General features: G+C 72.9%; 50 protein-coding genes, 1 pseudogene and 1 riboswitch. Of the genes and pseudogenes, 26 read left to right on the top strand and 25 right to left on the bottom strand.

Features of this window, described 5'->3' with window-relative positions:
* Window positions 1-255: 255 nt before the first annotated feature.
* A complete protein-coding gene (locus ACFWI4_RS34685; RefSeq protein WP_339127678.1) occupies window positions 256-477 on the bottom strand; it encodes a CbtB-domain containing protein in 222 nt (73 codons plus the stop codon).
* Window positions 478-539: 62 nt separating this feature from the next.
* A riboswitch (cobalamin riboswitch) is annotated at window positions 540-630 on the bottom strand.
* Between the two features lie 222 nt (window positions 631-852).
* Between ACFWI4_RS34685 and ACFWI4_RS34680 the strand changes: the two genes are divergently transcribed.
* Window positions 853-1428 carry a histidine phosphatase family protein gene (locus tag ACFWI4_RS34680; RefSeq protein WP_387204649.1) on the top strand — a complete coding sequence of 192 codons (576 nt, stop codon included), beginning with the start codon at window positions 853-855 and terminating at the stop codon, window positions 1426-1428.
* Window positions 1429-1521: 93 nt separating this feature from the next.
* On the opposite strand, the gene ACFWI4_RS34675 is transcribed toward ACFWI4_RS34680, so the two are convergent.
* Both ACFWI4_RS34675 and ACFWI4_RS34670 read right to left on the bottom strand, forming a co-directional pair.
* Window positions 1522-1893 carry a ferredoxin gene (locus ACFWI4_RS34675; protein WP_387204646.1) on the bottom strand — a complete coding sequence of 124 codons (372 nt, stop codon included), beginning with the start codon at window positions 1891-1893 and terminating at the stop codon, window positions 1522-1524.
* A gap of 51 nt (window positions 1894-1944) precedes the next feature.
* Complete coding sequence (locus ACFWI4_RS34670; RefSeq protein ID WP_356051342.1) at window positions 1945-2337, bottom strand: nuclear transport factor 2 family protein; 393 nt, start codon at window positions 2335-2337, stop codon at window positions 1945-1947.
* An 82-nt stretch (window positions 2338-2419) separates the two neighbouring features.
* Between ACFWI4_RS34670 and ACFWI4_RS34665 the strand changes: the two genes are divergently transcribed.
* Window positions 2420-2983, top strand: a complete 564-nt coding sequence (locus tag ACFWI4_RS34665) for a PadR family transcriptional regulator (protein ID WP_387204643.1) — start codon at window positions 2420-2422, stop codon at window positions 2981-2983.
* 49 nt (window positions 2984-3032) lie between these two features.
* A complete protein-coding gene (locus ACFWI4_RS34660; protein ID WP_387204640.1) occupies window positions 3033-4190 on the top strand; it encodes a Gfo/Idh/MocA family protein in 1158 nt (385 codons plus the stop codon).
* Window positions 4191-4312: 122 nt separating this feature from the next.
* Here the strand turns inward: ACFWI4_RS34660 and ACFWI4_RS34655 are convergent, their stop codons facing one another.
* The 4 genes from ACFWI4_RS34655 to ACFWI4_RS34640 form a co-directional block, all read right to left on the bottom strand.
* Window positions 4313-4711 carry a hypothetical protein gene (locus tag ACFWI4_RS34655; protein WP_387204637.1) on the bottom strand — a complete coding sequence of 133 codons (399 nt, stop codon included), beginning with the start codon at window positions 4709-4711 and terminating at the stop codon, window positions 4313-4315.
* 154 nt (window positions 4712-4865) lie between these two features.
* On the bottom strand, window positions 4866-5966 hold the full coding sequence (locus ACFWI4_RS34650; RefSeq protein ID WP_387204634.1) for a CU044_5270 family protein: 1101 nt from the start codon (window positions 5964-5966) through the stop codon (window positions 4866-4868).
* Window positions 5963-6580, bottom strand: coding sequence for an RNA polymerase sigma factor (locus ACFWI4_RS34645; RefSeq protein ID WP_387204659.1), 618 nt, complete (start codon window positions 6578-6580; stop codon window positions 5963-5965). The genes ACFWI4_RS34650 and ACFWI4_RS34645 overlap by 4 nt, the downstream gene beginning before the upstream one ends.
* 108 nt (window positions 6581-6688) lie before the next feature.
* Window positions 6689-7135, bottom strand: coding sequence for an anthrone oxygenase family protein (locus ACFWI4_RS34640; RefSeq protein WP_385396413.1), 447 nt, complete (start codon window positions 7133-7135; stop codon window positions 6689-6691).
* A gap of 90 nt (window positions 7136-7225) precedes the next feature.
* Between ACFWI4_RS34640 and ACFWI4_RS34635 the strand changes: the two genes are divergently transcribed.
* The 9 genes from ACFWI4_RS34635 (at window position 7226) to ACFWI4_RS34595 (ending at window position 15722) form a co-directional block, all read left to right on the top strand.
* A complete protein-coding gene (locus ACFWI4_RS34635; RefSeq protein WP_387204630.1) occupies window positions 7226-7804 on the top strand; it encodes a TetR/AcrR family transcriptional regulator in 579 nt (192 codons plus the stop codon).
* 163 nt (window positions 7805-7967) lie between these two features.
* Complete coding sequence (locus tag ACFWI4_RS34630) at window positions 7968-8987, top strand: sugar ABC transporter substrate-binding protein (RefSeq protein ID WP_387204627.1); 1020 nt, start codon at window positions 7968-7970, stop codon at window positions 8985-8987.
* The gene (locus ACFWI4_RS34625) at window positions 8987-10063 is read left to right on the top strand and encodes an ABC transporter permease (RefSeq protein WP_387204624.1); all 1077 of its coding nucleotides are present in this window, start codon (window positions 8987-8989) and stop codon (window positions 10061-10063) included. The genes ACFWI4_RS34630 and ACFWI4_RS34625 overlap by 1 nt, the downstream gene beginning before the upstream one ends.
* Window positions 10064-10071: 8 nt before the next feature.
* Window positions 10072-10992, top strand: a complete 921-nt coding sequence (locus ACFWI4_RS34620; protein ID WP_387204621.1) for an ATP-binding cassette domain-containing protein — start codon at window positions 10072-10074, stop codon at window positions 10990-10992.
* A 156-nt stretch (window positions 10993-11148) separates the two neighbouring features.
* Window positions 11149-11721, top strand: coding sequence for a TetR/AcrR family transcriptional regulator (locus tag ACFWI4_RS34615; RefSeq protein ID WP_387204618.1), 573 nt, complete (start codon window positions 11149-11151; stop codon window positions 11719-11721).
* 473 nt (window positions 11722-12194) lie between these two features.
* On the top strand, window positions 12195-13376 hold the full coding sequence (locus tag ACFWI4_RS34610; protein WP_387204615.1) for an acyl-CoA dehydrogenase family protein: 1182 nt from the start codon (window positions 12195-12197) through the stop codon (window positions 13374-13376).
* Window positions 13377-13626: 250 nt separating this feature from the next.
* Window positions 13627-14619: a dihydroxyacetone kinase subunit DhaK gene (gene dhaK, locus ACFWI4_RS34605; RefSeq protein WP_385396399.1), complete on the top strand. Its 993-nt coding sequence runs from the start codon at window positions 13627-13629 to the stop codon at window positions 14617-14619.
* Window positions 14620-14713: 94 nt separating this feature from the next.
* Window positions 14714-15313: a dihydroxyacetone kinase subunit DhaL gene (gene dhaL / locus ACFWI4_RS34600; protein ID WP_387204611.1), complete on the top strand. Its 600-nt coding sequence runs from the start codon at window positions 14714-14716 to the stop codon at window positions 15311-15313.
* Window positions 15306-15722 carry a PTS fructose transporter subunit IIA gene (locus ACFWI4_RS34595; RefSeq protein WP_387204608.1) on the top strand — a complete coding sequence of 139 codons (417 nt, stop codon included), beginning with the start codon at window positions 15306-15308 and terminating at the stop codon, window positions 15720-15722. Before dhaL ends, ACFWI4_RS34595 begins: the two co-directional genes overlap by 8 nt.
* A 147-nt stretch (window positions 15723-15869) precedes the next feature.
* On the opposite strand, the gene ACFWI4_RS34590 is transcribed toward ACFWI4_RS34595, so the two are convergent.
* Entirely contained in the window at window positions 15870-16535 is a 666-nt protein-coding gene (locus ACFWI4_RS34590; RefSeq protein WP_387204605.1) for a TetR/AcrR family transcriptional regulator, read from the bottom strand.
* Window positions 16536-16708: 173 nt separating this feature from the next.
* Between ACFWI4_RS34590 and ACFWI4_RS34585 the strand changes: the two genes are divergently transcribed.
* Window positions 16709-17473, top strand: a complete 765-nt coding sequence (locus ACFWI4_RS34585; protein WP_387204602.1) for an SDR family NAD(P)-dependent oxidoreductase — start codon at window positions 16709-16711, stop codon at window positions 17471-17473.
* A 1-nt stretch (window position 17474) separates the two neighbouring features.
* Here the strand turns inward: ACFWI4_RS34585 and ACFWI4_RS34580 are convergent, their stop codons facing one another.
* Complete coding sequence (locus ACFWI4_RS34580) at window positions 17475-18185, bottom strand: glycoside hydrolase family 75 protein (RefSeq protein ID WP_387204599.1); 711 nt, start codon at window positions 18183-18185, stop codon at window positions 17475-17477.
* Between the two features lie 366 nt (window positions 18186-18551).
* On the opposite strand from ACFWI4_RS34580, the gene ACFWI4_RS34575 reads away from it, so the two are divergent.
* Together ACFWI4_RS34575 and ACFWI4_RS34570 are read left to right on the top strand one after the other, a co-directional pair.
* Window positions 18552-19538 carry a fibronectin type III domain-containing protein gene (locus ACFWI4_RS34575; protein WP_387204596.1) on the top strand — a complete coding sequence of 329 codons (987 nt, stop codon included), beginning with the start codon at window positions 18552-18554 and terminating at the stop codon, window positions 19536-19538.
* A gap of 158 nt (window positions 19539-19696) precedes the next feature.
* The gene (locus ACFWI4_RS34570; RefSeq protein ID WP_385396385.1) at window positions 19697-20251 is read left to right on the top strand and encodes a hypothetical protein; all 555 of its coding nucleotides are present in this window, start codon (window positions 19697-19699) and stop codon (window positions 20249-20251) included.
* A 175-nt stretch (window positions 20252-20426) separates the two neighbouring features.
* Here ACFWI4_RS34570 and ACFWI4_RS34565 read toward each other — a convergent pair whose 3' ends face one another.
* The 4 genes from ACFWI4_RS34565 to ACFWI4_RS34550 form a co-directional block, all read right to left on the bottom strand.
* On the bottom strand, window positions 20427-20972 hold the full coding sequence (locus tag ACFWI4_RS34565) for a PadR family transcriptional regulator (protein WP_387204593.1): 546 nt from the start codon (window positions 20970-20972) through the stop codon (window positions 20427-20429).
* Between the two features lie 99 nt (window positions 20973-21071).
* Window positions 21072-23087, bottom strand: coding sequence for an FAD-dependent oxidoreductase (locus ACFWI4_RS34560; RefSeq protein ID WP_387204589.1), 2016 nt, complete (start codon window positions 23085-23087; stop codon window positions 21072-21074).
* A 166-nt stretch (window positions 23088-23253) separates the two neighbouring features.
* Complete coding sequence (locus ACFWI4_RS34555) at window positions 23254-24057, bottom strand: alpha/beta fold hydrolase (protein WP_387204586.1); 804 nt, start codon at window positions 24055-24057, stop codon at window positions 23254-23256.
* A gap of 115 nt (window positions 24058-24172) precedes the next feature.
* On the bottom strand, window positions 24173-24967 hold the full coding sequence (locus tag ACFWI4_RS34550; RefSeq protein WP_387204583.1) for a putative protein N(5)-glutamine methyltransferase: 795 nt from the start codon (window positions 24965-24967) through the stop codon (window positions 24173-24175).
* A gap of 442 nt (window positions 24968-25409) precedes the next feature.
* Between ACFWI4_RS34550 and ACFWI4_RS34545 the strand changes: the two genes are divergently transcribed.
* Window positions 25410-25835, top strand: a complete 426-nt coding sequence (locus tag ACFWI4_RS34545) for a MarR family winged helix-turn-helix transcriptional regulator (RefSeq protein ID WP_387204656.1) — start codon at window positions 25410-25412, stop codon at window positions 25833-25835.
* 67 nt (window positions 25836-25902) lie between these two features.
* On the opposite strand, the gene ACFWI4_RS34540 is transcribed toward ACFWI4_RS34545, so the two are convergent.
* The gene (locus tag ACFWI4_RS34540) at window positions 25903-26640 is read right to left on the bottom strand and encodes a GNAT family N-acetyltransferase (RefSeq protein ID WP_387204580.1); all 738 of its coding nucleotides are present in this window, start codon (window positions 26638-26640) and stop codon (window positions 25903-25905) included.
* Between the two features lie 401 nt (window positions 26641-27041).
* On the opposite strand from ACFWI4_RS34540, the gene ACFWI4_RS34535 reads away from it, so the two are divergent.
* Together ACFWI4_RS34535 and ACFWI4_RS34530 are read left to right on the top strand one after the other, a co-directional pair.
* Window positions 27042-27647, top strand: a complete 606-nt coding sequence (locus tag ACFWI4_RS34535; protein ID WP_387204577.1) for a sulfite oxidase-like oxidoreductase — start codon at window positions 27042-27044, stop codon at window positions 27645-27647.
* The gene (locus ACFWI4_RS34530) at window positions 27640-28401 is read left to right on the top strand and encodes a ferredoxin reductase (protein WP_387204574.1); all 762 of its coding nucleotides are present in this window, start codon (window positions 27640-27642) and stop codon (window positions 28399-28401) included. Before ACFWI4_RS34535 ends, ACFWI4_RS34530 begins: the two co-directional genes overlap by 8 nt.
* 24 nt (window positions 28402-28425) lie before the next feature.
* Here ACFWI4_RS34530 and ACFWI4_RS34525 read toward each other — a convergent pair whose 3' ends face one another.
* Window positions 28426-28794, bottom strand: coding sequence for a VOC family protein (locus ACFWI4_RS34525; protein ID WP_387204571.1), 369 nt, complete (start codon window positions 28792-28794; stop codon window positions 28426-28428).
* Window positions 28795-29108: 314 nt separating this feature from the next.
* Here ACFWI4_RS34525 and ACFWI4_RS34520 point away from each other — a divergent pair, with 314 nt between their 5' ends.
* From ACFWI4_RS34520 to ACFWI4_RS34505, 4 genes are all read left to right on the top strand, one after another.
* Window positions 29109-29696, top strand: a complete 588-nt coding sequence (locus ACFWI4_RS34520) for a hypothetical protein (RefSeq protein WP_387204568.1) — start codon at window positions 29109-29111, stop codon at window positions 29694-29696.
* 269 nt (window positions 29697-29965) lie between these two features.
* The gene (locus ACFWI4_RS34515) at window positions 29966-30553 is read left to right on the top strand and encodes a hypothetical protein (protein ID WP_387204565.1); all 588 of its coding nucleotides are present in this window, start codon (window positions 29966-29968) and stop codon (window positions 30551-30553) included.
* 175 nt (window positions 30554-30728) lie between these two features.
* Complete coding sequence (locus ACFWI4_RS34510) at window positions 30729-31694, top strand: acetylxylan esterase (RefSeq protein ID WP_387204562.1); 966 nt, start codon at window positions 30729-30731, stop codon at window positions 31692-31694.
* Window positions 31695-32007: 313 nt separating this feature from the next.
* A complete protein-coding gene (locus ACFWI4_RS34505) occupies window positions 32008-32361 on the top strand; it encodes a beta/gamma crystallin domain-containing protein (RefSeq protein ID WP_385396361.1) in 354 nt (117 codons plus the stop codon).
* 212 nt (window positions 32362-32573) lie between these two features.
* On the opposite strand, the gene ACFWI4_RS34500 is transcribed toward ACFWI4_RS34505, so the two are convergent.
* Complete coding sequence (locus ACFWI4_RS34500) at window positions 32574-33275, bottom strand: hypothetical protein (protein ID WP_387204558.1); 702 nt, start codon at window positions 33273-33275, stop codon at window positions 32574-32576.
* A 431-nt stretch (window positions 33276-33706) separates the two neighbouring features.
* Between ACFWI4_RS34500 and ACFWI4_RS34495 the strand changes: the two genes are divergently transcribed.
* Window positions 33707-34432, top strand: coding sequence for a GntR family transcriptional regulator (locus tag ACFWI4_RS34495; RefSeq protein ID WP_385396357.1), 726 nt, complete (start codon window positions 33707-33709; stop codon window positions 34430-34432).
* On the opposite strand, the gene ACFWI4_RS34490 is transcribed toward ACFWI4_RS34495, so the two are convergent.
* The gene (locus ACFWI4_RS34490) at window positions 34410-35204 is read right to left on the bottom strand and encodes a class I SAM-dependent methyltransferase (protein WP_387204554.1); all 795 of its coding nucleotides are present in this window, start codon (window positions 35202-35204) and stop codon (window positions 34410-34412) included. The two genes, ACFWI4_RS34495 and ACFWI4_RS34490, sit on opposite strands and share 23 nt — an antisense overlap.
* A gap of 121 nt (window positions 35205-35325) precedes the next feature.
* Between ACFWI4_RS34490 and ACFWI4_RS34485 the strand changes: the two genes are divergently transcribed.
* A complete protein-coding gene (locus ACFWI4_RS34485; protein ID WP_387204551.1) occupies window positions 35326-36945 on the top strand; it encodes an alpha-amylase family glycosyl hydrolase in 1620 nt (539 codons plus the stop codon).
* On the opposite strand, the gene ACFWI4_RS34480 is transcribed toward ACFWI4_RS34485, so the two are convergent.
* The 5 genes from ACFWI4_RS34480 to ACFWI4_RS34460 all read right to left on the bottom strand — a co-directional run bounded on the left by ACFWI4_RS34480 (window position 36928) and on the right by ACFWI4_RS34460 (window position 40841).
* The gene (locus ACFWI4_RS34480; RefSeq protein ID WP_387204548.1) at window positions 36928-37092 is read right to left on the bottom strand and encodes a hypothetical protein; all 165 of its coding nucleotides are present in this window, start codon (window positions 37090-37092) and stop codon (window positions 36928-36930) included. The two genes, ACFWI4_RS34485 and ACFWI4_RS34480, sit on opposite strands and share 18 nt — an antisense overlap.
* Before the next feature lie 79 nt (window positions 37093-37171).
* The gene (locus ACFWI4_RS34475; protein WP_387204545.1) at window positions 37172-38443 is read right to left on the bottom strand and encodes an RNA polymerase sigma factor; all 1272 of its coding nucleotides are present in this window, start codon (window positions 38441-38443) and stop codon (window positions 37172-37174) included.
* A complete protein-coding gene (locus ACFWI4_RS34470) occupies window positions 38440-38781 on the bottom strand; it encodes a YciI family protein (protein WP_387204542.1) in 342 nt (113 codons plus the stop codon). Before ACFWI4_RS34470 ends, ACFWI4_RS34475 begins: the two co-directional genes overlap by 4 nt.
* Complete coding sequence (locus ACFWI4_RS34465; RefSeq protein ID WP_387204539.1) at window positions 38778-39524, bottom strand: nuclear transport factor 2 family protein; 747 nt, start codon at window positions 39522-39524, stop codon at window positions 38778-38780. The genes ACFWI4_RS34470 and ACFWI4_RS34465 overlap by 4 nt, the downstream gene beginning before the upstream one ends.
* A 93-nt stretch (window positions 39525-39617) precedes the next feature.
* Window positions 39618-40841, bottom strand: a complete 1224-nt coding sequence (locus ACFWI4_RS34460; protein WP_387204653.1) for a cytochrome P450 — start codon at window positions 40839-40841, stop codon at window positions 39618-39620.
* Between the two features lie 402 nt (window positions 40842-41243).
* On the opposite strand from ACFWI4_RS34460, the gene rho reads away from it, so the two are divergent.
* Both rho and ACFWI4_RS34450 read left to right on the top strand, forming a co-directional pair.
* Window positions 41244-42491 (top strand): transcription termination factor Rho, encoded by a 1248-nt coding sequence (gene rho / locus ACFWI4_RS34455; protein ID WP_387204537.1) that lies wholly within the window; start codon window positions 41244-41246, stop codon window positions 42489-42491.
* A gap of 123 nt (window positions 42492-42614) precedes the next feature.
* Entirely contained in the window at window positions 42615-43907 is a 1293-nt protein-coding gene (locus ACFWI4_RS34450) for a D-alanyl-D-alanine carboxypeptidase family protein (protein WP_387204534.1), read from the top strand.
* Between the two features lie 224 nt (window positions 43908-44131).
* Here the strand turns inward: ACFWI4_RS34450 and ACFWI4_RS34445 are convergent.
* From ACFWI4_RS34445 to ACFWI4_RS34435, 3 genes and pseudogenes are all read right to left on the bottom strand, one after another.
* A pseudogene (locus tag ACFWI4_RS34445) lies at window positions 44132-45301 on the bottom strand (glycosyltransferase family 87 protein); the annotation flags it as partial.
* Window positions 45298-46704, bottom strand: a complete 1407-nt coding sequence (mptB, locus tag ACFWI4_RS34440) for a polyprenol phosphomannose-dependent alpha 1,6 mannosyltransferase MptB (protein WP_387204531.1) — start codon at window positions 46702-46704, stop codon at window positions 45298-45300. The pseudogene ACFWI4_RS34445 and the gene mptB, both read right to left, overlap by 4 nt.
* Window positions 46705-46805: 101 nt before the next feature.
* Complete coding sequence (locus ACFWI4_RS34435) at window positions 46806-47747, bottom strand: glutaminase (protein ID WP_387204528.1); 942 nt, start codon at window positions 47745-47747, stop codon at window positions 46806-46808.
* Window positions 47748-47911: the final 164 nt, after the last annotated feature.

Below are 47911 nucleotides of genomic sequence, written 5' to 3'. Positions count from 1 at the left end.
GTGACACACCACCCCTGACGCACCACCACCGACCCACCCGGCACGGGCCGGGGCCCGGGGGGGGGCGCGGCCCCCCGGCCCCCCCCCCCCCCCCTCCGGGCCCCCCCCGTCCACCGCTTCCCCTAACGGGGCCTGGGCGAGGCCGGGGGCGTAAGGTATGCGGGGCGCCCCCGGGGGCCCGGGGCGGCGCCCCTCGTGCGGGCCGGGGTTCCCGGACCTCGCGGAACATCGTTGGCCCTACGGTCCCCGTCGCCGTCAGTGGCAGGGGAAACCGAGCAGGTGCCGGGCGTCGTGGACCCATTCGTGGACGTTCTCGCCGGAGACGAGGGAGGTGGCGCCCTGCTCGGCGCCGACGAAGTAGAGCAGGACCAGCATCAGCATGCCGAAGAAGACCGCCCAGGGGACGATCGCGCCGATCGGCAGCTTGGCGGGAACGGCGGTGGGCGTGACGGTCGGCTGGACGACGGACTGCGCCATGGGGCAGAACCTCCTGGGGAACTCGCGTCCCATCTCGGTGGTGCACAGGACGACAGCCACGGGTCTGACTCGCCCGCGTCCCTCACCCCTGGCCGGAGTGACATGTGCCGGGCTCACAGTGGCGCGACCGTGCCGGACTTGCACCGGGCTTCCGCCGAACCGTCGTCAATATCCACGTGACCGTACCGCGAAGCCGCACCCCGGCCAAGGGCGCACACTCGCCGTACTCCGTGCGCCCCACGGGTCGGTGAGCCTGTCCGCTGGGCGGCAACCGTCGTCCTGAGCACGGCGGTTGGCTCCGGGCGCGGTCCGTGACGCACGCACGGACCCGGCCGTACGACACGGTGCGGGTCCACGACACGCGAGAATGAAGGCATGACCAGCCGACTGATCCTGATCTCCGCGGCGACCAGCGAGGCCTTGCGCGAGGCCCGCTTCGACGACGGGAGCCCGGTGGACGCCCCGGGCCTGCGGGCCGCCCGGACCGCGGCCGGGGCCGGTGCCGTTCCGGCCGCCGGGCGGGTGTGGATCTCCCCCACCGCGCGGTGCCGGCAGACCGCCGAGGCGCTCGGACTCCAAGGCGGCTCCGAAGTAGACGAGTTGGGCTCTCTGGACGTGGGCCGCTGGCGTGGGGCGACGCTGGCGGAGGTGAGCACGAAGGAGCCCGAGGCGGTCGCCCGGTGGCTCTCCGACCCGGAGTCGGCCCCGCACGACGGCGAGTCGGTGCGGGCGTTCTGCGACCGGGTGGCGGAACGCCTGGACGCGGCGGCCGGGTTCGATGGGCGGACCGTGGCCGTGGTCGAGCCCGAGGTCGTACGGGCTGTGGTGGTACGGGCCCTGGGGGCGCCGGAGCAGGCGTTCTGGCGGGTGGACGTGCAGCCGCTCACCGTCACGGAGTTGAGCGGGCGCGCCGGGCGCTGGAACCTCCGCGCCGGCCGCCCGCTCGCCTGACCGGCCCGGCCCCGGCGGGCTCGCGTTCTCTCCGTGGACCCACGCCGGCGGCTCCCGGCCGCGCGGGAGGCTCGGCCCCGGTCGCGCGCGGCCTCACCGCAGTACGGCGATGAAGTCCTCGCACGCCCGGGCGCATTCACGGCATCTGCGTGCGGCGGCCTCCGACCCGGGGCAGCCGTCGAAGGCCTCCGCGCACTCCAGGCAGACGTCCCGGCACCACTCCAGCTGAACGCGGACCTCCCTCTCGTCCGCCTGCTGCCTCGACAGGACGTGGCAGGTCGCCTCGCACACCTCCGCGCAGAGGATGCCCGAACGCCGTGCGGATTCCCGCCGCTTGGGCCCGCCGGGATCCATGAGGCTCGCGCGCAGCGCGGCGGACCGGGCGCATTCGGCGCAGGCCTGGGCGCATGCGAAGCGGTCCTCCAGGAACCGGAAGAGCTCCTGCTGTGAAGTCGTCGTCGTCACAACAGGCGGGTAGCCGGGGAGAGTCGGTTCAAACGGCGCCCTTCAGGACGCTCACGCTCCGGCGGCCTCCCGGGAGATCTGCTCGAACTGCGCGCCCATCGCCTCGGAGAGCGCCTGCGCGGCCGACAAGGGGCGGACCATCACGGTGAATTCGTCGATGAGACCGTCCTCGTCGAAGTGCAGGAAGTCGCAGCCGTTGATCTCCTTGTCGCCCACCTTGGCCGTGAAGACGAGCGCGTGGTCACGGCCGTCCGCCCCGGCGATCTCGCGGACGTAGCGGAAGTCGCTGAAGACGCGCCAGACACCGCGCAGGATCGCCGCGGTGATCGGCTTGCCCGGGTAGGGCTTGAAGGCGACGGGGCTGGTGAACACGACGTCGTCGGCCAGCAGCTCCTCGACCGCGCCGAGGTCTCCGGCCTCCACGGCCTTGCGGAAGGAGTTCATCGCGTCCACCTCTGTTACTCAATTAATTGATTAGGTGCGGATAAGATTAGTCCTGCGGTCGCGGGCCGTCTAGCCTTGCGGGATGGCATTGCGCAACGCGGTACTGGCCACGCTCCTGGAGGGCGAGGCGTCGGGCTACGACCTGGCCAAGGGGTTCGACGCCTCGGTGGCCAACTTCTGGATGGCTACCCCGCAGCAGCTGTACCGGGAGCTCGACCGGATGGAGTCCGAGGGGCTCATCGAGGCCAGGCTCGTGGAGCAGGAACGCCGCCCCAACAAGCGGGTCTTCTCGTTGACCGGGGCGGGGCTCGAAGCGCTGGCCTCCTTCACCTCCGGGCCCGCCAGACCCGTCGCGATCCGTGACGAGCTGATGGTCAAGGTGTACGCGCTCGACATCGGCGACGCCGACGCCGTCCGGGTGGCGATCACCGAGCGGCTGGAGTGGTCGCGGGCCAAGCTGGCGCACTACGAGCGGATCGGCGCCCGGCTCCTCGACGGGCGCACCGAGGACCGGTATCTCGCCGAGGCCGAGCGCGTGGGCCCGTATCTCACACTGCTGGGGGGACGCGCCTTCGAACAGGCGATCATCGACTGGGCGGAGCGGGCGCTGCGGGTGCTGGAGCGGCGCACGGCCGTCACTCCCTGACAGAGTCCTGTCCACCGGCTCGGATCAGATCGGACCGCAGGAGGCAGTCGTGGTGCGTACGCTCGGTTTCGCCGTCGTCGGGTTCGGCTGGATGGGACGGGTCCACACCCAGGCGTACGCCCGGGTGCTCCACCACTTCCCGGACCTCCCGCTGCGCCCCCAGCCGATCGCCGTCGCCGACGAGGTGCCCGGCCGGGCGGAAGAGGCCGCCGCGCGGTACGGCTTCCCGAGCGCTCTCCGTGACTGGCGGGACGTCGCCGCCGATCCGCGCGTCGAGGCCGTGAGCGTCACCGCGCCGAACTTTCTGCACCGGGAGATCGGCGTGGCCATGGCCGCGGCCGGCAAGCACCTCTGGATCGAGAAGCCGGTGGGGCTGACCGCCGCCGACGCCCGGGCGGTGTCGGACGCGGTCGCCGCGGCCGGGGTCCGGGGCACGGTCGGGTTCAACTACCGTGGCGCGCCCGCCGTCGTGGCGGCCCGCGAGCTGATCGCCTCCGGTGACATCGGCGACGTCACCCATGCCCGTATCCGCCTGTTCAGCGACTACGCGGCCCATCCCGAGGGTGCGCTGAGCTGGCGCTTCGAGCGGAGGCGCGGCGGCAGCGGGGTCCTCGGGGACCTGGCCTCGCACGGCGTCGACCTGGCCCGTTTCCTGCTGGGCGAGATCGAGGCGCTGGTGGCGGACACCGCGGTCTTCGTACCGCTGCGGGCGCGGCCGGCCGGCGCGACCGCCGGTCACACGCGTGCCTCGGGCGGGGAACCGGCGCCCGTGGAGAACGAGGACTACGTCAACTGCCTGCTGCGCTTCGCCTCCGGCGCGCGCGGGGTCCTGGAGGCGTGCCGGGTCTCGGTGGGCGAGCAGAACTCCTACGGGTTCGAGATCCACGGCACCGAGGGCGCGGTGTCCTGGGACTTCCGCCGGATGGGCGAACTGGGGGTGAGCCGGGGGTCGACGTACCAGGACCAGCCGGTCAGCACCGTGTACGTCGGTCCGGGGGCCGGGGACTTCGGCGCGTTCCAGCCGGGCGCGGCGAACGCCATGGGCTACGACGACCTCAAGGTCGTCGAGGCGCACACCTTTCTGCGGTCGATCGCGGACGGCAGGCCGTACGGGGCCACGCTGACCGACGCGGTCCGCAGTGCGGCGGCGCTGGACGCGATGGTGCGGTCGGCGGCCTCGGGATCATGGGTGACGCCGACGCCGTAGCCACAACCGGCGCCGAAGCGACAACCGAGGCCGACGCCGTAGCCACAGCAACAGCGGCAACCGCAGCCGCAGCCGGTAGCCGTCGGGGCGGGCTCGCGGAGGGCGAGGGCCCCGACGACCGGTCAGGCGGAGGCGAAGGCCTCCTGCGGTGTGGCGTCCAGGACGAATCCGTTGTCGAGGCGGACGCGGACCGTGACGCGGAGCAGTTGTCGCTGGTAGGCGACCCAGTGCTCTTCCAAGGCCCCCACCTGCTCATCCAGTTGCCCTCTGCTCGCCTGCGGCATCTGGTGGCCGAAGTCGTCGAGGAGCGACTTGAGGCGCAGGTACTCACCGACCTCGTGACTCTGCCGCCTCTCCTGCTCGTCCACCCGCTCGACGGTGCCCTCGGTGCCCGCGGCCAGGGCCAGCGAGGCGGCCGCGAACGCATCCGTCCGCTCCGGGGGTTCCCCGGCCGGCGTCACGGACCCGGCCAGCCGGAGATCCGCCGCCAGCCGCACCCGTTGGCCCACGTTCAGCGTCATCGATCGTTCGTCTTCCTCGTCGGCAGGCGGCGGTCCGGTACGCGGGGCGTCGCCTGGCGTACCGGAGAGGACAGGATCATCCCATCCTCTCCCCCGGTCGCGGCACGGTCGAAGCCCGCGCCGGTCCCCGCCCGCCCGGCGGCCGCCCGGCCGTTCAGCCGCCGGTGCCCGCGGCGGCCCGCTCGCCGCGCCGGTCGACGACGGAGCGGCGCAGCACGGCCGTACTGCCCGTCAGCGTGTCGGACGTGATGCCCTTCCGCGCGTCGTGGGTGATGAAGCCGCGCGCTCCGAGGAACGCGAGGCTGTGCCTGTCGAAGATCCATTCATCGCGGGTGGCGGAGGAGGGGTCCTCCCGGGTGATGCCGATCCCGTGCCGGCCGGCCACGTCGACGGCGTCCGGGATCTCCTCGACGCCGGGTATCCGTGCGGCCGCCTCGTACAGCGCGGCGGTGTTCCGCGGCGGCATGAGCGTCTGGCTCAGCAGGTCGCCGATCAGGGAGAACACGGCCTGCTCCCTGGACTCCCCGTCGGAGACGCGGACTTCGCGGCGCAGCCGGGTGAGCAGGGCGTCCGGGTTCGTCGGCAGGGAGGACAGCCAGGCGTACGTGGGGTGGTCGATCCCCGCCGGGACGGCGTCCGTCGACTCGATCGGGATGGTCTCACCGGGCATCACGGCGTCCTTGCCCGACTCGCGCATCCAGCCGAGGGTCTTGATCGGCCTCGGGTCCTGCGAGGTCCAGGTCTCCATCGTGTGCGGGGCTCCCAGTTGCACGGGCCCGTCGAACGTCCCCTTGTTCGACACGGTCAGGCTCCTGACGTACACGAACTGGTCGTCCCTGACCGGCGTGACGTCACGGGCCATGGCGGCGACGGCGATGCGGTTCAGGGTGACGGAGGCGGTGCGGGCGCGGGCGCCGCCGGTGGCCGCGCGGTCCGTCGGCGCGGGGCCGTGGGTTCCGCCGGTGCCGATGCCCGTGCCGGTGAGGGTGACGGCCAGGGCTCCGGCCAGCACCGTCGAGACGAGGGGCACCAGGACGGCCGGGCGGGTGAACCTGCGGCGCGGGGCCGGAGCCTGGGCTGGGGCCTGGGCCTGGGTCGGTGACGGCTTCGGGGTGGTGGCGTGGCCGAGGTCTCGGTCGATCTGCTGCATCAGGACGTCCTTGTGGTGGAGGTGCCGCTCCGGCGGGAGGTCCCATTCGGCCGGAGCGGACAGCAGTTCCAGTGCGTCCTCGGTCCGTCGACCGTCGGCGTTCATCGGGTCTCCTCCTTCAGGAACAGGGCCGCGAACGCGGCCTCACTCTCCATCTCTCCACGGGGGCGCGGGGGTTCCGTCCTCGCGGTGTCCTGCCCCGAGCTGAGCCGGGCGAGCCGGGCACGGGCGCGCGAGAGCCTCGAACGTACGGTGCCGACGGGGACGCCGAGCGTCTGCGCGGCCTGCCGGTAGTCGAGCCCTGCCGACACGCACAGCGCGAACACCTCACGCTCCTGGCGGCGCAGCCGGCCCAGCGCCTGATGGACCAGGGCGAGCCGGCGGGCGTCGTCGATCCGCCCCGCCGTCTCCTCCGCGAAGTCCTCCACGGGACGGGGCCCCGGGCTGCGCGCGAGGAAGGCGAGCCGTCGGCGCAGACCCCGGTTGGCGTTGCGCGCCCGGTGCGTGGCGATGCCGAGCAGCCAGGGCCCGAGCGGTCCGCCCTCCGGCTCGACCCGTTCCCGGCCGCGCCAGGCGGCGAGGAACGTCTCGGACATGACTTCCTCGGCCTGCGACCAGTCGCCGGTCAGCCGCAGGGCGTGGTTGTAGACGGCCCGCGCGTACTCGTCGTAGAGCTCGGCGAACGCCTCTCGGTCCCCCGCCCTTATGCGCGTGCGCAGGGACTGCGCTGGTTCTTTTTGACTCACACTCGGTACTCTCCGCGCCCCGCCTCAGGTTCCTGTGGTGCTCGTCACGCCCTCGGCGCGGCGGACGGGTCCTCGCGAGGATCAGGCGAGGGCGGCGGCCAGCAGGGTGAAGGCGGCGACGAGGACGGCGACGCGGACGTAGTGGTAGCGGTTCCAGCGGTGCAGCTGCTGCTTCCAGTCGGCGGGCCGGTTCTCGGGGGTCCAGGTCTTGTTCCGGTTGTTGATCGGGACGAGCAACAGTATCGACATGATCACGCTGAGGATCAGCAGACCGGCGGCGGTCACCACGAGTCCGGCGCCGTGACGGTGCCATCCGGCGACGGCCCAGATCGCCGCGAGGGCGACCGAGCCGATGTACCAGAACGGCATCAGGGCGCCCAGCATCCGGCCGCCGTGCGCGTGGCCGAGCTGACCGCTGTCCTCGGGAAGCGCGTCCAGGATGCGGTTCATGATGAAGGCGACGGAGAACTCCACGCCCACCATCACGCCGACGACCACGGTGGTGAAGACCTCGAGTGCGTTGAGCATGATGACCCTCCCAGGATCTAGCGTTGCTAGCTGATGAGGCAACGCTAGACCTATCCCCGCTCGATTGTCTAGCAGTGCTAGAATCGAGGTATGTCGGTACAGGAACGCAAGGAGCGTGAGCGGGCGGGCCGCGAGCGCCTCATCGTGGCGACGGCCCGCGAACTCGCCGAGCAGCAGGGCTGGGACGCGGTCACCACCCGCCGGCTCGCCGAACGCATCGAGTACAGCCAGCCCGTCCTCTACAGCCATTTCCGCGGGAAGCGCGAGATCATCGGTGCCGTCGCCCTGGAGGGCGCCGCCGAGATGGCCGCGGCGCTGCGGTCCGCGACCTCCGCCGCGGACGGCCCGCGCGCCCGGGTCGCCGCCCTCGCCCGCGCCTACCTCGACTTCGCCGAGCGCAACCCGGCGGTCTACGACGCCATGTTCCAGCTCGACGGCGGCCTCGCGTTCGCGCGGGAGGACACTCCGGAGCCGCTGAAGGACGCCTTCGCGGCCCTGCTGGAGAGCCTCGGCGAGGTCGCCGGGGACGGTGTCCACCCGGGCGTGTTCACCGAGGTGTTCTGGGCGGCCCTGCACGGGGTGGCCACCCTGACCCGGGCGGGACGGCTTCCGCCGGAGTATGCCGAGCAGCGGGTGGCGCTGCTGGTGGACCGGCTCGCCGTGCTCTGACACACCATCCCGGCGGCCGTACGGCAGACGGGATGCCAACTCGGCCGTGTCCCGCGGGTGTTGCCCGCCGGTCCGGTTCCGTTCACATGCGTGATGCGTCTGTTGCTGGGGATGTACAGGAGGAAACACGCTGACCCCGGCCGCACAGTGAGGTGCTGGACAGATGGATCGCTTGTTCCGACCCCGTTCCCGGAGACTCGTCCCCCTCGCGGCCCTGGCCGCCGCGTCCTTACTGCTCGCCGCGGGCTGCTCAAGCAGCTCGGGCGGCAAGAAGGCCGAGGAGACCGGGGCCGCCGGCACCACGGGCAGGGCGAACACCCCGCGGATGACGGTGGCCCTCATCACCCATCAGGCGCCCGGCGACACGTTCTGGGACATCGTCCGCAAGGGCGCCGAGGCCGCGGCCGCCAAGGACAACATCAGGCTCATCTACGCGCACGACCCGAACGCGGGCGACCAGGCCAACCTGGTGCAGAACGCGATCGACCAGAAGGTCGACGGCATCGCGGTCACCCTCGCCAAGCCGGACGCCATGAAGGACGTGGTGGCCAAGGCGACTTCGGCCGGTATCCCCGTCGTGGGCCTCAACTCCGGTCTCAGCGACTGGAAGAAGCTCGGCCTGATGGAGTTCTTCGGCCAGGACGAGACCGTCGCGGGCGAGGCGCTCGGAAAGAAACTGAACGCCGAGGGCGCCAAGAAGGTCGTCTGCGTGATCCAGGAGCAGGGCAACATCGGCCTCACCCAGCGCTGCGACGGCGTGAAGAAGACGTTCGGCGGGACCACGGAGAACCTGTACGTCAACGGCACCGACATGCCGTCCGTGAAGTCCACCGTCACCGCCAAGCTCAAGCAGGACCCCGCGATCGACTACGTGGTCGCGCTCGGCGCCCCGTACGCCCTCACCTCGGTGCAGTCGGTCGGCGACGCCGGAAGCAAGGCGAAGATCGCCACCTTCGACCTCAACAAGGAACTCACCGGCGCCATCAGCAAGGGCACCATCCAGTTCGCCGTGGACCAGCAGCCGTACCTCCAGGGCTACTTGGCGATCGACTCGCTGTGGCTCTACAAGAACAACGGCAACTACAGCGGCGGCGGCGAGCAGCCGGTGCTCACCGGCCCGGCGTTCGTGGACAAGAGCAACGTCGCCACCGTCGCCGCGTTCGCCGCGAAGGGCACCCGGTGATGACCACGGCCGGAGGGGCCGGGCCGGCGGCGACCGCGCCGCCGGCCCCCGGCCCCCGGACGACAGGGGGGAAGGGCGCGCGGCGCCCGCCGGTGCTGCGGCTGCTCGCCCGGCCCGAGGTCGGGGTGTTCCTCGGCGCCGCCGCCGTGTTCGTCTTCTTCCTGATCGCGGCTCCCGCGGTGCGCTCCGGCGGTTCGATGGCGACCGTGCTCTACCAGTCGTCGACCATCGGCCTGATGGCCCTGCCCGTGGCGCTGCTGATGATCGGCGGCGAGTTCGACCTGTCCGCGGGCGTCGCGGTGATCACCTCGGCGCTGACGGCGAGCATGCTCAGCTACCAGCTCACCGTGAACGTCTGGGCCGGGGTGGTCGTCGCACTCGTCCTCTCGCTCGCGATCGGGGCCTTCAACGGCTGGATGACGGTCCGCACCGGACTGCCGAGCTTCCTGGTGACGCTCGGGACCTTCCTCATCCTCCAGGGCGTGAACCTCGCGGTCACCAAACTGGTCACCGACGACGTCGCCACCGACGACATCAGCGACATGGACGGCTTCGGCCAGGCGAGGAAGGTCTTCGCCTCGTCGTTCGGCGTCGGCGGGGTCCAGGTGAAGATCACGGTCGTGTGGTGGCTCGTCTTCGCGGCGCTCGCCACCTGGGTGCTGCTGCGCACCCGGTACGGCAACTGGGTCTTCGCGGTCGGCGGCGACCAGGACAGCGCCCGCGCGGTCGGCGTCCCGGTGACCTTCACCAAGATCACGCTGTTCATGGCGGTGGGCTTCGGCGCCTGGTTCGTCGGGATGCACGAGCTGTTCTCGTTCAACACGGTGCAGTCGGGCGAGGGCCTCGGCCAGGAGCTCATCTACATCGCCGCCTCGGTCATCGGCGGCTGTCTGCTCACCGGCGGCCACGGCTCCGCGATCGGCCCGGTCTTCGGCGCCTTCATGTTCGGCATGGTGAACCAGGGGATCGTCTACGCCGGCTGGAACCCGGACTGGTTCAAGGCCTTCCTCGGCGTGATGCTGCTCGGCGCCACGCTCGTCAATCTGTGGGTCCGCCGCACGGCGGCCCGGAGGTGAAGCGACCCATGGCAGACAACGGATCAGGTACCGCGGACGCTCCCGCGCCGGGCGGCGCGCACGGGGACGGCACCCCGGCCGTGGCCGGCGGCGCCGCGATCGTGGACCTGCGCGGCGTGGGGAAGTCGTACGGCCACGTCCGCGCCCTGCACGACGTGTCGCTCGCGGTCCGTCCCGGCCGGGTGACCTGTGTCCTCGGCGACAACGGCGCCGGGAAGTCCACCCTCATCAAGATCGTCTCGGGACTGCACCGGCACACCGAGGGCGAGCTCCTGGTGGACGGCACGGCGGTGCGCTTCGGTTCCCCGCGCGAGGCCCTCGCCAAGGGCATCGCGACCGTGTACCAGGACCTCGCGACCGTACCGCTGATGCCGGTGTGGCGGAACTTCTTCCTCGGCTCCGAGCTGACCAAGGGCCCCTGGCCGGTGCAGCGGCTCGACATCGCCCGGATGAAGCGGACCGCCGACGAGGAGCTGCGCACGATGGGCATCGTCCTCGACGACCTCGACCGGCCGATCGGCACGCTCTCCGGCGGGCAGCGCCAGTCCGTGGCCATCGCCCGCGCGGTGTACCTCGGCGCCAGGGTGCTCATCCTCGACGAGCCGACCGCCGCGCTCGGCGTCAAGCAGTCCGGTGTCGTCCTCAGGTACATGGCCGCCGCCCGGGACCGCGGCATCGGCGTCATCTTCATCACCCACAACCCGCACCACGCCTACATGGTCGGCGACCACTTCGCCGTGCTGCGGCTCGGAGCCCTCGAACTCAGCGCCGACCGCGGCGAGGTCGGCCTGGAGGAACTGACCGACCACATGGCGGGAGGCGCCGAACTCTCCGCGCTCAAGGAGGAGTTGGCGCAGGTGCGGGGAGTCGACGTGGACCGGCTCCCCGAGGCGGGGGGCCTCGCGGCCGGAGGGGCGGGGGGCGGCTGAGGGGGTCGACCGGCGGCCCCGTTCGGCTCCGTACGGCTCCGTACGGCTCCGTACGGCTCCGCCGGGAGCGTCGGCCCAGGACAGCGGGCCCTGCGCCCGGATCACCCCCTGGAGGGGCGCCGGTCACGGTGATGGAGGAACGGTTACGCTGAGATCATGCCGTCCACACGTCGTACCGCGCGCCAGACCGACCTGCTCCAGCGGCTGGTCGCGTTGCTGGTGGCGGAGGGCTTCGCGGCGTTCACCCTGGACGAGCTGACCGAGCGGCTGCACTGCTCGAAGACGACGCTGTACCAACTGGCGGGAAGCAAGCAGGAGTTGGTACGGGAGGCGGTGAAGCACTACTTCCGCGAGGCCGCCCAGGCCGTCGAGAAGCAGGTGGCCGACACCTCCGCGCCCTCCGAGCGTGTGGTGGTCTACCTGAACGCGGTCGCCGGACAGCTGCGGCCGCTCTCCCGGCGGTTCCTCGACGACATGGCCGAGTTCGAGCCGGCCCGCGAGGTGTACGAGGCCAACACGCGCCTCGCCGCGGCGCGGATCCGGCAGTTGATCGCGGACGGTGTCACGGCGGGGGCGTTCCGTGACGTCCACGCGGCCTTCGTGGGCGAGGTCGTGGCCGCGACCATGCAGGAGATCCAGCGGGGCGAGGTCGCCGCCCGGACGGGGCTGAACGACGCCGAGGCGTACGCCGAGCTGGCGTCACTCATCGTCCACGCCGTCTCCCCCTGACCCCCGCCGGCCCGCCGTCCCGGCGTCTCGGGGTCCGGCGTGCCGGTGGCCTCGCGGTCCGGCACCCCGGCGCCCCGACACCCGGCAACCTCGCGGCCCGGCAGCCCGGCAGCCCAGACGCCCCTGTGTCCCGGCAGCCCGGCGCTCCTGCGGCTTGGCGGCCTCGCAGCCTCACGGTCCGACAACCTCGCGTCCCGACGTCCCGACGCCCCGACGCCCCGACGCCCCGGCAGCCCGGCAGCCCGGCAGCCTCGCGGTCTGGCAGCCTCGCGGGCCTGCCGGTCCGGCGGCCCGGCAGGCCCCGCTGCCCGCACCCCGGGCCCCCGCACCTCGGCCCCAGCCTGGGCCCCGTAGCCCCGCGCCCCTGCGCTTTCCGTTGTCTTCCGGCATGGCCTGGCGGTACCAAAAACGATACTGTTGTATCGCCTGGCGTATCGAAACCGTCCGGCGACCGACACCACCGAGGACATGCCATGCCCGCGACCCGCACCCTCCCCACGCCGGAAGCCGTCGACCTGATCGCCCTGACCCGCGAGCTCGCCGAGAAGGAACTCGCGCCGCGCGTCGCCGAGGCCGAGGCCGAGGGACGCTTTCCCCGCGAGGTCTTCAAGACGCTCGGCCGGGCCGGGCTGCTGAGCCTGCCCTACCCGGAGGAGTTCGGCGGCGGCGACCAGCCCTACGAGGTCTACCTCCAGGCCCTGGAGGAGATCGGCGCCGTATGGGCGAGCGTCGCGGTGGGCGTCTCCGTGCACGCGCTGTCCTGCTTCGCCCTCGCCTCCTTCGGCACCGAGGACCAGAAGAAGGAGTGGCTCCCCGACATGCTCGGCGGCGAGCTGCTCGGCGCCTACTGCCTGTCCGAGGCCCACGCCGGCTCCGACCCGGGCGCGATGCGCACCCGGGCGGTGCGGGACGGCGACGACTACGTGATCAACGGCGCCAAGGCCTGGACCACGCACGGCGGGTACGCGGACTTCTACACGGTCATGGCCCGTACGTCCGACGAGGGTTCGCACGCCATCTCCTGCTTCCTCGTCCCCGCCGACACGCCCGGCCTGGTCGCCGATCCGCCGGAGCAGAAGATGGGCCTGACCGGGTCCGCCACCGCCACCGTGCGCCTGGAGAACGTGCGCGTCCCCGCGAGCCGCCGGCTCGGCGAGGAGGGCGAGGGGCTGCGGATCGCCTTCGCCGGACTGGACTGCGGACGCCTCGGCATCGCCGCGGTGGCCACCGGCCTCGCGCAGGGCGCGCTGGACCACGCGCTGCGCTACTCGCGGGAGCGCGAGACCTTCGGCCGGCCCATCATCGAGCACCAGGGCCTGGCCTTCGTCCTGGCCGACATGGCCGCGGCGGTGCAGGTGTCCCGGGCCACCACGCTCGCCGCCGCCCGGCTCAAGGACGAGGGGCTTCCGTTCCAGGCGGAGGCGTCGATCGCCAAGCTGATCTCCACCGACAACGCCATGAAGGTCACCACGGACGCGGTCCAGGTGCTGGGCGGCGCCGGTTACACCCGTGACTTCCCGGTCGAGCGCTACATGCGCGAGGCCAAGGTCATGCAGATCTTCGAGGGCACCAACCAGATCCAGCGTCTGATCATCGGACGCGGCCTCAAGGAGAGCGACCGCGGCAGCCTCCGGGTCCGCACCTCGGGGAAGTAGCGCAGCGGTACGGCGTCCTCCGGTAGCCGGAGCGTCGCCGTGCCGCCCGGAACCGGTGCGTTCGGCATCCGCTCCCGGCGGAGAACGTCCGCGCGCGTGATTATCGCCGTCGGAACGCCGATACTTCCCAGTGTGAGCCCCTCGCACCGCCGATCCGCTCGCCGGCAGGACCCGACGCCCGGCCGGATCGGCTCCCTGCGCGGGCACCACCGGACAGCGGCCCGGCGGCCCTTCTCACCAGGAGGTTCCCATGAAGATGCTCATCAACGTGGCGGAGACGGTGGTGGCGGACGCGCTGCGGGGCATGGCCGCCGCCCATCCGGAGCTGACGGTGGACGTCGACAACCGTGTGATCGTCCGCAGGGACGCGCCCGTGGCGGGACGGGTCGGCCTCGTCTCCGGCGGCGGGTCCGGGCACGAGCCGCTGCACGGCGGCTTCGTGGGCCCCGGAATGCTCTCGGCGGCCTGCCCGGGTGAGGTCTTCACCTCCCCGGTACCGGACCAGATGCTGCGGGCCGCGGCCGCCGTGGACAGCGGCGCGGGCGTGCTGTTCATCGTGAAGAACTACACCGGCGACGTCCTCAACTTCGACATGGCGGCGGAGCTGGCCGAGGACGAGGGCATCCGGATCGCCAAGGTCCTCGTCAACGACGACGTGGCAGTGACCGACAGTCTGTACACGGCCGGGCGGCGCGGAACGGGCGCGACCCTGTTCGTGGAGAAGATCGCGGGTGCCGCCGCCGAGGAGGGCGCGCCCCTGGAGGCGGTCGAGGCGCTCGCCCGCAAGGTCAACGAGAACTCGCGCAGCTTCGGTGTCGCGCTCAGCGCCTGCACGACACCGGCCAAGGGCAGCCCGACGTTCGATCTGCCGGCCGGGGAGCTGGAGCTCGGTGTCGGCATTCACGGCGAACCCGGCCGGGAGCGGCGCGCGATGATGACCTCGCGCGAGATCGCCGACTTCTCGGTCCACGCCGTCCTGGACGACCTCGCGCCGCGCAATCCCGTGCTGCTCCTGGTCAACGGCATGGGCGCCACGCCCCTGCTGGAGCTGTACGGCTTCAACGCGGAGGTCCAGCGGGTGCTGACCGAGCGTGGCGTCCCCGTGGCACGCACCCTGGTCGGCAACTACGTCACCTCCCTCGACATGGCGGGCGCCTCGGTGACCCTGTGCGAGGTGGACGAGGAACTGCTGCGCCTGTGGGACGCGCCGGTCAGGACGCCGGGGCTTCGCTGGGGCGTGTGAGGACGGCAGCGGCCGACGGGCCGGGAACGGCAGCCCGGCCCATGGCCGTTGAACGCCCATGAGGTCAACTTCCGTACCACGCAAGGAGAATTCCGTGCTCGACGCCGATTTCTTCCGCCGCTGGATGACGGTGACCGCCGCCTCGGTCGACCGCGAGGCCGAGCGGCTCACCGACCTGGACTCCGCTATCGGTGACGCCGACCACGGCAGCAATCTCCACCGCGGGTTCACGGCCGTGACCGCCGTGCTGGAGAAGGACGTCCCGGACACCCCCGGCGGCGTTCTCACCCTCGCCGGACGGCAGTTGATCTCCACGGTCGGCGGTGCGTCCGGACCTCTGTACGGCACCCTGCTGCGCCGGACCGGCAAGGCGCTCGGGGACGCTCCCGAGGTCAGCGAGGAGCAGTTCGCTGACGCGCTGCGCGCGGGCGTCGACGCGGTCATGGCGCTGGGCGGAGCCGCGCCCGGCGACAAGACCATGATCGACGCCCTGGTGCCGGCCGTCGACGCGCTCACCGAATCGTTCGCCGCGGCGAAGTCCGCCGCCGAGGAGGGTGCCGTGGCGACGACACCTCTCCAGGCCCGCAAGGGACGGGCGAGCTATCTGGGCGAGCGCAGCATCGGGCACCAGGACCCGGGCGCCACGTCCTCGGCGCTGCTGATCGCGGCACTCGTGGAGGCGTCCGGTGAGTGACACCGACAAGCCGCTCGTCGGCATCGTGCTGGTCTCGCACAGCGCCGCGGTCGCCGCGTCCGTCGCCGAACTGGCCACGGGTCTGGCCGGCGGCGGCTCGGTCGCGCCGGTCGCTCCGGCCGGGGGAACCCTCGACGGCGGGCTCGGCACCAGCGCGGACGTGATAGCCGCCGCCGCGGCCTCCGTGGACCGCGGCGCCGGGATCGCCGTGCTCACCGACCTGGGCAGTGCCGTGCTCACGGTCAAGGCTCTGCTCGCCGAGGGCGACGAACTCCCCGACGGCACACGGCTGGTGGACGCCCCCTTCGTCGAGGGCGCGGTGGCCGCGGTCGTCACGGCCTCGGCGGGCGCCGACCTCGCGGCGGTGGAGGCGGCGGCCACGGAGGCGTACACCTACCGGAAGGTGTGACGGGACGGACGTACGCGAACCGGAAGCGGTGACGGCAGGGTCGTACGCGGACGGCTATGGCGTCACAGCCGGCCGCGGTACGCGAACGGGGCCGGCGCGCCCGGGACCGGACGGTGTGACGGCCTGGGCACGCGGAGGGGCGGGCCGTCAGGCGATGCCGTTCGCCGCGACACCCAGGGCCGAGCGGATGGTCCCGGCGAGCTCCTTGCGGGCCGTCGCGGGATCGGGCTCCGCCTCGTCGGTGCGCCACGCGTAGTGCTCGACCGCCGCGCGCAGCGCCGCGTTGAGCATGGCCGCCTGGATCTCCGACCGCAGGTCGACGGCGCCGAGACCGGCGCGGTCGGCGAGCGCGCGGGCGAACACGGGCTCGGCCTCGTCGTGCGCCTGGAGCCAGACGGCCCGCAGTCCCGGCTCGGTACGGGTGAGCCGCAGCAGCGTACGGACCCGCGGCGGCTGCGGCATCGCCATGGGGCCCTCGCCGTCCGTGGACGCCTGTTCCAGGGCGTCCTCCAGGGGGGCACCGGCGGGCCAGGCCCGCAGCGCCGCGGCGATCGCGTCGATCCCGGCAGCGAACAGCGGGCTCACGCAGCTCTCCTTGCCGGGGAAGTAGCGCCACAGGGTCCGGGTGGACAGGCCGACGGCCTCGGCGATCTGGTCGCCGGTGGTGGCGGACACGCCCTGCTCGACGAACAGTTCCACGGCGGCGCGGGCGATCTCCAGCCGGATCTCGGCCTTGCGTTCGTCGGTGAGCGGCGGCCTTCCGGTACGGCCCCGACGCCGGCCGGGGTGTTCGTCGATCGCGCCGTCCGGCACTGATGACTCCTCGGTTTCTCGGTTGCGTCCGCATATGCCGCCCGGGACTGCGGCTGCGGTGAGTCTAGCGATCTCGATCCACCCCAAGACTTTCTGTCATACAGCGACAATAAGTCGTACTGTGGCGGCGCGGCATCTCGGCCGCCCTCGTACGACATCTCTGGGAGCACGTCATGAACACCTCTGGACCGGACGGCCGCAGCGTCGTCGTCACCGGTGCGGGCTCGGGCATCGGCCGTGCCACCGCCCTCGCCTTCGCGGCCCTGGGCGCACGGGTGGTCGTGGCCGATCTCGACGCCGAGGGTGCCGCGGCGGTCGTCGGCGAGATCGAGGCGGCCGGCGGCAGTGCCGTGGCCGTGACGGGCGACCTCAGCGAGCAGGAGGTCGTGGACCGGGTGACCGCGACCGCGGTGGAACGGTTCGGCGGCGTGGACGTGCTGGTGAACAACGCCGGGATCATGGACCGGATGTCGGCGGTGGCCGAGGTGAGCGACGCGGAGTGGGAGCGGGTCATCCGGGTCAACCTCACGGCTCCGTTCCTGCTCACCCGCGCCGTGCTGCCGCACATGCTCGCCGCAGGAAAGGGAGTCGTGGTGAACACCGCCTCGGAGGCGGGTCTGCGCGGCAGCGCCGCGGGGGCCGCGTACACCGCCTCGAAGCACGGCGTGGTGGGGCTCACGAAGTCCCTGGCCGTGATGTACCGGGACAAGGGCATCCGCGCCAACGCCATCGCGCCGGGCGGCACCAGCACCGGGATCACCGTGGACATCGAGCCGGGCGCCCACGGCCCCGCCGTCCTCGGCGCCTACATGGGCAACGTCGGCCGGCTCGCCGAGGCCGAGGAGCAGGCCGCCGCGATCGTGTTCCTCGCCTCGGACGCGGCGAGCAACGTCAACGGCGTGATCCTGCCCGTCGACAACGGCTGGGCGGCCGTCTGAGTCACCCCGCGCCCAGGAGCCTCCGGGCGAGCCGCTCCCCCGCCGCCACGGCGGCGGCGTGGTCCTGGAGGGGCGACACCCGGGCGTCCTTGAACACGACGTAGGTGACCCCGGAAGGGGTGCCGCCGCCGCGGGGATCGGGACGGATCCCGAGTCCCGCGGCCGTCGCGTACGAGGCCTCGCCGATGATGTCCTGGGGGCCGACGTCACCGACGACGGCGTACTGGACGCGGTCCCGGTAGATCACGGCCGCCACCGAGCCGGGGCCGATGCCGTGCTCACGGTAGTCCCAGAGGTCGCTCGGGGCCGGCACGACGACGTACGGCAGGGTCTCGGCGCTCAGATAACGTCCGTCGGACTGCTGGAAGGCCGTGGACTCGGAGAACAGCGGGTCGGTGTCGCCGTTGCACGACGGGCCCGCCCTGCCGTCGCAGTCGATGTCCATGTCGGCCGTCCAGAAGACGGCGCCCGGGACCCCGCAGACCGGGATGTCGGCCCGGGTGCCGTCGTCGCTGCGGTATCGCCCGTGCGAGACGGGGGTGCAGCCGCCGAGCTTCGCCAGCAGGTCGGCGGCCCGGACCGAGCCCTCCCGTGCGGGCGCGACGGGACTTCCCGGACGGCCCGTGGTGGAGGTCGTGGACAGCATCGCCGGAGCCGAGGCGATCAGGGCGGCCGCCGCGGCCGCGGCCAGCGTCAGCGACTGGGCACGCACGATGAAGGACCCTCTCCTGAGGAAACCGGACGCTCATCTGCCCAAATCTGGTGGGCCGGTGACAGCGCGTCCACCGGGAGGGGGCCGGACGGTGCACGGCCGCTTCCGCGGGCGCCGCACGGCCGAGGGCCCGAGCCGGACCCGGCTCCGGCCGCTCGGCCGCACGCGTCGGCGCGGGATCAGCGACGACAGCGTTCCGCGCCGCGGGCAGGAACTCCCCTGAAACCGGGGCGAGTTCACACCGCGTCGAGGATCAGCATACGTACCCCCGGGACAGCCGGGACAACGACGTCCGCCCTCTTGATGTGGTCGCGTCACCCGTGTCTTATAGGTACAGACCAATCCCCGTCGAGGGAGGGCAGACCCGTGCGACGCGTACTCCTCACCGCCCGGTGCGTGCCGGCCTGCGGAGCCCTGCTCGCGCTCGCCTCCTGCGGGTGGGGCGCCACGGCAACGGGCCCGGGCGAACGGCTGCCGGCCGCGACGACGGGCGTGACCGCCGCCGCGGGGAGCTCCACCAGCGTGCACGTCATGTGGAACCTGGCCGACGAGGACCCGCGGATCACCCGCTACGAGATATATCGCGGCACCACCAAGGTCAAGGAAGTGCCCGGTTCCGAGCACATGGTGGACATCACCCGGCTCGAACCGTCCACCTCGTACGTCTTCAGGGTCCGGGCCCTCGACGCCGACGGGGTTCCGGGGCCGCTCAGCCGGCCGGTGCGGGCCACCACTCCGGCGGCGGTCGCGGCGGACGACACCGCGCCGACCCGGCCCGGCGGTCCGCACGGGAGAGCCCTCGGGGGCCGGGCGGTCCAGCTGTCCTGGACGGGGTCGTCCGACGCCCGGGGTGTGGTGTCGTACGACATCTACCAGGGCACGTCGAAGATCCACAGTGTGGGCGGTGCCCAGACGGCCGCCGTCGTCACGGGGCTGCGGCCGAACCACGCGTACGTCTTCACCGTGCGGGCCCGCGACGCCGCGGACAACGTCTCGGCGCCTAGCGGCTCCGTCCGGATCACCACCGCGCCGGGCCCGGAGGACGACCGCAGCACGGCACCGGCCGGTTTCCGGGCGACGACCCACCGCGCCGACGGGGCGTACTACATCGACCTTGCCTGGACCGCCCCCGAGGTCGACGGGGTGATCACGGAGTACCGGATCCAGCTCGACGGGCGTGCCGTCACCTCGCTCGTGTGGGGCGGCACCCCGCCAATCGGCACCTGCACGTACAGCTTCTACATCGGCCGCGATGCGGACGTGACCCACCGGGTGCGGCTCCGGGCGAAGCTGCCCGACGGCACCTGGGGCGCGCTCTCCCCCGAGCGCTCCGTGACGACCGGGGGGACCTGAGGCGTCCGCCGGACGATGGAATCCGTCACCTGCCCGGTCCCCGTCCGCATGCGGGCGAGGGCCGGGGCGCATTGGCTCGCAGGGAGGCAGCACGGGCCTTCCGATCCTCGGCGGCGCATGGGATGTACCGCCAACCGTGCCGCTGGAGGGCAGTTCCTATGCGTACCACTCAGAGACTTCTCCGCTCCGGCCTGACCGTGGCCGCCACCACTGCGCTTCCGCTCACCCTGGCCGCCCCGGCGGCCGTCGCATGGGGTTCCGGGATCTCCGTGAGCACCAGCGGCACCGCGGTCTCGGTCACCACCAGCGCCTGCCCGAGCAACGGAAGCAGCTTCGGCAACGCCTCGCTGCTGTCCAGCGGGCAGACGAACTTCGCCCAAGGCCGCCAGATGCCGCTCACCGGGACGAGCAGCAGCCAGTCGGCGGCCTGGACCGGTGTGAGCCCGGGAACCTTCACGGTCATCGTCGTCTGCCAGGACGGTACGACGGCGGGCACCCAGGCGATCATCGTCGCGGCCAGCTCGGCCCCCGCGACCCCCACGATCTCGACGACGGTCTCGCCGTCGCCGTCACGCGGGGTCATGGGCGGACTCGGCGGAGCCGTGAAGGACTACGGCACGCTCACGGTCGTGGGCGGCGGGGCGCTGGTCGTGACCGGCCTGGCCGCGGCCGCCTGGTTCCTGCGCCGCCGGTCCAAGCCCCACCGGCTCTGATCCGGGGTCCGTCACGACGGGCGGCCCTCCGAAGGCTCCGGCCACGGACGGCCGCCCACAGTCGTGCGGGGCCGCGTGCGCCGACCGCCGTGCACCGGTGCCGATCGCCCTGCCTCCTGGCAGCCGCCGACCGACAGCCGACAGCCGCCGGCCGTCAGACGGAGCTGGTCCGTCGTCAGTCGTCCGTCCGCATGCCGTCGAGTTCGGCCAGGGCATGGGTCAGCCACCGGGTCCAGAAGGTCTCCAGGTCGATGCCCGCCCGCAGGACGAGATGGCGCAGCCGGTCCTCGGGCGTACTCCTCCCCGGCGGGAAGTCCCGCTCCTGGATCGCCTCGTACTCGGCCAACTGGCCCCTGTGCAGGTCCAGATGGCGGCGCAGATCGGCCTCGACGCCCTCGGTCCCGACGACGGCCGCGGCGCGCAGGCGCAGCAGCATCGTGTCGCGCATCGGCTTCGGGTCCTGTGCGGCGGCGGTCCAGCGCGCGAGTTCGTCCCGGCCCGCGGGCAGGACCTCGTAGCTCTTCTTCTGGCCCCGGGCGTGCTGCTCGGGGGGCAGCGCCCTGATGTACCCCTCGGCCTCCAGTTTTCCCAGCTCGCGATAGATCTGCTGGTGCGTCGCCGACCAGAAGTAGCCGATCGACTTGTCGAACCGCCGGGTCAGTTCGAGGCCGGACGAGGGCTTCTCGAGCAGGGCGGTGAGGATCGCGTGCGGGAGTGACATGAGGTCATCCTAGGGAGCGCCGCGGGGGCCGCCCGGTGCCCGGCCGTACCGTGCCGGACACCGCGACGGCCCTCTCGCGGTTCGTGGTGCGGCCGTGCGTCAGAGCGCCGCGGCCAGTTCCGTGCCCTGCTTGATGGCCCGCTTGGCGTCGAGTTCGGCGGCCACGTCGGCGCCGCCGATCAGGTGGACGCCGCGGCCCGTCGCGCGCAGCGCCTCGTACAGGTCGCGGCGCGGCTCCTGTCCGGTGCACAGCACGATCGTGTCGACCTCAAGGACCTGGCTGTGGCCGTCGACGGTGACGTGCAGTCCGGCGTCGTCGATCCGGTCGTACTGGACGCCCGGGACCATGGTGACGCCCCGGTGCTTGAGTTCGGTGCGGTGGATCCAGCCGGTGGTCTTGCCGAGTCCCGCGCCGACCTTGGACGCCTTGCGCTGGAGGAGGTGCACGGTGCGCGGCGGGGCGGGCCGCTCGGGGGCGGCGAGGCCGCCGGGCGTCCGGTAGTCCATGTCGACGCCCCAGCCGCGGAAGTACGTGGCCGGGTCCTCGCTGGCCTTGTCGCCGCTGTCGGTGAGGAACTCGGCGACGTCGAAGCCGATGCCGCCGGCGCCGAGGATGGCGACGCGGTCGCCGACGGGGGCTCCGTCGCGCAGGACGTCGAGGTAGCCGACGACGCTCGGGTGGTCGACGCCGGGGATCTCCGGGGTGCGCGGGCTGACGCCCGTGGCGACGACGACCTCGTCGTAGCTCTCCAGGGTCTCCACGGTGGCCGGGGTGTTCAACCGGACGTCCACGCCGTGCAGTTCGAGCTGGGTACGGAAGTAGCGGATCGTCTCGTCGAACTCCTGCTTGCCGGGAACCCGGCGGGCCACGTTCAGTTGACCGCCGATGTCGGCCGCGGCGTCGAACAGCGTGACGTCGTGCCCGCGTTCGGCGGCGCTGACCGCGCAGGCGAGCCCGGCGGGTCCGGCGCCGACGACGGCGACGGTCTTGCGCAGCCGGGTCGGCGCGAGGACGAGCTCCGTCTCGTGGCAGGCGCGGGGGTTGACCAGGCAGGAGGTGATCTTGCCGCTGAAGGTGTGGTCGAGGCAGGCCTGGTTGCACCCGATGCAGGTGTTGATGGCCTCCGGGCGTCCGGCCTCGGCCTTGGCGACGAAGTCGGGGTCGGCGAGCATCGGCCGGGCCAGGGAGACCATGTCGGCGTGGCCGTCGGCGAGCAACTGCTCGGCGATCTCGGGGGTGTTGATGCGGTTGGTCGTCACGAGCGGGATCGAGACGGAGCCCATGACCTTCTTGGTCACCCAGGCGTACGCGCCACGCGGTACCGAGGTCGCGATGGTGGGGATACGGGCCTCGTGCCAGCCGATGCCCGTGTTGATGATCGTCGCTCCGGCGGCCTCGACGGCCCGGGCGAGGGTGATGACCTCGTCGAGCGAGGAGCCGCCGGGCACGAGGTCGAGCATCGACAGACGGTAGATGATGATGAAGTCGTCGCCGACGGCCTCGCGGACGCGGCGGACGATCTCGACGGGGAAGCGCGTCCGGTTCTCGTACGAGCCGCCCCAGCGGTCCTCGCGCCGGTTGGTCTGCAGGGCGATGAACTCGTTGATGAGGTAGCCCTCGGAGCCCATGATCTCGACGCCGTCGTAGCCGGCCTGCCGGGCGAGCCGGGCGGCGCGGGCGTAGTCGTCGATGGTCCGCTCGATCTCGGCGTCGCTGAGCTCGTTCGGCACGAAGGGGCTGATCGGAGCCTGGAGCGCGCTGGGGGCGACGAGGTCCCGGTGGTAGGCGTACCGGCCGAAGTGCAGGATCTGCATGGCGATCTTGCCGCCCTCGCGGTGCACCGCGGCGGTGATCTCGGCGTGCTGCGCGGCCTCGGCCTCGGTGGTCAGCTTGGCGCCGCCCTCGTACGGACGCCCGGCGTCGTTGGGCGCGATGCCACCGGTGACGATCAGGCCCACGCCGCCTCGCGCGCGGGCGGCGTAGAACTCCGCCATGCGCTCGAATCCGCGCTCGGCCTCCTCCAGGCCCACGTGCATCGAGCCCATGAGGACGCGGTTGGGCAGCGTGGTGAAGCCCAGGTCGAGCGGGTTCAGCAGATGCGGGTAACGGCTCATCGGGCCCCTCCGTACGCGGTGTCGTACGTCCGTTGTAGACGACGCGCACCCCGTTATGCAACTAGTTGCACAATGAGGAGGATCACTCGGCCGACCGCTCTCCGCCCGCGCCCGGAACGCTCGCCCCGACGCGGGGGACACCGTCGGCCGGGCGCCGCTTCGCGGTTCAGCCGAGGGCCACCCGGGCCACGAGGGCGGCGACCGCCTCGGGCTGGTCGACCAGCGACATATGGCCCGCGTCCGCGATCGGCACCATCGTCACGTTGGGGCTGGCCTCCAGTCCGGCCCTCTCCTCGTCCTTCAGCCCGATCTCGTCACGGTCGCCGCGTACGACCCAGGCGGGCACACCCGAGTCACGGAGCCGGGGCACCAGGCTCCCGTAGCGGTCCAGGTGGTCGAAGTAGCGGCGGATCATGACCCGGCAGAACGCCGGGTCGTTCTTGGCCAGGTCGGCGCCGAGCACCTCACGGCGGTCCGGGGGCATCATCTGCCCCACGACCCGCGGTGTCGCCTTGACCAGGCCGACCCAGGTCAGCGCCCCGAGGCCCGGCACCCGCCCGAGGCCGTTGGCGATCGCGAGCGCCTTGTCCTCGTCGGAGGCCGAGAACGTCGGGGAGAGCAGGACGACGGGTCCGGCGAAGTGCCCGCCGGCCGCCATCTCCAGGGCGACGTTGGCACCCATGCTGTGACCGACCACCACGCCGCAGCCCCGCTCCGCGGCCAGGGCGCCCGCCATCGCCGCGTAGTTCTCGATGGAGAGGTCGCGCGGCGGTGTGGTGCCCGCGTGGCCCGGCAGCGTCGCCGCCACCAGCCGCACCGGCGCGGAGGCGAGCGACGGTGCGGCCATCAGGTCCTCGTAGAACACGGTGCCGCACATCCCGCCGGGCAGCAGCAGGACCCGGGCGTCCGCGTCGGCGGGCCCCGACTCCCTGATGTCCCACGCGTCGAACTTCTCGGGGGTGCTGGTCATGTCCGGGCCTTCCTCTGGCACCTGTGGTCAGCCAGAGTGTGGCGCGCGAAGCGGAAGGATCGGCCGATCCGGGGCCGAACGCGGCATGTCGCCCGGCCCGTCCCGCCCCGCCCCTTTAGGGCTTCACGCCGATCACCACGTCGGCGTACATCTCCTCCGAGACCGCGAGCCGCGCGATCAGTCCGGCGCGGGCGAAGACCTCGACGGCCTTGGGCGCCTGCGCCTCGCTCGTCTCGATGAGCAGGCAGCCGCCGCGGGCCAGCCAGCGCGGCGCGTCGGCGGCGACCCGGCGCGCGAGGTCGAGCCCGTCCGCGCCGCCGTCGAGGGCGACCAGGGGTTCGTGGTCCCGGGCCTCCGCCGGCAGCAGTCCGACCTCGTCGGTCGGTACGTACGGCACGTTGGCGGCCAGGATGTCGACCCGGCCGCGCAGGGTGGTGGGGAGCGCCGAGAAGAGGTCGCCTTCGTGGACCTGGCCGGCGAAGGGCGCGACATTGCGGCGGGCGCAGCGCACCGCGGCGGGGTCGATGTCTGCGGCGTGCAGTTCGGGTCCGCCGAGGGAGGCGGCCAGTGCGGCGCCGACCGCGCCGGAGCCGCAGCACAGGTCCACCACGACGGACGCGTCGCGCCCGAGCGCGACGGCCTGGTCGACGAGGAACTCCGTACGGCGGCGCGGCACGAAGACGCCGGGGTCGAGGCCGATGCGCAGTCCGTGGAACTCGGCCCAGCCGACGACGTGTTCGAGGGGCAGGCCCGCCACGCGGCGGTCCACCATGGCGGCGGCCTCGTCCGGGGTGCGGGCGGCGGAGCGGATCAGCTCCGCCTCGTCCTCGGCGAAGACACAGCCGGCGGAGCGGAGCGCGGCGACCATCGGGTCGGCCGAGCCGGGAACATCAGGAGACAGAGGAGGCATGAAGCCGAGGGCCTTTCGACGTACCGAAGGGCGCTCCCACGGCCACCGTCAGACGGCGGCCGCGTTGCCTGGAGAGGAGAGCACCCGACCTGACACAGCGGTAATGGGTCTCACCCCCTCGGCAACTCATCGGCCGGGGACGGTCCCGGGCCGGGACGGCCACCCTACAGGAACGATCAGCGCACGGGTTGAGAATCGGCCGTCGCCGGCGGACCGCTCACCGGCCGCCCCCTCCTGTCCCTCCCGCCCCTCCCACCTCAAGTTGTACTATGCAACCAGAGCACGTCAGGGAGGTTCCGTCATGGCATCCGCAGGGTCCGGCGAACAGGCCGGCACCGCCGGGGCACCGGACGAGGGCGTGACGGCCGGCGAGGTGACGGCGGCCGTACAGCGGACCGGCGAGGTGACGCCCGACGTGGCCGTGGAGATCATCCAGCGCGAGATGACGGTGTTCGCCCGGCGGGCCCGCGCCTCGGCGGGACGCATGCATCCCGAGCTGTCCCTGGTCTCGTACACCCTCCTCGGTCACCTGGAGGAGGTCGGCGGCTGCCGGGCCACGGACCTCGCCGCGCACTACGCGCTGGACAAGTCCACGGTGAGCCGTCAGGTGGCGGCGCTGGAGCGGGCCGGGCTGATCGGGCGGCGCACGGACCCCGAGGACCATCGCGTGCAGGTGCTGTATCCGACGACCGCGGGCGCGGAGATCCTCGCCCAGGTGACCAGAAGCCGCCGGGGCGCGTTCCGGGAACGGCTCGCGGGCTGGCCCGACGAGGACCTCGCCCGCTTCGCCTCGTACCTGCTGCGCTACAACGCGACCGCTCCCGGTCCGGGCGCGGAGGGACCGGCGGCCGGGCCGCCGGAGAACTGACCCGCTCCCCCGCGACCCGCGGCGGTCCGCCCGGGGGCCGAGAGCTCTCCCCCGGCCCCCGGCGGTCCTACTCGGGCACCCGCGCCGCCATGAAGCGGACGTTGCGGCGCAGCCGGAAGCCCAGCGACTCGTAGAGGCGGATGGCGCCGGTGTTGCTCGCCGCCGTGTGCAGGAACGGGGTCTCGCCGCGCTCGCGGATGCCATGGGCGACGGCCAGGATCAGCCGGGTGGCCAGGCCCTCGCCACGGTGTCCGGGGTCCGTGCAGACCGCGCTGATCTCGGTCCAGCCCGGCGGGTGGAGCCGTTCGCCCGCCATGGCGACCAGGGCGCCGTTCCGCCGGATCCCCAGATACGTGCCGAGCTCGACGGTCCGCGGCTCGAACGGGCCGGGCTGGGTCCGTTCCACCAGGTCCAGCATGTCCGGCACGTCGGCGGGTCCGAGCCGTACCGCCTCGGCGTCGGGTGCCGCGGCCAGTCCGTCGTCCACCAGCTGGACTCCGTCGAGACTGAAGATCACTTCCCAGCCGTCCGGGGTCCGTCCGTCGAAGCCGGCCAGCGGGGCCGCTCCCCCGGGCCCGACCAGCTCGGCGAGGTCCGCCCAGTCCGCGGCGCCGGGATCGTCGGGCAGGGCCAGCCACGGGGACACGTCAAGGGGGTAGCGCAGCACGCGCCCGCGGCGTTCGGCGAAGCGCGCGTGCGGCCCGGTCAGGGAGCCGAGAGCCGGGTTGTCGAGAGGGTGACGGCCGGAGGGGCTCCCCTGCGTCTCCGGGCCCTCGAACCGTGTGGAGACGTACGCCTCGGTCATCTGCTCCCTCACTCTCCTTCGCTGTGTCGCTGTCTCGCCGTGTCGATATGTCACTGTGTCGCCGTGCCGCCCGTGCCGGTGCGCCGCCCGGCCGGTGCGCCGCGTGAGGCCGCTCACCGGTTGTGCGTGTACGGGCCACCGGAGTCGGCTCCAAGGGCAAGGAAGATCGGGGCACGGCTATTCCCGGACGCCGGGAGAGTTCACGGGTCCGCAATGATCGGCGCCCCTCCCCGGCTCGGAGCACGATCCGGGTGCGCGTACCGTTGAATGGTCAATAAGCGATGCGTGCCGGGACCACCGCCCCGCGCCCGCACCGGTCACCCTCGATCCGCGGGCCGCCGTCCGGCGACCGCGCCCGATCCGCGGACCGCCGTCCCCGCGGTCCTGGAGGCACCACCCGTATGAACGTCACGCGAGGCTTCACCGGCCGCCCGCGGGTCCACAACGCAGGACTGCCGCCGGGCCAGTACGACGCCGGCGACGACTGGCCCGTCCTGTCCGCCGAGGTCACCCCGGACCTGGCGCCCGCCGACTGGAACCTGCGGATCGACGGTCTGGTGGCCGAGCCGCGGACCTGGGACTGGGAACAGGCGCACGCGCTGCCCGCCTCCTCGTACGAGGGCGACATCCACTGCGTGACCAGCTGGTCGAAGTTCGGGGTGCGGTTCACCGGGGTGTCCCTGGACACCTTCCTGGACGCCGTACGACCCGACCCGGCCGCCACCCACGCGGTCGCGTACGCGCACACCGGGTACAGCGCGAACCTCCCGCTGGCCGACCTCACCGGTGGCCGCGCCTGGATCGTGTGGGACTACGACGGCCGGCCGCTGCCCGCCGAGCACGGCGGCCCGGCACGGCTGATCGTGCCCCATCTGTACTTCTGGAAGAGCACCAAGTGGATCGCGGGCATCCGGATCCTCGACCACGACGAGCCGGGATTCTGGGAGCGGAACGGCTACCACGCCCGCGGCAACCCCTGGGAAGAGCAGCGTTACTCCGGTGACTGAGACCACGACCTTCGTACCGCCGACACGGTTCGCCGTGCCCGGGCGCATCGCGGTGGGCACGAGTACGGCCACCACCTGGCAGACCGCCACGCTCACCGGGATCCGCCGTGAGACCCCGCACGCGGCGACCTTCCGGTTCGCCGTGCCCGCGTGGGCCGGGCATCTGCCCGGCCAGCATCTGATGCTGCGACTGACCGCCGAGGACGGATATGTGGCCCAGCGCCACTACTCCATCGCGTCCGCCTCCGACGACAGCGGCCACATCGAACTGACCCTGGACCACGTCGACGGCGGCGAGGTCTCCGGCTGGTTCCACACCGTGGCCCGGCCCGGCGACTCCGTCGAGGTCCGCGGTCCGCTGAGCGGCTTCTTCGCCTGGCCGGGCGACCGGCCGGCGCTGCTGGTGGGCGCGGGTTCCGGTGTCGTCCCGCTCATGTCGATGCTGCGGCACCACCGGGCCCGGTCGCTCGATGTGCCGCTGCGCCTGCTGGTCTCCGCGCGCAGTCCCGAGGAACTCGTCTACGCGGCGGAGTACGGCGACGAGACCACAGCCGTGTTCACCCGCGCGGCCCCGGACGGTGTGCCCGTCGGCCGTATGTCCGCCGCACATGTGGCACCCCTCATGGCCGCAGCGCCTCCCGGTGGGTGGGAGGCCTATGTCTGCGGTTCCAACGGCTTCGCCGAGCATGCCTCGCGCCTGCTGGTGGCGGCCGGGCAGCCGGTGGACCGGATCCGGATCGAGCGGTTCGGCTGAGGCCGCGCGGCCCGTGGCGGGGCGTCAGCGGGCCGGGATCTGCTGGGTGAGGTTCACCGGGTTGCCGTCGGGGTCCTTGATGTGGGCGACGCGCTGTCCCCACGGCATGTCGTTGGGGCCGCCGTCGACGGAGCCGCCCAGCGCCTCGACCCGGCCGAGCGTCTCGTCGACGTCGTCGACGGCGATGCTGAGCAGGATCCGCGGGGCCGCCCCGCTCCCCGCGTCCTCCTTGGCCACGAGGCCGAGATCGCTGTCCCCGACGCGCAGTCCGAGGTAGAAGACCGGGCCCTCCGCAGGCACCCGGAAGATCTCCTCGGCGCCGAACAGCTTCGTGTAGAAGCCGAGCAGAACGTCGTGGTGGTCGGTCAGGATCACGGGCTGGATGGTGGACATGGCACTCTCCTGTCGGGAAGGGTCGCGTACCCGCTGCCGGGAACGATCGTGTCGCCGATGACGGGAAGGATCGTGTCGCCGACGCGGAGAACTGGTCGTGTCGTTGGACAGACCGGTCGCGGACGGCGAACTCATCGGTGACTCGGGAGTGGCCCTGCGAAGGGTCAGCGGCTCGGCGGCCCAGCGCCTCTTCCGCTCATCTGCTCATCGGCTCATTGGCCCGGCGGCCCGGCGGCCCGGCGGCCCGGCGGCAGAGAACCCGGCGGCAGAGAAATGGCACGCTCCGGTTCCCGCGGCCGTGCCAGGATGCGGGCATGGACGAGACCGGAACGGCGGACGTGTTCGCGGCCGGGCACCCGCGCGGGCGCGAGCATCTCTTCGCCTATCGGGTGCGCGGGCTCGACCGCAGCGCGGTGGCCCTGTGGATCAGTGGCGTGAACGACGAGCCCGACCGGGTGCTCGCGCTGCCCGCCGCCGATCGCCGTCGGGTGCCGTTGTTCACGACCGTTCGGCAGGCGCGGGTGTACGCGGACCGGCGGGGAAGAAAGCTGGACTGGCCGGAGGCCGCCACCCTGGAGCTCGGCCGTGTCCAGCACTGGCTGGAGGACCCGGTGCGTCGGCAGGTCCCCCCGGGGGCGGTGCTGGACGCGTGGAACTTCTTCGAGGACCTGGCCCGGGGCCTCGGTGAGGTCGACCGGCTGCCCCCGCAGGGCGCGGTCCACAACAGTGCCTACGAGAGGCTCTTCGGGGGCGAGTGCGCCGCGTGGACTGAGGCGGAGCAGCGGGCCGTACGGGAACTGCTCACGGCCGGCGTGGAGCTGTGGAACTCCTGCCCCGCGATCGTCAAGCCCGGCTCGGGCGGTGCCTCCGGCAGTGGGCGGGGCGCTCCGGGCGCCCGCTGATCCCCGGGCGCACCGCCCTCGGCCCCGGTCTCGGCCCCGGCAGGAGCCCCGACGGCGCCCACCGGCGCGCCGGTGCGGAGGAAACCCGTCCCGGTGCTAGACACGACCGGTCCCGGCCGGGACGCGCGACACCCGACGGAAGCGACCGGTGTATCCGGGCGCCGGCGGGGCACGCGGTGTGCGCCCGGGGGCGTGGACCGGGGCGGCCGTTCCGCGCCGTCGAGGCTCCTGTCGGAGCCGGGGGCGGTGGGTGGTGGGGAGGTGGGGGCATGCGAGCCCTGATGCTCGGCCGGAGGTGGCGGCGTCATCCGCTGCGGCGGCGCTCCGATGTCGTCGAGGCGTGGTGGGCGGTGGCCGTAGGTGTTCTGCTGCTGGTCGGCGCACCGCTCGCGGGGGCGGGGGTGGCGCGCTGGGTGTACGACGACGCGCGGGCGCACGCCGTGGCGCTGCGCGCCGCCCGGCACCATGTCCGCGGTGTGCTGCTGGACGACGTGCCCGGGACCGGGCCCTCGACGCCGGGCGGTGGAACGCGGCCGCGCTTCGCGCCGGTTCGCTGGACGGGGTCCGACGGGCGGGTGCGGACCGCCCGGGTGGGCGGTGTGCCCGAGGGGCTGCGGCGAGGTATGCGCGTCGATGTGTGGACCGACGCCCGCGGCACGATCGTACGCCCGCCGCCGAGCTCTTCGGTGATCCGGCAACAGGCCCTGGCCCTGGGCGTCTTCACCGGCGCGTGCGTCGTCTTCGCCGTGTCGGTCGCGCATGTCTGCGTACGCCGGACCCTGATGCGCGGACGGCTGGCCCGGTGGGAGCGCGACTGGGCGCGGACGGAACCGGAGTGGACGCGGCGGACGGCCTGAAGCCGGTAACGGCGGGACTCCGGACGACCGGGAGCGGCCCGTCGCCTGCGCGGCCGCGGGGTCCATGGCGGGGCCGTGGCGCGGCCGCGCGGTCCATGGCGGGGCCCGTGGCGGGGCCGTGAGGGCGGACGTACGGTGTGACCGTCCGTGATCATGAGCCGAAAGGCGGTCCCCGATGGCCCTGTTCGACCTGCCGCTCGACGAACTCCGCGCCTATCGCGGCGCGTCCACCGAGCCCGACGACTTCGACTCCTTCTGGGCCAGGACGCTCCAGGAGACCCGCGAACACGAACTCGCCGCCCGCTTCGAACCGGTCGGGATCCCGCTGAAGACCGTCACGGTCCACGACGTGACGTTCGCCGGCTTCGGCGGCCATCCGGTCAAGGGCTGGCTGACCGTGCCGGCCTGGGCGAACTCCCCGCTGCCCACGGTCGTCGAGTTCATCGGGTACGGCGGCGGACGCGGGCTGCCGCACACGCATCTGCTGTGGGCGTCGGCCGGGTTCGCGCACTTCGTGATGGACACCCGCGGCCAGGCGAGCGTGTGGGGCGGCGGCGGGACCCCGGACCCGGTGGGCAGCGCGCCCGCCTTCCCGGGGTTCATGACGCGAGGGATCGAGGACCCCGAGACGTACTACTACCGGCGGCTGTTCACCGACGGGGTGCGCGCGGTGGAGGCGGCCCGCTCGCACCCGCTGGTCGACCCGACGCGTGTCGCGGCGCTCGGCGTGAGCCAGGGCGGCGGCATCAGCATCGCGGTCGGCGCCCTGGTGCCGGACCTGGTGGCGGTCTGCCCGGACGTACCGTTCCTCTGCGACTTCCCGCGCGCCACGACCCTCACGGACCGCGCGCCCTACCGGGAGATCGGCAACTACCTCAAGACCCACCGCGGCCGTACGGAACAGGTGCTGCGCACCCTCTCCTACTTCGACGGGGTGCACTTCGCCGCGCGCGGGCGGGCACCCGCCCTGTTCTCGGTGGCACTGGAGGACCAGACCTGCCCGCCGTCGACGGTGTTCGCGGCCTTCAACGCCTGGGGGAACGCCGACAAGGAGATCGAGGTGTACGACTTCAACGACCACGAGGGCGGCGGCCCCCACCAGCAGGCGGCACAGCTGCGCTGGCTGCCCGCACACGTCTGAAGCCGGCAATCCGCATTCCTGTCGGTCAGAGGCACCTTTCTTCCATCCGGCCGAAAGGAATTACGGGCGGCCGAAAACCAGGCTTTAACCCGGCTCCAAGTGGTCCCGATCTAGACATTAAGGGGCACGTTCCGGCCCGGAGCGCCATGAATCCTTGCCGTATGCAGTCGCCTTGCAGGATCTTCATAGGGAAAGCACGGGGGACAAGGCGATGCATGGGTCACACGGAGGCAGGAAGGCGCCCTATTGGCAAGCCTTTACGTGTCCGGCGTGTCGCGCTCTCCCCGTTCGAATGTTGAATGAAGGAGAAGTTGTGATCTCGAAGACGATGAGAGTGGCCCGTTCCGTCGCCGTGGCGGCTGCGGCCACCGTGGGCGTCACGATGGCCATGCCCACCGGCAACGCCTTCGCCATCGACCACATCGAGTGCCGTGGTGGCGCGGACTACCTGAAGATCTGGTCGCACCTGAACGGAAGCTCCAGCGTGGACTGCTACGCCAACAAGGGCCGGACCGGCTTCGGCTCGTGGTGGGTGGACCGCATTCAGACGGGCAACAACGATCTCATCTACTACGACGCCAACGGCGACTCGGTGCGCATCAACCGATGGACCGACATCACTTTCCCGAGCCGCCCTCCGCTGGTCAAGGACATCGAAATCCTCTAACGGAGGATCGGGAAACTCCCCGGAAGGGTTCGTACCGACGCACGACCCTTTCCGGATACGTATTCATGCCCGCGCGGAACTGAATTCAACGCGGAGATGAAACGAATTCTCTCCGGATTACCGGTGCAGGTCGCGCGATTTCCGCGCGGCCTGCACCGGCCTGCCTTCATGACATCCTTCGTGACATCCTTCGTGACATCGACAGGGTCGCGTCAGAAGAGGCCGGTCCACTGCACGTCGACGCTCCAGGTGTCCGCTCCCGCCGCGTAGTCGGCGACGAGCGCGGCCACCTCGCCCCGCCCGCTCACCACGCAGCGGTAGTGGCGTTCCATCGAGCCTTCCCGGTGTTCGACGGCGAAGCCGTCCGCGGCGAGGCCCGCGTTGGGGCCGTGGCCGACCTGAAGGAAGTGGCCGCTGCGCCGCTCCAGGATCAGGAACCAGTTCTCCGCGGACAGCCGGCGCACGGCACGGTCGATCACCTCGGGGTCCGCGTCCTCCACCGTCAGCCCGACGCACGGCCGAAGGCTGAGCCCGTCGGCCCCGCGCTGGGCGGGCGGACGGTGCAGCACCTGCGCCTGCGGGTCGAGGCAGACCAGACCGTGCCGGCCGGCGAGGGCCAGCACCTCGGGTGCCGTGCCGTCGGCCCGGCTCCAGGAGATCGGCATGATCACATGCGCGGCCGAGACGTCGAGGCCGGCCGCCCAGGGTGACGCCTCTACCCGCACGTCGTCGCCCTCCGCCTCCGAAAGGTCGGGGAACCGGGCGGCCAGTTCCCGGTGGAAGGCTGCCACGGCCTCGTTCGCCACGACGCCGGCCCCCGCCAGGTCGCCCTCGCACAGCCGCTCGTACGTACGCGTGGCCTCGGCGACCGAGACGCGCCCGGACTCGAACCACACCGCGAGGTCAAAACTCATGTCGCCCTCCATCCACCGAACCCCGACGCGGCGAGCCTACGACCGGCCGCCGACAACGCCCTCCCGGCGTGCGCTTGTCGCCCCTCGCCGACGCCTCGCCCGGCCCCGAGGTGCGGCACTCTCGACCGGCCGGGCACTTTCGGACACGGCGGTTCCGGCGGCTCCCGCGCTTTCGGAAGCCCGCGGGCGGCATGGCGCCGACGCCCACGGCAAGGCGCCCCGGACCACGCAGCACAGTCGGCCCAAGGGATTCGACGCCCGGCGCCGCTCAGGCCCGGGCCCGGGGAGGGTGGCACACCCCGGCCGGGGACGCGGACCGGAATCGGCCGAAGTCGCCGGACCCCCTTCCCCAGTGGTTTAGACCAATGCTAGATGTGGTGGCGCACCGAGCTCACACGGCTACGTTTTGTCACCACGCAGGAGGCGCGGTCATGGCCCGCACCACCCATCCGTCCGAACACGAACCGCTCTACGCGCGGATCGCCGCACAACTGGTCGGCGAGCTGCGCGCCGGGACCATCCCACCCGGCGAACGCCTTCCCGGAGAACGCGAGTTGGCCACCAGGTTCGGCGTCAGCCGGGAGACCGTACGGCAGGCGCTGACCATGCTGCGGCGCGACGGCCAGGTCTCCACCGACCGGCGCGGCAGCCACGCGACACTGTCCGGCACCGGCGCCGAGCACGTCCCGTCCCTGGACTTCCCCGTCGGCGCGCACACCGGCGAACCCGACGGGTGCCGTCGGGCCACCGTGACCTGGGAGACTCCCTCGCCGGAACACGCGAAGGCCCTCGGACTCGCGCCGCTGCGGGCGACGTTGGTCCATCGCTACGAGTCCGCCGCGGCCGACGGCAGCGGACTGCGCTCGGCCGTGACATCGTTTTCCGCCGTCGCCGTGACCGAGGTGGAGGAACTCGCCCGCTACCGCGACCGCGCGAACGGCAACTCCTCCGCGCAGCTGTCACGCGCCTACGACTGGATGCGCAGGGCGGGGCTGACCCTGCACCACCGGGACGCGATCACCCGGCTCCCGCAGTCGGTGCGGGTCACCCGGCGCGTGCACGACCAGTACGACCGGCCGCTGGAGATCACCGACCTGACCGTGGACGCCCGGCAGAACGCCCTCGTCTACGAGTTCACGTTGCCGGCGGCGAGGTGACGACCGGGCCCCGCCCTCGGCCGCCGGCCGGGCCGTCCGCACGCGTCGCCACGACCATCCGGGCCCGCGGGCTGCCGTCGCCTCGGCGGCCGAACCCGGTCAGCGGGTGAAGCTCCGTCCGGAACCCGGCCCGCGCCAGCTCGCTCAGCACGTCGCCGAGCCGGAACGTGCGGTAGTACATGACGAAGGTCGGGCGCCGGACGGCGTTGCGCACCCGCATCACCGTGTCGAAGCCCAGCAGGGCCCAGTACCAGGGTGAGCCGGCCCGTGGCGGGGCCGTGATCGGGAAGGCGAAGCGTCCGCCGGGCCGCAGCACGGCGTGGACTCCGGCGAACAGGCCGGGCAGCTCCCGCGGCAGGAAGTGCCCGAACGCGCCGAAGCTCACGACGAGGTCGAACGCGCCCCCGAAGGGCAGGGAACGGGCGTCCGCCCGGACGAAGGCGACCGCCGGACCCCGCGCCCCGCCCAGGGCCCCTCCGAGCCGGGCCCGTCCGACCGCCAGCATGCCCGCGCTGATGTCGACCCCGGTGACGCTCCCCCGGCACAGGCCCCGCAGGACCTCCATGCCGGCGCCCGTTCCGCAGCACAGGTCGAGTCCCGCGTCGAAGGGCCCCATCGGCGCGAGGGACTTCCCGACCGCGTCGAGGATCTCCTCCGGAGTCCGGAACGGCGTGTGGTCGAACTTGGGCGCGAGCAGGTCGTAACCGTGCTCGATCGAGGACAGGGCCTGCACGGCCAGTTCGCGGAGGGTGGGGCCTTGCGGGGTGAACATCCCGCCGAGCTTAGGGGCTTCGATCCGGATCGGGGGGATGTCCCCCGGACGGGTCGAACGCGGCCCGAACGGCGGCCCGTGGGGCAGCGGACGCCCGGTGCGCTGATCTATCGTCGCGGGCATGACCTCGTTCCGCCCCGCCCCCGCCTGGCTGGCCGACGCCGTCTTCTACCAGATCTATCCGCAGTCGTTCGCCGACTCCGACGGCGACGGCATCGGCGACTTCGACGGAATCACCGAGCGCCTCGACCACCTCGCGTGGCTGGGCGTCGACACCGTCTGGCTCAACCCGTGCTTCGCGTCCCCGTTCGGTGACGCCGGATACGACGTCGCCGACTATCTGCGCGTCGCACCCCGCTACGGCTCGTCCGACGACCTCGCCCGGCTCGTCGCGGAAGCGGGCCGCCGGGGCATCCGCGTCCTCCTCGACCTCGTGGCGGGCCACACCTCCGACCAACACCCCTGGTTCCGGGCCGCGATGGACGATCCGGCCGACGACCGGTACATCTGGGCGCCCGAGGGCCGCGTCCCGGACGGTTTCGTCCCGTCCCCCGGGACGCGCCCGGGGGCGTACCTGCCGAACTTCTTCGCCTTCCAGCCGGCCCTCAACTTCGGCTACGGGCGCACCCGTCCGGACGAACCCTGGCGGCTGCCGGTCGACGCGCCCGGGCCGCGAGCCAACCGGGCCGCGCTGCGCACGGTGATGGACCACTGGCTCGGCCTCGGACTCGCGGGCTTCCGGGTGGACATGGCCGCCTCGCTGGTGAAGGACGACCCCGGCAAGAGGGAAACGGCAGCGATCTGGACCGAGTTGAGGCACTGGCTGGACGCCACGCATCCCGAAGCCGTGCTGCTCTCGGAATGGGGCGAGCCCGAGCTGTCCGTCCCGGCGGGATTCCACGCGGACTTCTTCCTCCAGTTCGGCGGCCCCACCGACGGGCTCGCCCTGCGCTCGCTGTGGAGCAACGGCGAGGGCACGGTCAACGAGGCCTGGGACCCCCTCGACTGTTTCTTCGACGCCGAGGGGCGCGGCTCACCGCGGCCGTTCGTGGAGGCCTGGCGGGCCGCCACCGCCGTGCTCGGCCGGGACGGCTTCGTCGCGCTGCCGACCGCCAACCACGACTTCTCCCGGCTCAACTGCGGCCCCCGCACGCCGGATCAGCTGCCCGTCGCCTTCGCCTTCCAGCTGACCTGGCCGACCCTTCCGGCCATCTACTACGGCGACGAGATCGGCATGCGCTACGTGCCGGGACTGCCGGACAAGGAGGGCAGCGTGCTGGGCCCCCGCTACAACCGCGCGGGCTCCCGTACGCCGATGCAGTGGGACGACGGCCCGAACGCCGGTTTCTCCACCGCGCCGCCCGACCGTCTGTACCTCCCCCTCGACCCGTCGCCCGACCGCCCGACGGTCGCCGCCCAGCGAGCCGACACGACCTCGCTCCTGCATCTGGTCCGCCGGCTCGTCGCGTTGCGCAAGGCCGCGCCCGAGCTGGGACCGGACGGCTCGGTCGAGGTGGTGCACGCCGGATACCCGTTCGTGTACGTGCGCGGCGGCCGGTATCTCGTCGTGGTCAACCCGTCGCGGGTGGAGGTGAGTTGCGCGGTCGACCGGCTCTCCGGAGTCCGCTCCCTGGAGACGGACGGCGTCGAGATCGGCCACGACACGGTCAGGGCACGGGGGTTCGGCTACGGCGTATTCGAACTCACCGGCACCCGGACCGGCTCAGCCCCTCAGCCGTAGGAGGGCGAGCCAGACGTCCGGGGTGTCCGGGTCGGCCCCGGCGGACGGCCCGGGCCGCGCGGGGCTCTCCGCCCTCGGCCGTGCGCGCCGGGCGAACAGCAGCCGGAGGGCACCGGGCGGCGGGATCCTGCGGGCCTGGACGGTCATGGCGCGGGGCCTCCTCAGACGGTGGTGGCGCCGCCTCCCGGCCTGCGGGAGGCGACCTCACCGGACCGACGAAGAGCCCCTAGGCCGATCGACACTCGGCGAGCCGCTTCTCCAGGAATCTTCGCTCGGCCGCGTTCTCGGCCAGTTCGAGAGCCCTCTCGTACGCCTCGGCCGCCTCGGCCCTGCGTCCGGCGCGGCGCAGGAGGTCCGCACGGGTGGCGGGCAGCAGGTGGTACGCGTCCAGCTCGCCCTCCTCCTCCAGCTCGGCGACCAGGGCGAGGCCGGCGTCGGCGCCCTCCGACATGCCGACGGCGACCGCCTGGTTGAGCCGGACCACGGCGGAGGGAACGAAACGCCGGAGCTCGCCGTAGAGGCCCGCGATGTCGGCCCAGTCGGTCTCCTCGGCCGTGGCGGCGGTGGTGTGACAGGCGGCGATCGCGGCCTGGATCTGGTACGGGCCCGGGCGCTCCCGGCGCAGCGCGGTCTCCAGCAGCGCGGCGCCCTCGTCCGCCTCGGAGGCGTCCCAGGCGGTCCGGTCCTGGTCCTCCAGGGTGACCAGCTCGCCGGCCGCGTCGACGCGGGTGCCGCTCCGGGCGTCGTGGAGCAGCAACAGCGCGAGCAGGCCGAGGACTTCGGGCTCGTCGGGCATCAGCCGGGCCAGGACGCGGGCGAGGCGGATCGCCTCCGCGGAGAGACCGGTGCGCGTGAGATCGGCTCCGGCCGTGGCCGCGTACCCCTCGTTGAAGAGCAGATAGAGCACGCCGAGGACGCCGGTGGTGCGTTCGGGCAGGAGGTGCGCGGGGGGTACGCGGTAGGGGATGCCCGCGTTGCGGATCTTCCGCTTGGCCCGCACCAGCCGCTGCGCCATGGTGGCCTCGGGGACGAGGAAGGCGCGCGCGATCTCAGGGGTGGTGAGCCCTGCCAGGGTGCGCAGGGTGAGGGCCACGCGGGCCTCGATGGCCAGCGCGGGGTGGCAGCAGGTGAAGATCAGCCGCAGCCGGTCGTCGCCGACTCCGTCACCGCCATCCGTTTCGTACGGGTTGTACGTTCCGTACGGGTCGTACGGACCGTCGTCGCGTGCCGACACCGCCACCTCCCGCAGCTTGCGCGCACCGGCCGCCTCGCGGCGCAGCACGTCCAGGGCCCGGTTGCGCGCGGTCGTGGTCAGCCAGGCGCCGGGGCGGCGCGGTACTCCGTCGCGCCGCCACCGGTCGAGCGCCTGGGCGAAGGCGTCCTGCGCACACTCCTCGGCGAGGTCCCAGTCGCCGGTCACCCGGATCAGGGTGGCGACGACCTGGCCCCACTCCTCACGGAACGCGGCCGCGACCGCCTCCTCGATCCCGTCGTTCATTCCCAGACCGGCCGCACCTCCACCGCACCGCCCGCCAGCGCCACCGGATGCCGGGACGCGAGCGCGATGGCCTCGTCGAGGTCGGCGACCTCGACGAGGTCGATACCGGCGACGTACTCCCGCGCTTCGACGAACGGCCCGTCGGTGAGCAGGACTTCGTCGCCCCGGACCCGGACGGTCGTGGCGTCGGTCGCCGGCCGCAGCCGGGCGCCGCACCGGACGATGCCGCGCTCGGGCACCTCCTGGAGGTACGAGGCGATCCGGGGGCCGGAGGCGATGTCCTCGGGCACGGGTTCCTCCCCGTCGGCCGGGGCGCAGATGAACAGGGCGTACCTCATGACCCCGTCCGCCCGGCGGGCGGGAGGCCGGCGTCCGACGGCACGGACATGTGCTGGTGGACGATCAGCCAGCGGTCGCCGGCCGCGCGGTAGCCGGTGGTGACGCGGGTGACGGAGTCCAGCGTGGTGCCGTCGGCGAGCGGGGCCCGCAGGCGCACCAGGGCGTGGCTGAAGGCGACGCTCTCGTCGACGCGCAGCCGGAAGTCGAGGACCTCGCGGTCGGCGGGCCCGGCGAGCGCCGAGAACCACTGCTCCTGCGCCTTGCGCAGGGCGTCGGCGCCGGTCTGTTCCAGGCCGCTCACGGGGTGGAAGACCTCGACGTCCGGGGCGTAGCAGGCCATCGCCCGGTCGAGGTCGCGTTCGCGGACCGCCTCGGTGAGTTCGGCGTCGAGGTGGCGGATGCGCCCCTCGGCGTCCTCGTCGTCCCAGAAGGCGCGGACCTCCATCGCGCCGATCGTGGCGACCGGGTGTTTGGCCGCGGCCTCGATCGCCTCCTCCATCGAGGCGCAGTCCAGGATGTCGAAGCCGGCGACGTACTCCTTGGTCTCGGCGAACGGCCCGTCGGTGCGCAGTACTTCGCCGTCGCGGACCCGGACGGTGACCGCCTCGGCGGGCAGCCGCAGGCGGTGGCCGTGCAGCCGGACGCCCCGCTCGACGCCCAGTTCCTCGACCCACGGTTCGACGGGCGCCATCCCGGAGGCGTCGGCGGTGTCGTCGCCGCAGACCAGCAGCATGTACTTCATGGTTCCTCCCGGTGCTCATGTGCTTCCTACACCGCACCGACGAACGGCGCCCCGGCGAATCGACAGTCCCGGGAAGATTTTTCCCGCGTTCCGTCAGAGGCGGGAGGTTCCGGGCCGCACGGGCAGGGTGCGGACGCTGTTGCCGACGAAGCTTGCCTGGTGGGTGAGGTCCTCCTCGGACACGGCGAGGTCGAGGCCGGGGAAGCGGGTGAACAGCCGTTCCAGGGCGATGGTGGCCTCCATCCGGGCCAGGGGCGCGCCGAGGCAGTAGTGGGCGCCGTGGCCCAGGGAGAGGTGACGGGCGGCGCCGGGCCGCCGGGGGCGGGTGACGTCGAAGCGGTCGGCGTCGGGTCCGTGCGCGGCCCGGTCGCGGCCGGCGGCCGAGTAGCCGGCGAGGACGGGTGTGCCCCGGGGAATGACGGTCCCGTCGACGGTGAGGTCGCGCACCGGGTAGCGGAACGGGAAGTAGCTGACGGGGGCGTCCCAGCGCAGGGTCTCCTCGACGACGTCCCCCCAGTCCGCCCGGCCGTCGAGGACCGCGGCGAGCTGGTCGCGGTGCGCGCACAGGGCCCGCACGGCGTTGGTGATCAGGTTCAGCGTGGTCTCGTGTCCGGCGATGATCATGAGTACGAGGGTGCCCATGAGTTCCTGCCGGCTGAGCCGGTCGCCGTCCTCGTCGTGGGCGGCGATCAGCGCGCTGGTGAGGTCGTCGCCGGGGTCCTCGGCGCGCGCGGTCGCGACGGCGTCCAGTACGGCCATCAGTTCGCGGTTCGCGGCGACGGCCTGCTCGGGGCCGATGTCGGTGGAGACGACCTGGTTCGTCAGCCGGTGCAGCCGGTCGCGGTACCGGGCGTCGACGCCGAGGAGTTGACCGATGACACCCATCGGGAGCGGGAGCGCGAAGTGTTCGCGCAGGTCGGCCACTCCCGCGCCGCGTTCCGCCGCCGCTTCCAGCCCGTCGAGCAGGGTCGAGGTCAAGTCCTCGATCCCGGGGCGCAGTTGTTCGACCCTGCGGGCGGTGAACGCCTTGCTGACCAGGGACCGCAGGCGCCGGTGGTCGTCCCCGTCCGCGGTCGTCATGCCCTGCACGGTGGCGAAGGTCATGAGCGGCCAGCCGTCGGCTATGCGGCCCTCGTTCAGGGCGGTGAAGTGCCGGGCCCCCTTGGCGACGTCCGGGTGGGCGAGGAACTCCTTCAGCGCCTCGTGCCCCAGCACCGCGGCGCCGTCCACCTCGCCGGGCAGCACCACCGCCGTGACGGCGCCGCGGGCGAGCAGCCGCTCGTTGACGGCGTGCGGGCATCCGCCCGCGGGGTCCATGCGGTGCGGCGTGACGGGCGAGGTGTCCACCGTGTTCTCCTTGCTGCCGGGCCGAGTTGGCGGTCGTACGACTGCGACGGGCGCCGTCCGAAGATCGATTGTGCCCGCTCGGAACAGCGCGCGCAGCAGCTCGGTGAAGCACCTCGGTGAAGCCGTTCGGACGGCCCGCGCGAGGCGGAAGGCTCCGGTGCGGCGGACGCTCGCGCGAGGAGGCCCGACGGACGGGTGACCCGGATCACACCCGATCCGGGCCGACCGGTGGTACTCTGCGAACAGCACTCGTGTACGCCGCTCTCATCAGGCGCCGGTGCCAGTTCACTTCTCCCGCTGTCACGCGGCCGACTCCGGCACGCGAAACAGCTTCTCGGCACCACCTCACGCGAAGACCGGGGATCTCCCGTCGTGTCCGAGGTGACGTTCCCGCCGCACCGGAGCGCGCCCCGCGCCCTCCCCTCGCGGCCCATCCCTTCCTTGCGCATTCCCATGCGATCCGTCCCGAGAGGACACCCCATGACCACCACACTCGAACACCCCCCTGTGGAACAGGGGCCCCGGACCCGGACGGCCGTCGGCGTCCTCGACATCGACGGCACCGGGAAGGGGCACCTGCGCTCCGCCGACCTCCTGCCGTCCCCCGACGACCTCCAGGTCTCCCCCGCGCTGATCCGCCGTCACGGCCTTCGCCGGGGCGACACCGTGGAGGGCGTGCGCGGCGGACCCCGCGTCCTCACCGAGGTCGAGCGGATCAACGGCCGTACGCCCGAGGAGCAGCGCCGCCGCCCGCACTTCAAGGACCTCACCCCGCTGCACCCGCGTGACCGGCTCCGTCTGGAGCACCCGGCGAGCAGGCTGACCGGACGCGTCGTCGACCTGGTCGCACCGGTCGGCAAGGGCCAGCGCGGTCTGATCGTCGCCCCGCCCAAGACCGGCAAGACGGTACTGCTCCAGCAGATCGCCGCGGCCGTGGCCGGAAACCACCCCGAATGCCGTCTGATGGTGCTGCTCGTCGACGAACGCCCGGAGGAGGTCACCGACATGCGGCGGTCCGTACGCGGCGAGGTCTACGCCTCCACCTTCGACCAGGCGCCCCGGCAGCACATCGCGCTCGCCGAACTCGTCGTCGAGCGGGCCAAGCGGCTCGTCGAGGCGGGCGAGGACGTCGTGATCCTGCTGGACTCGCTCACCCGGCTGTGCCGGGCGCACAACAACGCGGCGGCCTCCGGCGGACGCACCCTGAGCGGCGGTGTCGACGCCGCCGCCCTGACCGGCCCCAAGCGGCTCTTCGGCGCGGCCCGCCTCGCCGAGGAGGGCGGCTCGCTCACCATCCTCGCCACCGCCCTGGTGGAGACCGGTTCCCGCGCCGACGACTTCTTCTTCGAGGAGCTCAAGAGCACGGGCAACATGGAGCTGCGGCTGGACCGGACCCTGGCCGCCCGGCGCGTCTTCCCCGCGGTCGACATCACCCCCTCCGGCACCCGCCGCGAGGAACTCCTGGTGCCCGAGGCCGAGTCGGCCGTCGTACGGGGACTGCGCCGGGCCCTGCTGACGCGCGACGGGCAGACCGGCCTTGAGACCCTCCTGGAGCGGCTGCGCGCCACCCCCGACAACGCCACGTTCCTGCGCCGCGTCCAGCCCACGCTGCCGTCCTGACAGCCCAGCGTCCAGCCCACGTCGCCGTCCCGACGGCCCCGCGGCTGCGGCATCCGGGTGCTCGACGGCTCCGCTCGGCCCGGCCACCCCGGCGTGTCGCCCGACCCTTCCTACGTTTGCGGTATGACGATCGGATTCTCATCCCGGACCGCTGCTTCGCGCTCCGCGGTCACGCGTGCCGCACTGACCTGCTCCGCCGTCTGCGCGGCCGGGCTGCTGGCCGCGGCGCAGAGCCCGGCCTCCGCACTCACCGACGCGTTCCCCCGGGCTCCGCGGCCCGCCGCGCCACCACCCTCGTCGCTGAACCAGCCCGGCATCCAGGTACGGCCCCGGCCCGGGGCACCCGAGGTCCCCGACGTCTCCGCGCTGTCCTGGGTGGTGGCCGACGCCACCACCGGCGATGTCCTCGCCGCGCACAACGCCCACCGCCGGCTCCCGCCCGCGAGCACCCTCAAGACCCTGTTCGCCCTCACCGTCCTGCCGAAGCTGCCCGGCAGCACCCTGCACACCGTCAAGGAGCGGGAGCTCGAAGGCATCGGCGCGGGCAGCAGCATGGTCGGCGTGGCCGAGGGAATCACCTACCGCGTGTCGGACCTGTGGCGCGGTGTCTTCCTCAACTCGGGCAACGACGCCGTGCACGTGCTCGCCTCGATGAACGGCGGCTGGACGAGCACCGCCGCCCAGATGCAGGCCAAGGCCCGCTCCCTAGGCGCGAACGACACCCACGTCGTCTCGCCCGACGGCTACGACACACCCGGGCAGGTCTCGTCGGCGTACGACCTGGCGGTGTTCGGACGAGCCGGACTGCGCAACCCCGACTTCGCCCGGTACTGCTCCACCGCCGAGGCCATGTTCCCCGGCCAGGGCAGCTCCACGTACGGCATCCAGAACACCAACCGGCTCCTCACCGGCGCGAACGGGGTCGAGCGGTATCCCGGTCTGATCGGGGTCAAGAACGGCTACACGACCAACGCGGGCAACACCCTGGTCGCCGCCGCCAGGCACGGCACGCGCACCCTCGTCGTCACGCTGATGAACCCCCAGGCGGGCGGCGGACTGACCGTGTACGAGGAGGCGCGCTCCCTGCTCGACTGGGGCTTCGCCGCGTCCGGTGAGGTCGATCCCGTCGGAACCCTGCTCGACACGCGCTCCGTCCCCGCCGGCGGGCCCTCCGCGGCCGGTACCCGGGCCTCCGGTCCGGCGCGTCCCGGGCCCGCCGCTCATCCCGGCCGTGCCGTCCGGCCCGCCGCCGGCGACCGGCCCCTGAACAGCCCGCGCCCGGTGGCCGCCGCGCCGTCCGAGGACTCGGGGCTCGGCTGGTCGGGCGCCGCCGGGATCGCCGGTGCCGCCGTGCTGGGCGCCGCGGGCGTCGCGTTCGCCCTGCGGTTCAAGGCGGGCCGGTCCGGGCGCGGCTGACCGGCCGGAAGCCACAGCAGCAGCCCCAGGGTGATCCACGTATAGGTGTTGCTGCCGAGGAAGCCGCCGAGGCCCGAGGCGTCGTCGAACCACAGCCACACCACACTGCTGCACAGCACCGCGTACAGGGCCGCCGCGATCCGCACCCTGCGCCGCCGCAGCAGGACGGCGAAGGACGGCAGCAGCCAGACCAGGTGGTGCACCCAGGTGATCGGGCTGACCAGACAGGCGGTCAGCCCGGTCAGGGCGAAGGCGGCGGTCCAGTCCCCGTCGGCGAGGGCGCGTGAGGTCCGCCAGGCCCAGACGCACAGGACCAGCAGGGACAGGGTCGCCCACAGGGCCCTGCTCGGTTCCTCCGGTGCCACCAGGCGTGCCAGCACGCCCTGGAGCGACTGGTTGGAGACGTAGTCCAGACGCCCGATGCGGGTCGTGTCCCACAGCGCGTCGGTCCAGTAGAAGCGGGAGGCGTCCGGCGCCACCCAGGCCGCCAGCGCGGTGGCCGCCGCCGCGACGCCCGTGGCGACACCGGCGGCCCGCCAGCGCCTGCCGAGCAGCAGCAGCGCGATGAAGAGCGCCGGGGTGAGCTTGATCGCCGCGGCGAGACCGGTCCCGGCGCCCGCCCAGCGGCCCCGCCCGCTCGACAGCAGCCAGGCGTCGCTCAGTACGAGGGCGAGCAGCACCAGGTTGACCTGGCCGAAGCTGAAGGTGTCGCGGACCGGTTCGAGCAGCGCCAGCAGACAGGCCGTCAGGGCACAGCCGAACCAGCCGTAGCGGCGCAGTTCGGGGCCGACCAGGATGCCCGTGACCAGGCCCAGGGCGGTGAGGTTGAGGAGCAGGGCGGCGGCGATCGCCGTGTTCAGGCCGACCAGGGCCATCGGCAGCATGCCGAGGGCCGCGAACGGCGGGTAGGTGAACCCGTAGCCCGTTCCCGGCACCCGGTAGTCGTAGATGCTGCCGCCGTGGTGGACCCAGTTGTCGACCGCCCCGTAGTAGACGCGCAGGTCGAACCAGTCGCGCAGCAGGGGCACGGTGGCGGTGAACACGCCGACGACGACGGCCAGTCCGAGGACGAGGAGGAGCCGCCTGCGGTCGGTGCTCAGCAGGGCCGCCGGTCCTTCGGCAGCCCTGTCGCCGGTGGGTGCCCCGGCTCCCGTCGGCCCTGTCGTCGTCCGTCTCACGCTCGTCGTCCTCGTCCCGGTCGCCCCGCCCGCCTGCCCCGCGTCCTTCGCCCCGCCGGGCGTTCCCGTCCCGGAAGCCCCGGGAGCCCCGGACGCCTCGGGAGCCCCACGCGCCCTGTACGACCCGTCAGGCGTTCCCGTGCCCGTCGCCCCGACCGTCCCGCCCGGGTGCGTTCCGTGCGTCACGGGATTTCCGTGCTCCGCGTCCGCCGTCATGCCGTCCGTTCCAGTACCGGCGCCTGCGGCTGGGCCGCCTGGTGGGCCTGCCAGAGGACGACGAGGGCGAGCAGCCCGCCGGAGACGGCGAGGATCACCTGTCCGGCGTCCGCCGGCGCGCCGCTCGGCAGCACGGCGAGCGCGAGCACCCCGCTGGCGGCCGCGACCCGGCCGCGCACCGAACCGGTAGGCGCCGCCGCCGCGATGAGGAACAGTCCCCACAGCGCGTACCAGGGCCTGACCGCCGGACCGAACACCGCCACCGCGGCCAGGCTCAGACCCAGCGCGTAGACGGGGTGCGGGCGCAGCCGCAGCCATATGAACAGCAGCAGCCCCACGGTCGCCAGGAGTCCGGCGGCGTGCCAGGCGGGCATCGCGAGCGGCGCGAGCCCGCTGCCGAGCTTTTCGAGGAGGGCTCCGGTGACCCGCCCGAGGAGGCTGGTGGGTGACCAGTTGTGCGGCGAGACGGGGGTCTTCAGGGCCGCTATCCAGCCGTAGCCCGTACCGGCGACCGCCGTCGCGGCGACCGTGGTGGCGGTCGCGACCACGGCGGTGGTCACGGTGACCCGCGCGATGCCCCGGCGTCCTCGTCCGCGCCCGCGCAGCGCGATCACCGCCACGAGACCGAGCGCCGCGGGCGCCTTGACGAGGGCGGCGAGGGTGATCAGGACGATCCCCAGGACGGGCCGTCGGCCGCGCGCGGCCACCAGGCCGACGCCGAGCAGGCCGAGCATGATGGCGTCGTTGTGCGCGCCGGCCACCAGGTGCAGCAGGACCAGGGGGTTGAGCGCGCCCAGCCACAGCGCGGCGGCCGGGTCGGCGCCGCTGTGCCGGGCGAGGCGGGGCAGGGCCGCCGCCATCAGGGCCACCCCGAGCAGGGCGACCATGCGCATGCCGAACAGGCCGGCCGGTATCTGCCCGCGGGTCAGCGCCGACAGACCGCGGGCGACGGCGAGGAAGACGGGCCCGTACGGGGTGGTGGTGGTCTGCCACACGGGCGCCACCTCGTCGGCGAGCGGGCCGCCGAGCTGCGCGGGCCCGTACGCGTAGACGTCGATGTGGGCGTCGACCATGGCGCCCTGGGCGAGGTAGCTGTAGACGTCCCGGCTGAAGAGGGGCGGCGCGAGCAGCAGCGGCGCGGCCCAGGTGGCCAGGACGAGCAGCAGGGAACGCGGGGTCGGCGGCTCCGGGCCGCGTACGACGGTGCCGAGCAGGGCCCAGGCGGCTATCAGCAGGACGACGCCGAAGTACACCCCGACCAGGCCCAGGACGGCCCGGCCCGACCCGGGCGCGAGGAGGTCGCGCGCGGGCAGGGCACCCGCGGTCTCGCCGCCCAGCGCGAGGACGGCGGTTCCGGCGAGGCCCAGGGCCTGGCAGCGGCGGAGATCGACGGGGAAAGCCATGGCCAACACTCCGCAAGCGTGTCAACGCCGGGTGGCCGGAAGGCGACGCGGCGCTCTCCGCGCGGGGTCCGGAGCGTGACCTCCGTGTGGTGCCGGGGAATTCAGAACACGGACACGCCGGTCAGGGTCGTGAAGCGGTCCAGGGCGGCCACGCCGGCCACGGAGTTGCCCCGTTCGTCCAGGCCCGGGCTCCAGACGCACAGGGTGCACCGGCCCGGCACCACGGCGATGATGCCGCCGCCCACCCCGCTCTTGCCGGGGAGCCCGACCCGGTACGCGAAGTCGCCCGCGGCGTCGTAGGTCCCGCAGGTCAGCATGATCGCGTTGATCTGCTTGGCCTGGCTCCGCGGGAGCAGCCGGCCGCCGTCGGCGCGGATGCCGTGCCGGGCCAGGAACCCGGTGGCGAGGGCGAGATCGGCGCAGGAGGCGGCGATCGAGCACTGGAGGAAGTACTGGTCGAGGAGGTCGGGCACCGGGTTGTCGATGTTTCCGTACGAGGCCATGAAGTGGGCGAGGGCCGCGTTGCGGTCGCCGTTCGCGGTCTCGGAGGCGGCGATGTCCCGGTCGAAGTCGAGGCTCTGGTTGCCGCTCTCGGCGCGCAGGAACTCCAGCAGGGTTCCGGCCGCGTCCCCGGTACGGGTCTGGAGCCGGTCGGTGACGACGAGGGCTCCGGCGTTGATGAACGGGTTGCGGGGGATGCCGTTCTCGTACTCCAGCTGGACCAGGGAGTTGAACGGGTTGCCGGAGGGCTCGCGCCCGACGTGCTCCCACAGCGCGTCGCCCTCGCGGGCCAGGTCCAGGGCGAGCGTGAAGACCTTGGTGATGGACTGCGTGGAGAACGGCTGCCGCCAGTCCCCCACCCCGTACACCGTGCCGTCGAGTTCCGCGACGGCCATCCCGAAGCGGCGTGGGTCGCAGGCGGCCAGCGCCGGGATGTAGTCGGCCGGCCGGCCGCGGCCCGGGGTCTGCGCGATCTCGGTGGCGATGCGCTCCAGGACCGGCTGGAAGGTCAGGGAGGAGGGCGACGACGCGTGCGCGGGCATGATCGCCATTGTGCCGCCCGTCCGGCCCCCGCACACCACGGAGGGCGCGGAGCCGGGTTCCGGCGCCGCCCCCCCCCGGCGGCGGCGGCCCGGGGGGCGCGGGGGGGGGGGGTATCACTCCCCGTCCGCGCCGCGTCGGGCCGCACGTCCGTACTTCTAGTAAC

The sequence above is a fragment of the Streptomyces sp. NPDC127038 genome (assembly GCF_042725875.1).
In the GTDB taxonomy this organism is placed as follows: domain Bacteria; phylum Actinomycetota; class Actinomycetes; order Streptomycetales; family Streptomycetaceae; genus Streptomyces.
This window is presented reverse-complemented; position numbering and strand designations above follow the sequence as displayed.

What these genes read in the sequence shown, in the direction of transcription:
- ACFWI4_RS34540 (WP_387204580.1), bottom strand. Translation starts at nt 26,640, where the DNA reads ATGACCGAGGCGTACGTCTCCACACGGTTCGAGGGCCCGGAGACGCAG.
- ACFWI4_RS34620 (WP_387204621.1), top strand. Translation starts at nt 10,072, where the DNA reads ATGGCAGACAACGGATCAGGTACCGCGGACGCTCCCGCGCCGGGCGGC.
- ACFWI4_RS34515 (WP_387204565.1), top strand. Translation starts at nt 29,966, where the DNA reads ATGCGAGCCCTGATGCTCGGCCGGAGGTGGCGGCGTCATCCGCTGCGG.
- ACFWI4_RS34565 (WP_387204593.1), bottom strand. Translation starts at nt 20,972, where the DNA reads ATGTCACTCCCGCACGCGATCCTCACCGCCCTGCTCGAGAAGCCCTCG.
- ACFWI4_RS34435 (WP_387204528.1), bottom strand. Translation starts at nt 47,747, where the DNA reads ATGCCCGCGCACGCGTCGTCGCCCTCCTCCCTGACCTTCCAGCCGGTC.
- ACFWI4_RS34570 (WP_385396385.1), top strand. Translation starts at nt 19,697, where the DNA reads ATGCGTACCACTCAGAGACTTCTCCGCTCCGGCCTGACCGTGGCCGCC.
- ACFWI4_RS34650 (WP_387204634.1), bottom strand. Translation starts at nt 5,966, where the DNA reads ATGAACGCCGACGGTCGACGGACCGAGGACGCACTGGAACTGCTGTCC.
- ACFWI4_RS34470 (WP_387204542.1), bottom strand. Translation starts at nt 38,781, where the DNA reads ATGAGGTACGCCCTGTTCATCTGCGCCCCGGCCGACGGGGAGGAACCC.
- ACFWI4_RS34560 (WP_387204589.1), bottom strand. Translation starts at nt 23,087, where the DNA reads ATGAGCCGTTACCCGCATCTGCTGAACCCGCTCGACCTGGGCTTCACC.
- ACFWI4_RS34465 (WP_387204539.1), bottom strand. Translation starts at nt 39,524, where the DNA reads ATGAAGTACATGCTGCTGGTCTGCGGCGACGACACCGCCGACGCCTCC.
- ACFWI4_RS34585 (WP_387204602.1), top strand. Translation starts at nt 16,709, where the DNA reads ATGAACACCTCTGGACCGGACGGCCGCAGCGTCGTCGTCACCGGTGCG.
- ACFWI4_RS34490 (WP_387204554.1), bottom strand. Translation starts at nt 35,204, where the DNA reads ATGTTCACCCCGCAAGGCCCCACCCTCCGCGAACTGGCCGTGCAGGCC.
- ACFWI4_RS34680 (WP_387204649.1), top strand. Translation starts at nt 853, where the DNA reads ATGACCAGCCGACTGATCCTGATCTCCGCGGCGACCAGCGAGGCCTTG.
- ACFWI4_RS34655 (WP_387204637.1), bottom strand. Translation starts at nt 4,711, where the DNA reads ATGACGCTGAACGTGGGCCAACGGGTGCGGCTGGCGGCGGATCTCCGG.
- ACFWI4_RS34610 (WP_387204615.1), top strand. Translation starts at nt 12,195, where the DNA reads ATGCCCGCGACCCGCACCCTCCCCACGCCGGAAGCCGTCGACCTGATC.
- ACFWI4_RS34640 (WP_385396413.1), bottom strand. Translation starts at nt 7,135, where the DNA reads ATGCTCAACGCACTCGAGGTCTTCACCACCGTGGTCGTCGGCGTGATG.
- ACFWI4_RS34485 (WP_387204551.1), top strand. Translation starts at nt 35,326, where the DNA reads ATGACCTCGTTCCGCCCCGCCCCCGCCTGGCTGGCCGACGCCGTCTTC.
- ACFWI4_RS34480 (WP_387204548.1), bottom strand. Translation starts at nt 37,092, where the DNA reads ATGACCGTCCAGGCCCGCAGGATCCCGCCGCCCGGTGCCCTCCGGCTG.
- ACFWI4_RS34450 (WP_387204534.1), top strand. Translation starts at nt 42,615, where the DNA reads ATGACGATCGGATTCTCATCCCGGACCGCTGCTTCGCGCTCCGCGGTC.
- ACFWI4_RS34525 (WP_387204571.1), bottom strand. Translation starts at nt 28,794, where the DNA reads ATGTCCACCATCCAGCCCGTGATCCTGACCGACCACCACGACGTTCTG.
- ACFWI4_RS34500 (WP_387204558.1), bottom strand. Translation starts at nt 33,275, where the DNA reads ATGAGTTTTGACCTCGCGGTGTGGTTCGAGTCCGGGCGCGTCTCGGTC.
- ACFWI4_RS34670 (WP_356051342.1), bottom strand. Translation starts at nt 2,337, where the DNA reads ATGAACTCCTTCCGCAAGGCCGTGGAGGCCGGAGACCTCGGCGCGGTC.
- ACFWI4_RS34475 (WP_387204545.1), bottom strand. Translation starts at nt 38,443, where the DNA reads ATGAACGACGGGATCGAGGAGGCGGTCGCGGCCGCGTTCCGTGAGGAG.
- ACFWI4_RS34555 (WP_387204586.1), bottom strand. Translation starts at nt 24,057, where the DNA reads ATGACCAGCACCCCCGAGAAGTTCGACGCGTGGGACATCAGGGAGTCG.
- dhaK (WP_385396399.1), top strand. Translation starts at nt 13,627, where the DNA reads ATGAAGATGCTCATCAACGTGGCGGAGACGGTGGTGGCGGACGCGCTG.
- ACFWI4_RS34510 (WP_387204562.1), top strand. Translation starts at nt 30,729, where the DNA reads ATGGCCCTGTTCGACCTGCCGCTCGACGAACTCCGCGCCTATCGCGGC.
- ACFWI4_RS34495 (WP_385396357.1), top strand. Translation starts at nt 33,707, where the DNA reads ATGGCCCGCACCACCCATCCGTCCGAACACGAACCGCTCTACGCGCGG.
- ACFWI4_RS34665 (WP_387204643.1), top strand. Translation starts at nt 2,420, where the DNA reads ATGGCATTGCGCAACGCGGTACTGGCCACGCTCCTGGAGGGCGAGGCG.
- ACFWI4_RS34635 (WP_387204630.1), top strand. Translation starts at nt 7,226, where the DNA reads ATGTCGGTACAGGAACGCAAGGAGCGTGAGCGGGCGGGCCGCGAGCGC.
- ACFWI4_RS34550 (WP_387204583.1), bottom strand. Translation starts at nt 24,967, where the DNA reads ATGCCTCCTCTGTCTCCTGATGTTCCCGGCTCGGCCGACCCGATGGTC.
- ACFWI4_RS34535 (WP_387204577.1), top strand. Translation starts at nt 27,042, where the DNA reads ATGAACGTCACGCGAGGCTTCACCGGCCGCCCGCGGGTCCACAACGCA.
- ACFWI4_RS34520 (WP_387204568.1), top strand. Translation starts at nt 29,109, where the DNA reads ATGGACGAGACCGGAACGGCGGACGTGTTCGCGGCCGGGCACCCGCGC.
- ACFWI4_RS34625 (WP_387204624.1), top strand. Translation starts at nt 8,987, where the DNA reads ATGACCACGGCCGGAGGGGCCGGGCCGGCGGCGACCGCGCCGCCGGCC.
- mptB (WP_387204531.1), bottom strand. Translation starts at nt 46,704, where the DNA reads ATGGCTTTCCCCGTCGATCTCCGCCGCTGCCAGGCCCTGGGCCTCGCC.
- ACFWI4_RS34460 (WP_387204653.1), bottom strand. Translation starts at nt 40,841, where the DNA reads ATGGACCCCGCGGGCGGATGCCCGCACGCCGTCAACGAGCGGCTGCTC.
- ACFWI4_RS34630 (WP_387204627.1), top strand. Translation starts at nt 7,968, where the DNA reads ATGGATCGCTTGTTCCGACCCCGTTCCCGGAGACTCGTCCCCCTCGCG.
- ACFWI4_RS34615 (WP_387204618.1), top strand. Translation starts at nt 11,149, where the DNA reads ATGCCGTCCACACGTCGTACCGCGCGCCAGACCGACCTGCTCCAGCGG.
- ACFWI4_RS34685 (WP_339127678.1), bottom strand. Translation starts at nt 477, where the DNA reads ATGGCGCAGTCCGTCGTCCAGCCGACCGTCACGCCCACCGCCGTTCCC.
- ACFWI4_RS34545 (WP_387204656.1), top strand. Translation starts at nt 25,410, where the DNA reads ATGACGGTGTTCGCCCGGCGGGCCCGCGCCTCGGCGGGACGCATGCAT.